The sequence below is a fragment of the Streptomyces sp. NPDC058470 genome, assembly GCF_042721055.1.
In the GTDB taxonomy this organism is placed as follows: Bacteria; Actinomycetota; Actinomycetes; order Streptomycetales; family Streptomycetaceae; genus Streptomyces.
Window position 1 is genome coordinate 1 of the sequence record NZ_JBHXMF010000041.1, and the last position, 55268, is coordinate 55268.

Below are 55268 nucleotides of genomic sequence, written 5' to 3' on the forward strand. Positions count from 1 at the left end.
CGATCCCCGCAACTCCCTGAACTCCAGGGTGTTGCGGGGATCAATAGAACCCGCCGCGCGCCGGGGGCATCGTCATGCCTGGATCAATGCCCGAGTCAATGCCTGGGTCACGCGGTGGCCGACCGGTACTTGCGCACGGCCAGCGTCCTGAAGACCAGGACGATCAGCAGGGCGACGATCGCGAGGACCAGCAGGGTGAGGGCGGTCTGCACCAGGTCGGCGAGCGTCCGCCCGGTCAAGACCGCACCGCACGCCAAGGGAAGCGAGTGGAAGCGGTCGATGAGGCCCTCGTGCATGTCGTCGCCGGCGGTGGCGAAGGGGACGGTCGGCGCCTGATCAACCAGTCGCCCGCCGGTACTTGCGGACCGCGAGCGTACGGAAGACGGCGATGATCAGGACCGAGTAGATCACCGACGCCCACACCGGATGCTGCATGGGCCAGGCGTCGGACGGGGAAAGGCCGGGGTCACCGAAGAGTTTGCGCGCGGCCTGCACAGTCGCGCTGAACGGATTCCATTCGGCGATGTGGCGCAGCCAGGGCGTCATCTTGCTGGAGTCCACGAACGCGTTCGAGATGAAGGTCACCGGGAAGAGCCAGATCAGTCCACCGGAGGTGGCTGCCTCCGGGGTGCGTACCGACAGGCCGATCAGCGCGCCGATCCACGTAAAGGCATACCCCAGAAGAAGGAGTAGGCCGAAGCCGCCCAAGATCTTCCCGAAGTTGGTCGGCTCCATGGAGCCGGGGCGCCAACCCACGAGCAGCGCGACGACAGCGAGGACGAGCAGCGTCAAGGCCGTCTGTACGAGATCCGCGACGGTACGCCCGGTGAGGACCGCGCCCCGCGCCATGGGCAGCGAGCGGAAGCGGTCGATGAGCCCCTTGTGCATGTCGTCGGCGATGCCGGCGCCGGAGCTGGCGGTGGCGAACGTGACGGTCTGCGCGAAGATGCCCGCCATCAAGAAGTTCTTGTACACGTCCAGATCGGTGCTGTCGCCGATCTGCATGGAACCGCCGAACACGTAGGTGAACAGCACCACGAACATGATGGGCTGGATGAGCCCAAACAGGATCATCTCGGGAATCCGGGTCATCCGAATCAAGTTCCGGCGGGCAATGACCAGGGAATCGTTCACAGCGCTCACTTCACCTGCTCCTTCAAGGTGATGGACTGGCCGACGGGGTTGGTGGGCGCCGTGACCTGCACGGCGTCGGTGACGGCACTCACTTCGTGTCCTCCTTCTTGCGCTTGCGGCCCGTGGTGGCCTTGTCGCCCTTGCTGTCGGCCGCCCCGTCGCCCTCTTCCTTCTCCTCGGCCAGGTGGCCCGTGAGGGAGATGAAGACGTCGTCCAGGGTGGGGCGGCGCAGGCCGATGTCGTCGATCTCGATGCCGCGGGTGTCCAGCTCGCGGATGACCTCGGCGAGGAGCTTCGCGCCGCCGGTGACGGGCACCGTGAGCTTGCGGGTGTGCTCCTCGACCGTGGTCTCGCCCTTGCCGAAGCCGCGCAGCACCTCTGACGCCGTCTCGATGTGCTCGCGCTCGTGCACGACCACCTCGACGCGCTCGCCGCCGGTCTGCGCCTTGAGCTGGTCGGCGGTGCCGCGGGCGATGACGCGGCCGTGGTCGACCACGCAGATGTCGTGCGCGAGGTGGTCGGCCTCTTCCAGATACTGGGTGGTCAGCAGCAGCGTCGTACCGCCGGAGACCAGCTGCTTGATGACCTCCCACAGCTGCTGGCGGTTGCGCGGGTCGAGACCGGTCGTCGGCTCGTCCATGAACATCACCGGAGGCGAGACGACCAGCGCGGCCGCCAGGTCGAGCCGACGGCGCATACCGCCCGAGTACGTCTTCGCGGTGCGGTCGGCGGCGTCAGTGAGGTTGAACTGCTCCAGCAGCTCTTCCGCCCGGATCTTCGCGGCCTTCGCCTTCATCTGGTAGAGCTGGCCGACCATCTGGAGGTTCTCGCGGCCGGTCAGATACTCGTCGACCGCGGCGAACTGGCCGGACAGGCCGACCCGGCGGCGCACCGCGTCGGGGTTCTTGAGCACGTCGATGCCCGCGACGATCGCCTTGCCGCTGTCGGGGCGCAACAGGGTGGTCAGACAGCGGACGGCGGTCGTCTTGCCCGCGCCGTTCGGCCCGAGCAGGCCCAGCACGGTGCCCTCCGGGACATCGAGATCGACGCCGTCCAGAGCCCTTACGTCGCCGAAGGTCTTCACCAGGCCTTCGGCATAGATGGCGCCTGGCATGTGAGGTCTCCCAAGTGGTCGGGGAATTCCTAGGAAGGAGCTTGGTTTCTGGTTTTCACTGCTCTGTTGTTTTCACCGCTTTGTCCCGCCCGGCGCCCAAAAAGCGGTCGACCGTCCGGACAGACCTGTGGTGGTATGTGTGGCGAGAGACACACAGTAACGCGATGTATCGCGTTACTCAACGGATTTTTCCACCTCGCTCTGACAATGGCCCTGACCTGGAGAGATACCCGCAGATGCGCTCAGCGGACCGCGGCGGGCCTCAGCTCGATGACCGTGTATCCGGCCCCGCGCAGCGCCTGGTGCACCTCGGCGCAGTGCTCGGGCCCCTTCGTCTCCAGGTGCAGCTCGACCTCCACCTCCGTGAGCCCGAGCCGTGGATCGGTCCGTACGTGGCTCACATCGAGGACGTTAGCGTCGGCCACTGACAACACCCCGAGAAGTGTGGCCAGGGCGCCGGGACGGTCCGTCAGACGCAGGGTGACCGCCAGGTAGCGGCCGCTCGCCGCCATGCCGTGCCGCAGGATGCGCTGCATCAGCAGCGGGTCCACATTGCCGCCCGAGAGCAGCGCCACGACCGGGCCCTCGAAGGCGCCCGGATCGGCCAGCAGCGCGGCGACAGGGCTGGCGCCCGCCGGTTCGACGACCAGCTTGGCCCGCTCCAGGCAGAGGAGCAGCGCGCTGGACAGATGGTTCTCGGTCACCGTGACGACCTCGTCCACCAGGTCGCCGATGATCCGGAACGGCACATCGCCCGGCCGTCCGACCTTGATGCCGTCGGCCATCGTCGCCGGGTTCTCTATCGACAGGGGGCGTCCGGCCGCCAGCGAAGGCGGATACGCGGCCGCGCCCGCCGCCTGCACGCCGACGATCCGCACGTCGGGGCGCAGCGCCTTCACCGCGATCGCGATGCCCGCGGCGAGGCCTCCGCCGCCGATCCCGACGACGATCGTGCGCACCTCGGGGCACTGTTCCAGGATCTCCAGGCCGACCGTGCCCTGCCCCGCGATGATGTCCGGGTGGTCGAAGGGGTGGATGAACACGGCCCCTGTCCGCTCCGCGTACTCCTGCGCGGCGGCCAGCGTCTCGTCCACCACCTGCCCGTGCAGTCGCACCTCGGCGCCGTAGTCGCGCGTGGCCGCGATCTTCGGCAGCGGCGCCCCGGTGGGCATGAAGACCGTGGACCGCACACCGAGGAGCGAGGAGGCCAGCGCGACACCCTGGGCGTGGTTTCCGGCACTCGCGGCGACGACACCCGCGGCGCGCTCCTCGGGAAGCAGGCCCGCGATCCGCACGTACGCGCCACGCAGTTTGAACGAGCCCGTGCGCTGGAGGTTCTCGCACTTGAGGTGCACGGGTGCGCCCACCAGCTGGGACAGATACCTGCTGCCCTCCATCGCGGTCATCCGCGCCACACCGGTGAGCATCTTCTGCGCACCGCGTACGTCGTCGAGAGTCACGCTGGGCAAGGGGTCAGCCGTGCTGTAGCTCATGACGACCAGTCTCGCAGTTCACACGGGCCTCCTCCCGGTGTGACCACGCTCCGAGACTGGTTTACGCAGCGTCGGTACGGCCCGCCCCCCGGCCGCGTACCCTGTCCCCCAACCCAGCTCCCACGCATGAATTGAGCCCCCGGCCATGCCCACAACACCAGAGATGTCGATGGACATGACGACCGTCGGTGACACCGGTCTCCTCGACACACTGCAGCACGAGGTCGCGGTATTCGCGCGCCGTGCCGAACAGACCCGGCTCGGCGGAGTGGGGCAGGTGCGGAACTCCATGGACCGCGCCGCCTACCTGCTGCTCAACCGCCTCGACAAGGAAGGCCCGATGGGCGTCAAGGCGCTCGCCGCGAGCATGGGGATCGACTCCTCGACAGTCACCCGGCAGGTGGCCCCGCTGGTCGACACCGGACTCGTCAAGCGCACCTCGCACCCCGAGGACGGGCGCGCGGTGGTGCTTCAGCTCTCGCCGCGCGGCCAGTCCCGCCTGGACGAAGTGCGCTCCTCCAGGCGTCAGTTGATGGCCGAGCTGACACACGACTGGGCACCGGAGGAGCGCGATGCGTTCTGCACGCTCCTGACGCGCTTCAACGGCGCGCTCTCGGCCCGCCAGGCCGCCCAGGGCGTGCCGGTGGACGAGTCGCAGCCGACTTCCTGAGCGGGCGGGACAGCGGCCGGGGCGGGCGTTCAGATCCCTCAATCCGTAAATCCCTCAGGCGCCTGTACACGCGCGCGCGTGCGCGAGGCTGGCCTCCCGTCCACGCGCGCGTGGATCGTTGTCGTGCCCCACGCGCGTGGATCGTTGTCGTGCCCCACGCGCGCGTGCGTGTGCGCCGGGCTCTTGACCGGAAGGCCGCACCCGGTCTCATATGAGACCGGGTCCCTGTCGTACGCGATGCGGCATACGCGATGCGGCATCTCGTACGCGGCCGGGGCCCCGTTTCCCTCAGGGTCGTCCTCGGGCGGGAGGCGTGGTGCGAGATCGGCAGGCGTCCCAAGGCGCCCGCCGGGCCCGGGAGTTCGAAGCGTTCGTCGCGGGCGCGGCAGGGCGGCTGCTGCATGCCGCGACGCTGCTCACGGCGGAGCCCGCGAACGCCAACCCGCGCGCGCGGCGCCTGCTGACGTCCGCCCTGGCCCAGACGTACGCCTCCTGGGACCGTCTGCGCGGCGAGGACCCGTACGACCACGCCCGCCAGCACCTGGCCGTCCGCTTCGCGCACGGCGCCTGGCATCAGCACGGGAGCCTCGGCCGGGCCCGCCCGTCATCGGACAGCGTGCTGGCCCTCCTGACGCCCCAGGAGCGGCTGATCGTGGTCCTCAGGCTGTACGAGGGGGTCGCCGAGGAGCAGACGGCGGCACTGCTGGGACTGCCCACGGAACGGGTACGGGCGATCTGCGCCCGGGCGATGGCGACCCTGCTGCACCCGCCGCGCGGCCCGGCCCCGGCCCTGGTGAAAGCGATGCCGTCATGAGCCTGCGCGATCGCGAGGCGGCCGTACGCCGGCTGCTGGAGCAGACGCCGCCCCCGGTGCCGCCCGAACTGCACGCGGACGTCGTACGCCGCGGGGGCCGCATCCTGCGCCGCAGGACGGCGGCCCGCCGCCTGATGTGGCTGCTGCTGTTCGCCGCGGCGGTCGCCTTCGTCGTCTGGGCGATCACGGCACAGCCCTGGGTGGAGCCGCCGTCGGAGACGACTCCACCGCTGACCGGCTGGTGACCCAGGTCCGACGGGCCGGCGACCCAGGTCCTAGCCGAGCGCCTGCTGAAGGTCCTGAAGCAGGTCGTCGACGTTCTCGATGCCTACGGAGAGGCGTACGAGGTCGGCGGGGACCTCAAGGGCGGAGCCGGCGACGGACGCGTGCGTCATGCGCCCCGGGTGCTCGATCAGGGACTCCACACCGCCCAGGGACTCGCCGAGCGTGAACACCTTGGCACGGTTGCAGACCTCGACGGCCGCCTCCTCTCCGCCCGCGACCTGGAAGGAGACCATGCCGCCGAAACCCCTCATCTGCTTGGCGGCGATCTCGTGACCGGGGTGCTCCGGGAGACCCGGGTACAGAACACGTGTCACGCGCGCGTTCCGGGTGAGCATCTCGGCGACCCTGCCGGCGTTCTCGCTGTGCCGGTCCATGCGGACCGGGAGCGTCTTGGTGCCGCGCAGTACCAGCCAGGAGTCGAAGGGCCCGGCGACCGCACCCATCGCGTTCTGGTGGTACGCCAGCTCCTCGCCCAGCGTCTGGTCGCCGACGACCAGCGCGCCACCGACGACGTCCGAGTGGCCGCCCATGTACTTGGTCAGCGAGTGCACGACGACGTCCGCGCCGAGCGCCAGCGGCTGCTGGAGGTAGGGGGTCGCGAAGGTGTTGTCGACGACCAGCCTGGCGCCCGCGTCGCGTGCGATCTGGGCGACGACGGCGATGTCCGTGATGCCGAGGAGGGGGTTGGAGGGGGTCTCCACCCAGATGACCTTGGTCTTGGGGGTGACGGCCGCCCGCACGGACGCGGGGTCGCTGGTGTCGGCGACCGACCATTCCACCCCCCACTTGGAAACGACCTTCGCGAACAGGCGGAACGTGCCGCCGTACGCGTCGTTGGGGATCACCACGTGGTCGCCGGGGCTGAGCAGCGTACGCAACAGGCAGTCCTCGGCCGCCAGTCCGGACGCGAACGCGAGGCCGCGACGACCGCCCTCCAGGGCGGCGAGGTTCTCTTCCAGGGCGGTCCTGGTGGGGTTGGCGCTGCGGCTGTACTCGTAGCCGCCGCGGAGCCCGCCGACGCCGTCCTGCTTGTAGGTCGAGACCTGGTAGATCGGCGGGACGACCGCACCCGTGAGGGGATCGGCGGTGTTGCCCGCGTGGATCGCGAGGGTCTCGAAGTGCTGACTGATGTGCCTGTCGCTCATGCGTCCCGAGGGTAGTGCGCTCGCGGGGCTTATGGCGTCCCGCCCCGGTGGAGCGGAGGGGCGAGCGGCTTTCCGGACCGCCGGTACGCCGACTGAGTTGGCCAATTGTCCGACCCGTCTGGTTCGCTTGAGGCATGGAGATTCTCTGGGTCCTGATGGCGCTGGCCATGTTCAGTCTGGTCCTGCTGCCGGCGTTGAGGCGCAGGCGTGCCGGTATACAGCTGGTCTCGCCGGGCGACCCGGACGCCGCGGACCCGGCGAACTACGGGTTCCTGCTCCAGGAGGAGCTGGACATCCGCATGCCGGGTCCCGACCGGGACCTGCTGGACGTGCTGGACCTGGTGCAGCGCACGCAGGACTATCGCTCCGCCTCACAGCTGCTCGCGGGCACGGAGACAGAGGGTGAGCGGCGCTGGCAGCGGGTGCAGGCCTTCGCGGGCGCCGCGTCGCTGGAGCTACGGCAGCGCCCCGGTGGAGTCAGCGAGACTCCCGGCGGGCAGTGGCTGCGGGTGTGGCGGGCCGAGAAGCCCAAGGACGCGGGCGGCGCGGCGGTGCACGCGGAGTTCCTGGTGCAGCAGGCGTGGCGTACGTCGACGCCGGGGACGGACGAGTTCCGGATCATCATGGAGGAGGCGAGGTCGGCGTGCGACGAGGCCGCGCTGCTGTCCCCCGGTGACCCGATCCCGTACATCATCGAGCTGTCGGTGGCCCGCGGACTCGCCTACTCCCAGCCGGAGTTCGAGAAGCTCTGGCTGAAGATCCTGGACCGCGCGCCCGCCCACATGGGAGCGCATCTCGCGGCCCTGCACTACTGGTGCGAGAAGTGGCACGGCTCGCGCGAGATGTCGTACTCGTTCGCGGAGGCGGCGGCAGCGCGCGCCCCACAAGGGTCCTTGCTGGCCGCCATGCCCCTCTTCGCGGTCTTCGAGCACCTCCCCGAGGTCAATCTGATCCGCAGCTTCTACCAGAGCGAGGTCGTGACAAAGGCCGTCCACGGCGCCCTCTACGCGGTGCACGCGGCCCGCCCCGACGACCCGATGCTCGCCCACGTCCGCCACCTCCTGGTCTTCTTCCTCGTCCGCGGCGAGCGCTGGGCGGAGGCCATGAACCAACTGGTGCACATCGACGGCCACGTCGGCGCCCTGCCCTGGACCCTCACGTCCGACCCGGCGGCGGACTACGCGGTGTACCGGGCCCTGGCGGTGGCGGGGTACGAGGCGAACGGGGGGAGCCCGGCGACGCTGCCGCACTGAGACCGCAGGCCGACACAGTGTGCGGCGGCCGAAATTCAGTAGCCTTCTGATCGGGCCGGCCCCACGCTGCAAGCCATGGAAGAACCCCAACGCGGGATACGCGCGGCCTATGCCGAGTCCACGATCACCGTCTACCAGGCGTACTCGCCGGAGATCGGCCTGCCCGCGGTCCGCGAGGGCCGTTTTCCCGGCGCGTGGAAGCGGGACAGGATGACGTGGATCAAGCCGTCGTTCCTGTGGATGATGTACCGCTGCGGCTGGGGTACGAAAGCCGGTCAGGAGACAGTCCTGGCAGTCGAGATCAGCCGCGGCGGCTTCGAGTGGGCGTTGCGCCACGCCTGCCTGTCCAGCTACGTACGTGGAGTGCACCCAGACCGCGCCACCTGGCAGCGTCAACTGAAGCGCGCACCCACTCGCATCCAGTGGGACCCCGAACGCGACCTGCACCTTCAAGCCCTGCCGTACCGCTCCCTGCAACTCGGCCTCTCCGGCGAAGCCGCACGACACTACGCAGACGACTGGACGGTCCGGATCACCGACGTGACCCCACTCGCCCGCAAGATCCACACGCTCGTCAGCAGCGGCGACCTCGACTCCGCGGCTCGACTACTGCCACAGGAGCGTCCTTACCCTGCCGCAGACGAACTGCCGACCCGCCTACATCCGTGACCACAACCAACGGTCACCCAAGGGTCACATGGCAGCACAGGCTCGCCGGCACTGGGGCGTCCTGCCCGATCGGTGTCGCGAAAGGCGGACAGATGAACACTGGTGTCACCCCCACGCTGCTCGAGATCGCATCGAGCTCGTCCAGCCGCACATGACGCTGGAGCGGGCCGAGCGTCCCGCTGCCCGCCTCCACCCAGATGCGGATGTCCCCGCTCGACAGCAGATAGCCGGAGCACGGGTTGTCCACACTCGGGTAGGGCGTCGCGCTGCCCAGGACCGTGAGGTGAAGAAGCTCATCGCTCATCCGAAGATCCTAGAACGCACGCACGATCCACAAGCCCTGACGATTACTCACTCATCGCCGGTCGCGGGCACAAGGCCCTTCCCTCCTGGAGCACCCAGGAATCGACGTGCTCATCAGCCTGCCCAAGACTCCGCCCGGCAGCCTCATCCGTGGTCGTAAGATCTCCCCTGGTGGACGACACAGTTGGTGGGGGCGAACATGGAGAGACCGGACGACCGCATCGCATCCGTCCTGCGCTTCGCCGCGGAACTCGTTGCCTGGGTGGCCACTCCCTGGGCCTTGTCCGAGTACTCATGGCTGCTTGCCGCCTTGGCGGTGGTGGTACTGATCGGCCTCCCGACCGTCTTCTCCACTCCGGGAGACAAGGCGCAGGTGATCATCCCTGTCTCGGGTACGGTCACGATCCTGCTCGTGCTGCTCCAGCTCGCCGCTGCCGCGATCGCCGCATGGTCGGTATGGCCCACCTACGCGGCAGTCCTCGTGTCTCTCCTCGTGGCAGCCACCCTCGTCACCGAACGTCAACGCTGGCAGTGGCTGCTCTCCACCGACCGGCACACCGACTGAGCTGTGTAAAGAGGCACCCGGAGTGTGTTCGCCGCTCCGTCCGGCAGCGTGCTGCCGGCGAAGGAACGGCTGTTGTAGACCGCGACCGGTGTGGTCCTACCGTGCACATCCGTGCCTGCCACGCCGAGAAGGCGGCGCCCCTCTTCGTGGGCGACCAAGAGCGGGTCGCCGATCCCGAGAAATGCCCAGCCGTCGGGGGGATGTTCGTCGGAGGCCGCCATGTCGTGATCTTCTCAACTGCCCGGCTCCGCCCGGTAGCCCTCCGAAGCCAGATCATGGAGATGTGATGAAGCAGATCAAGAGGGCCGCTTCGGTGGAGCAACCCTTTCGTGAGCCGGATATCTCCGCCTACCAACGGGCGCTGCGGGACCGGTTGCTCGCCGCCCCTGTTGTCCCCGTGCCCGAGCCCTGGCGGCCAGTCTTCGAGCACACATACGGCGTCCCTGTCGGCGGACTCCTCGGGATCGGCTTCGGAACGCATCCCGACAGCGGCCACGACGTGGTGATGGCCGTCTCGCATGACGGCCACGGTCTCTTCGACGCCGTCACCGGGGAGAAGATCGCCAGAGACCGCGACCCCGACCCCGAGGACAGCACCCCCGACGCAGTTGCCGACCTGACCTGCCCCGGCCTTGGGCCCATCACCGGAAGCCGCGTGCGCATCGCAGGGCTTTTCGGCGGAGGGCTTCACACCACCACCGCGGATGGCTGGACTCTGGAGGTCGTCACCCCGGCGTGGCCGAACGACCGTGTCCTGCTCTCCGGCGACGGCGGCCTGCCCCACTCCGGTCCCCACGGAGAACAGTGGTGGCACATCTTCCACTCCGACTACTCCGAACTCCGAGCAGTCGGCTTCTCCCCCTCCGGGCAGACCATCGCCGTAGCGACAAGCAGCGACATCTCACTGTGGACACGCAGGACGGACCACAGCCGCACCGACGCCGACGCCTGACCGAACCAGCCTGCGGGTCGCATCCGACGGTGACCGGCATGGCCCGATCCGGAACGACCTGTGTCCGCTCCCGCTGAGTACTGAGCACTGAGCACTGAGCACTGAGCACTGAGAAAGCATCGCGATGGACGAAGACGAGAGCCTGCAACGCTACGGGCATTACCCCGCCGGGGCGAACCTCGACGACGTACGTGACACGGAGCTGATGAACCGAACCTGTGCTGCGTACAGCTGTTCAACGCCGGGGTTCTCGAAGACGTGCGGCTCTGCACGCGGTCGAGGATTTCAGGAGTGGCAGGCCGAACTGTTTGGGACTAGAGGCGGACGGAGATCTCCACGGCAACATCGTCCCCTGCCGAGATGCCCTGCCGCTTGCGTACAGCGTCCTTGAGCGGCAGCAAGTAGCGGCCGGCCTTGAGGAAGAGTGACGTCTCGAAGACGACTTCACCGATCCGTGCCTCAACGGGGATCACTCCCCAGCCGTACGAAGCCAGCGCGGCCACCTCGCGGATGTCGGCGGACTCCTCATCCGGCACAGGGACGAAGTAGTACGGCGACGGCCCGCGCCATTCCATCACCCGGCCTGCGAAGGCAAGCTCCATTGTTGTCAGTCCTCCTTCGCAAGTACGGCCAAGTCCCGCTCGGCGTACTGCCGCCACTCCTCGTTGAGGGCAATCAGCAGGCGCCCGCAGCGGGAGGCATCCCCTCCGCCCGACCAGCCGTTGACCCAGGAGCGGCTCAGCCGACCTGTCCCTACCGCCTACGGTGGCCAGGCTAGGGCTGGAGTGGAGAACTGCCCACCGGGTCAGGTGGTGACGGCGATCACCTCCACCACTAGCGTGACTTGACCTGGGCGGAGCGCAAGGCCTGCAAAGGTCTGTGAACGCGGCTTGACATGGATCAAGCCGTCGTTCCTATGGATGATGTACCGCTGTGGCTGGGGCGCGAAAGCGGGGCAGAAGACCGTCCTCGCTGTCGAGATCAACCGTGACGGCTTCGAGTGGGCACTGCGGCACGCGTGTCTGTCGAGCTACGTCCGCGGGGTGCACCCGGACCGAGCCACCTGGCAGCGTCAGCTGAGGCGTGCACTAGGTACCCCCTTCGGGACGAACTGGGGGGCGTCCTGCCCGACGGGCATCGCAGAGGCGGCGGAGGCGACGGACACGTAAGCCTGTGGCCCCCGCTGCACCTCAACGCCCTACCGCACCGGTCCTTGTAACTGAGGCCCGCCGGTGAGGCGATGTGACGGTACGCCGCTGGGTGGATCCTCGAGATCGAGAACATGAGGCCACCGGCGAAGGAAGCCCACGCCTGTGTGTGCGGGCGAACTCGACCGGCCGGGTGCGCTGTTGCCCGAGGAGCCGCTGTACCCAGTGGGAGGGGACGTGCCAGCCTTCTACGGCGGTAGGTCAGTCGCGGTAGGTCAGTCGCGGGACGAGGCCTTCGTTGCATTCGTCGAGAACAACAACAGGCTCACTCAATTCTCAGCGTGCGCCCGTGCGATACCTCAAAGCCCAAACATTCTTCGTATCGAACAACGGCTGGAAGCCGGACTTCCGCATGAGACGCAGCCCATCTTTAGTGACTGGCCGCGCGAAGATCCATTCCGGCGATATGTTCTCGGTCATCACCTCCAGCAACGTGACAACAGCGGCCCTGGCACGCCACGTACTGCCCGCTGCTGCCGCTATATAAATCCCAGATGCCGAGGTCCACCTCTGTTGCACATGTCTCGGCCTGATCTGCAGCCCTGCACAGATTTCTCCCGCGAGCACGGCGGAGACCGCAGACCTATTGAGCGGATACAAAATGATGTACCCCTCCAATCTGTAACTTCCCCCATGCGCCAGATAGACCAGCCGTACCAGCTGTGAATTCCTGAGGAGCCTTTCCTCCACCGCGTTGCGTCGGGGATGCCCCTCCGGTATCAGTTCACGTGCGAGCCTGAAGACGGAATCCAGTTCGTCGCTCTCGGACCATCTGGTCTGGACGCGCCCCACCGGATTGTAGCCGACGGGCAATGTCAGCTCCTCAGCTCCCGACATCCTCACCACGAATGCCGTGACGAGCGCGAAGATGAGCGATACCGCACATATCAGCAATGCGGCAAGCCCGGAGAATAATACGATGACGCCTGCCAGAACGTTCCTGTCGAGGGAGAACCCGATTCCCAACAGTGCAAGCCCGGTGAGCAGTGTCCAGTTCCCCAAAGCCAGCCATTGCCGGGAAGTGAGCAATTAACTTCCACCCTTCAGGTCTTTCCGGTCAGCGCCTCGACTAGGGTCCGCCGGTCAGCTGCGTTCCTCTCGAACCACCGGCCCAGTCGATGGTCGGCTCCTGGAAACACCAGATCGGTAAGAACAGATTCAGCCGACAGCGCCTCCCTTACCACCTTCGTCACAGAGGGAGGCACCACAGAATCCTTGTCCGGAACTGCGAGGACGGCATGTCCCGTGTACTTGCCGAAGGCGTCCAGAGCACTGCTGTCGGTCCAACTCCCGTCCCGACGGATGATTTCACTGAACTCGTTCGTGAACGGAACATTCCATGCGCTCTTCGCATAAATCGCGGGCGAACAGAGTCCGATGGAATTGATATCGCTGGCCAGGCTCACGGTGAGATCAGCCACTGTTTGCCCGCTCATACTGAATCCGACGATACTCAGTTTCGGGCGATCCGGCAGCACAGCTTCAATGACGCCGAGTGCCTGATCATGCCGACGCTTCAGAGTGAGATCGCATATGCTGCCACTACTCTGCCCGTGCCCAGAGAAGTCAAACAGCAGCACACGAGACCCTCGCGCTTGCAGATCTTGGGCGAGCGCACTGTAGCGCTCTTTCGTTGCATTTCCAGCACCCTGCAGGATCACATGTGCAGTTGCGCTGCGATCATTTTTATATTCGATAGCACTGAGAATCTCACCATCGAAATGAACCTTGATGTCTCGCAGCAAATTCAGAACCTTTCACGGACGCAAGATATTTGGGTTGCGGTGATCCAGTAGACTTTCAAGCGCCTCCGTATCCTTGAAGGAAATTATTCGCAACAGCCACCGATCCTTGCCCAGAAAAGAAGGCTCGTACGGACTCCTGGAATGCGCGATTCTATGGTTGTCTATGATGGCCACATCGCCGTCCGACAGGTGTAGATCGACGGAGTTCTGGGACAGTACCCGCCTCAGTGAATTCAACGCATCCCCACCCGCGTCGCCATCGACGGCCGCAGTGTCTGCAGCGTTGTATCGAATCCGCGGCCGGTTCTCAGAACCTTCCACGACAGGTCGGGGATCTTTTGGAAAAGCAAGAGACCATCCCGACTGCTTCGGGTTTACCCCGACCCTGAAACCGGGAGAGCGGAGTATCGCCATGACATCCGGATCCACATCCATGGGCGCCAATCCGGACAGAACGACCGGCGCATCGGTCGGATTCCTTACGCATGCCAGCTGAATGAAGTTCGGGGGCATTCCCATAAAAGCATCTTCGGTGTGAAAATCGAAGGTCTCCAGATATCCGGAACTGGCGTTCGCGACGGTTGCGTCCTCCTGGATCGGCACAATATCGTTGATGACCCTGCCGCTCTGCTGAGTCGAATAACCCATGGGATTTCCTGTCAGGGTGGCAATGGCGAGCGCCAGCAGCTCAAACCCCATGAGCAGCCTGTCATCACCATGCTTCGCAGGCGTCGGGATGTTAGAAATTGCCCCCGTCGGCAAACCCCGAATCACCAATGCGTCGATGAGCGGTGACGAGCGTACGAGCAATGCAAGTTCAGTCAGCCGACTCGGAATTCTCGCCGCCAGCGAAATACCTGCCAACGGACTGGAGTTCTGGTCGACGGCACCGTCGTCCGCCTCTTCGACCAAGTCGGCAACCGCCAATGCTTCAGCATCGCTGCAGTGGTACTCCACGAGAGTGGGGGTGCCGGGTTGACCGTAGACAAGCCTCCGTAATTCCCGCTCTGTTGCCCCTTCGACGGCGATCACCCTCATCGGCACAGATCTCCCCCCGACGCCAGGCTGACCTCGCCTATCGAATGGAATCCGACAAGCATTTCGAGCAACTCCTGCCACACGCATCACTTCCGCTGCAGGACCGCCGTCAAATTTGACTGATGCAGGTCGCCAGCGAGTCATTATGCCCTGCGGCCCAGGCCTCGGGAAGCATTGAGCCTTTCCAATCCGAGGGGTGGGCTGGGCTGGCGGCTCGGTCTGCGAGCCCGGCTTGACGTGGATCAAGCCGTCGTTCCTGTGGATGATGTACCGCTGTGGCTGGGGCGCGAAAGCGGGGCAGGAGACCGTCCTCGCTGTCGAGATCAGCCGTGACGGCTTCGAGTGGGCACTGCGGCACGCGTGTCTGTCGAGCTACGTCCGCGGGGTGCACCCGGACCGAGCCACCTGGCAGCGTCAGCTGAGGCGTGCGCCCGCTCGCGTGCAGTGGGACTCCGAGCGGGACCTGCACCTCCAGCCCCTGCCGTACCGGTCCTTGCAACTGGGTCTCTCCGGCGAGGCCGTACGACGCTACGCCGAGGAGTGGACGGTCGCCATCCGCGACGTCAATCCCCTCGCCCACGAGATCCACGCCCTCGTCAGCGGCGGCGACCTGGACTCCGCCACCCAGCTGCTGCCCCAGGAACGCCCTTGTCCCGCTGGAGAGGAACCTCTTGCCCACCTCCTGGGATGACTCTCGCCGTAGCCCCTGATCTCCTGGCGGCCTTCTGGAGCGAGCGGCGTCCGTCGGGTCCTCCCGTCTCGCACACATTCCGTGATGTCTACGAGGACCGTTGGGTTCGCCTCCACAGTTTTCCCGGCTCGAAGCGTTACCCGAAGTACGAGTCCGGGTCCGAGTCCGGGTCCGAGTCCCGCAGGTGCGGGGGCGGCCCGGACCGGCTGCGGAGGTCGGTCAGTCAGACTCCCCCGCGCCCAGCCGGGCCGCCTTGCGGGGTCAGCCCGCCGTGCGGGTGGGGAGCCGCCAGCCGGGGCGCGGGAAGTGGCAGGTGTAGCCGTCCGGGTAGCGCTCCAGGTAGTCCTGGTGCTCGGGCTCGGCCTCCCAGAAAGGGCCGACCGGCTCTACCTCGGTGACGACCTTGTTCGGCCAGAGTCCGGAGGCGTCCACATCCGCGATCGTGTCCTCGGCGATCCGCTTCTGCTCGTCGTCCACGTAGTAGATCGCCGAGCGGTAGCTGAGGCCGATGTCGTTGCCCTGGCGGTTCTTGGTGCTCGGGTCGTGAATCTGGAAGAAGAACTCCAGGATCGCGCGGTAGTCGGTCTTCTCGGGGTCGAAAAGGATCTCGATGGACTCCGCGTGCGTGCCGTGGTTACGGTACGTCGCGTTCGGCACGTCACCCCCGGAGTATCCGACCCGGGTCGCCGTAACGCCCGGGAGCCGGCGGATCAGGTCCTGCATCCCCCAGAAGCATCCGCCCGCCAGCACGGCCCTCTGCGTCTGCGCAGCCATTGCGGCCCTCCAATATCTGTCAGCTCGGTCACTCGGGCTGCTCGGCTCACGCACCACCGGCATCTCACCCACTCCCCTCAACGCGTGAGGGTTCCGAGCGATTCCGCGCCCGCCCGGGCAGGCCCTGCGGTCGGCCGCCGAGAGGGTGCACCGGCCTGGTCCTGCGGGCGGAATGCCGGTAGGGCGGACGCCCTGGTACGTCGACGCGGTACCAGGGCGTCCGAGAGGGCGAGCCACCGAGTCGGGGCGCGATCAGGTGCCGTAGACCTGGAACTCCCAGAGCGAGTAGCCGTACTGGGTGGCGCGCGCGGTGCCGTACATCCGTACATACCGCCCGGAGCCGGTGGCGGTCAGCGTCTGGTTGCCGCCGCTGCCCGCCGTGGTCGAGTAGATGGTGGTCCAGGTCGTCCCGTTGGCCGAGGTCTGGATCTGGTATGCCGTGCCGTACGCGCCCTCCCAGTTGAGCCCCACCGAGCTGATGGTGTGGCTGGCGCCGAGGTCCACCTGCAGCCACTGCGGGTCACTGAACGCGCTGGACCAACGGGTGCCGGTGTTGCCGTCGACCGCCATCGGAGCGGTGAAGCTGGTGTTCTCCGAGGACGAGGCGGTGGCCGTCCTGCCCTGCGACAGGAGCGTGCCGGTACCCCCGCCGGACGTCGAGCCGTAGAGCCTGAACTCGTAGAGCGAGGCGCCGTAGGTCGAGTTTCTGGCCGTGGCGTAGATCCTCACGTATCTCCCGGAGCCCGACAGCGCGGTGTCCTGGAGGAGTTGTGGACTGTTGTTGTTGGAGTAGATCGTGGTCCACGTAGTGCCGTTCGTGGACGTTTGTATCTGGTAGGCCGATGCGGCCGCCGCCTCCCAGATCACCGAGGCGTGGGTGAGGGTGTAGGTGGCGCCGAGGTCGACCTGGAGCCACTGCGGGTCGCTGAACGTGCTCGACCAGCGAGTGCTGATGTTGCCGTCGGTGGCATTGGCCGCCGAGAACGAGGCGCTCTCCGCCGACGACGCCGTTGTGGGCTTGCCCTGGGCGATGTTGGTGCCCGTGGTGCCGGCCGGCGCCTTGTTGTAGACGGCCACGTAGTCGATGTTCAGCGAACCGCCGGACACGGTGGCCGCGGTGGGGCCGCCGCCGTACGCGGCGGGGAAGGCCCCACCGATGGCCAGGTCGAAGATGATGAAGAAACTGTGGTCGACCGCGTTGGACCAGGCGGTGGCGTCGACCTGGTTGGAGCTGAGCGTGTAGGAGAGGGCGCCGTCGAGATACCAGCGGATCTGCTCGGGAGAGGTCGAGCGGTCGATCTCCACGGCGTACGTGTGGTACCCGGTCTGGCAGCCGGAGCAGGCGCGTTCGCCGCTGCCGACGCCGGTGTTCTCGTTGCACGGGCCGCCCGGAGCGGTGCCGCAGTGCAGGGTGCCGAACGTCGAGCTGCGGCCGTTGATGTCCTCCATGATGTCGATCTCGCCGGAGCCCGGCCAGACCGTGCCGACCCGCAGCGGGGAGCCCAGCATCCAGAACGCGGGCCAGTACCCGAGGCCGTTGGACGTGTTGACGTTCGGCTGCTGGATGGAGGCCTGCATCCGCACCGCGCCGCCGGGCAGCGCGCCGAAGCCGTCGGCCTGCGTCTCGACCCGGCCCGAGGTCCAGCCGGCTACCGGGTCGGTGCCCGTGTGCAGGGCCTTGAGCACCAGATGGCCGCTGCCGTCCTGGTAGACGTTGGCCGTGCTGTTGGTCATCGTCTCGACCTCACCGGTGCCGAAGGTCCAGCCCTCGCCCACGTCGTAGCGCCAAGTCCCGGTGTTCAGACCGGTGTTGGCGGCGCCGGAGAAGTCGTCGCTCCAGGTGGTGGTGAATCCGGCGGGTGCGGTCGGTACGGCCGCGGGGGCGGCCGCCGCGGCGGGCTGTGCCGCGATGGCCGTCGCCGGGGGCCGTGCGGAGGCTCCCTGGCTGGAGGCTCCCTGGGCGGCGGGCGCACCGGCCAACGCGACCGTCGCGACGGCCGATACCGCTGCGAGTATGCCAACGCCCGTTCGCCGCCTGCCTCTTCGGCTCGGAAACAGGTGCAAGCGCGTGCCTTTGATGGACATCCGTGCTCCTTCCCCAGTGGGGGGTGAGGGGCGGCCACTTGGCGCTGCTCCGTCAGGCGGCGTCCCTATGGGTGGAGGTGAGAGCGCTCTCAGGAGCGTGTTCCTCACGTCGGGTCCATGTCAATACCACCGACACAACCCCCGAAGAACGCGACCGCCGCCTCGACTTACTGTCGGTCAACGACAGATCAGGTGGACGCCAGGTCAGTCCACCGCGGGCGACGAAGGAACGCGAGGAATCGCGGAGTTGGGGTCGAATCCCGCGAACGCCAGCCCGATGACAAATCCCGCCACCTCTTCCAACTGGTGGACGCGATCCAGCGCCCCGAGGGTCGCCGGTGTCCCGCCGACGCCGCGCACCAGTTCGCCGACGATGCGCAGTGCCGCCGTATCGTCGCCGCACATCGCGACGGTCACGCGAGACCCGGCACCACCGGGAGGGCTCGTCCGCCGACCCGCCCGCCGACCCGCCCGCCGACCCGCCCGCTGCCCCGTCCACTGGCTCGTCCATTGATCGGCGGGAAAGAGGTGGAACGCCTTCACGACGTGGGCCCCCGGAGCGAGCTCGGCGACCCGCCTCGCCATCGGCTCACCGGGTTGGGTGAGCAGAGCACCGACGCCATGGGCGACAGCGTTCGTGGGATCGATCAACGGCGTCCCCTCAAGCAGACCGTCGGACGCGCCGGCCAGTCGCAGCATGTCCTCGACGCCGTCCCATGACACCGCGAGCAGCACCGCATCGCGCCCGGTGACCGCCTCACGCGGCGCGACGGCGAGCACTCCGTGGCCCAGCCGCTCGGCAAGCTTCTCCGCCCTGACCTGCGACCGCCCGCCGATCACCACCTCGTGCCCTGCACGTGCCCAGCCCTCGCCCAGGGCCGCCGCCAGTGTCCCTGTTCCCAGAATCCCGATACGCATCGTTGCTGCCTCTCTCGAGCCGTAGCAGGCCATGGCAGGCCGTAGCCAGTAGGGCAGTTACGGTAGGGAAGGCGTTACGCACCGATCAGTGCGTGACCAACGCGCGACGATGGGCGGCGAGATGACTGATCCCGAAACCCACTGCTACGAGTTGGTCGCCGATTGCCGTCTGCGTGCGGCCACCGATCTCTTCGCCCACACCTGGGATCCCGTTGTGCTGGCGGCTCTTCGCACGGGACCGCGCCGACGCCGCGAGCTGCGCGCCGCGATCGGCGGCATCAGCGACAAGGTGCTGACCGACACCCTGCACCGCCTGCTCGCCGCCGGTCTGATCGACCGTCACGCACATGCCGAGGCGCCCCCTCGTGTCGAGTACGGCCTGACCAGTCTGGGCCGGAGTCTCGTCGAGGGCCCGATGACGGCACTCGGACACTGGGCCGTCGAGCACGGTGACGAACTCCTCGAAGCCCAGGAGAGCGCGGCACGGACGCCCGGATGACGTACTGCTCAGCGCCGTACGGCTGGCTCCCTGCAACTCGGGCCGCCCGGTGGGCCGTACGACGGTACGCGGACGAGTGGACCGTCGCGCCCATGGGAGCAGCCATGACCGCCTACGCCGCTGGGGGCAGCCCAGTGACGTGTGGAGCCCCGTCACTGTGCTTGCCGGCCGGTCGGCTGTGGCTCCGATGCCGGGGTCGGTTCTTCGTCGAAGGTCATTTCCGGTGGGGCTTTGCGGAAGCCCTTGGTGAGGTAGGCGAGGTAGCAGATCCCGATGGCCAGCCAGATGAGGCCGAGGGTACGGGCCTTGCTGTCGAGGTGGACCAGCAGCCACAGGTCGACGAGGGCACCGACTGCGGGAAGCAGGACGTAGGACCACAGGGCGGGGCGGTGGCCTTTACGGCGCTCGCGGACGTAGGTGGCGATGACGGAGAGATTGACGAAGGTGAAGGCGGTGAAGGCACCGAAGTTGATGAAGGACGTGGACGTGGCGACATTCATGCGCAGCGCGATCAGGCCTACCGCACCCGCGAGGAGGATGTTCAGGGCAGGGGTGTGGTACTTGGGGTGGATCCGCCCGAAGATCTTCCGAGGCAGTACCGAGTCGCGGCCCATCGCATAGAGCAGCCGCGAGGTGCTTGCCTGCGCGGCGATTCCGGACGCGAACTGTGCGACGACCAGGCCGGCCAGGAACAAGGAGGAGAACAGGTCGCCGCCGATCTCCTTCGCGATCTCGAACGCGGCGGAGCTGGGATCGGTGAACGCGTACCCGGGGTGCGCCAGTTGCGTGGCGTAGGCGACCGCGACGAAGATGCCGCCGCCGATCACGGCGATGAGCAGGATGGCGCGGGGAATGGTGCGCTGCGGCTGGACGGTCTCCTCGGTCAGCGTGGTGACCGCGTCGAATCCGAGGAAGGAATAGGCGGCGAGGGCGGCGCCGGAGGAGACGCCCGCGAGGGTGGTCGCCTGATTGGCGAACGGTGTGGCGCTGACGAGTCCCGACGCTCCCTGGTCCTGGAAGACGTGCCGCAGGCACAGCAGAGCGAAGATCAGGACGACCAGGACCTGGAAGACCATCAGCAGGTCGTTCACGCGCTCCGCGGTCTTGATGCCTCTGATGTTGAGCGCGGTGGTGATCGTGATGAACGCGATGATCCACACCCAGAACGGCACTGAGGGGTACTCGGCCTGAAGATAGGCCCCGCCGATCAGCCAGATGACCATGGGCAGGAAGAAGTAGTCCAGCAGGGTCGCCCAGCCGACGAGGAACCCGACCCTGGAGTCGATGGAGCGCCGCACATAGGTGTAGGCCGACCCGGCGACGGGGTGGGCCGCGGCCATCTTTCCGTAGCTGTGCGCGGTGAAGAGCATGGCGCCCAGCGCCAGCAGGTAGGCCGTCGGTACGGCGCCGTGGGTGGTGTCGGCGACGACGCCGTAGGTGCCCAGCACGATGATCGGGGCCATGTAGGCCAGCCCGAAGACCACGACGGATCTCAGGGTCAGGCTGCGGGTGAGGGTGGGAGCGGGAGTGGGTGGGGACATGGTGTTCCTTGTGCCTGGGGATGGGGAGGAGGCGCCGGGGGGAGCGGATCAGTGGTCCGCGGGCCGCCAGCGGCGGGGGTCCAGGCGGCCGTCGTAGAGCGGCAGGTCGATGGGGGCGTCGGTGTCGGTGAAGTGGTCCCACATGCGGTTGAGGCCGGCGGTGCCGAAGGCGCGTACCCGCGTGACGTCATCCAGGTCGAGGACGTCGGTCAGCACGGTCGGCCCGGAGTCGGACGCCTGGACGCGGATGCGCCCCTCGGGATCGACAACCAGGCTGCGCCCGGTGCCGATCGGGCCCGCGGTGTTGACGCTGACGACGTAGACCTGGTTGACGATGGCGTTGGCCTGGGCGATGACGAGTTCCTGGGCGCGGTCCGACGAGGTGGTCATGACCGGATTGACGATCACCTCGGCTCCCATCCAGGCCAGGTGACGGGCCACTTCCGGGAACCAGGCGTCGTAGCAGATCGCGAACCCGATGCGGCCGGCTTCCGGGAGGTCCAGGACGACGAAGCGGTCACCGGCGGCGTACGGCTCGTAGGGCCGCCACGGGAAGATCTTGCGGTAGTGGGCGGCGAGTCGCCCTTGCGGGGAGAGGGCGAGGGCGGTGTTGAAGAGCTCGCCGGTCGCACCGCGCTCGCACACGGTGCCCGGGAACAACCAGATGCCCAGGTCGCCCGCGAGCTCGGCCAGCAGCTTCACGCGCGGGCCGTCGAGAGGCTCCGCCGCGGCCTGCAACCGGCTCTCCGATTCGGCGGCCGGGCCGTCGACGCCGCACAGGTGCAGCTCCGGGTAGGCGATCAGCCGGGTCTGCGGGAAGCGCGCCAGCACTCCCTCGACGTCTTCGGCGAATCCGGACAGGGGGTCCGTGGCCAGGCGGGGAGGGGCCTGGACCAGAGCGACGGGGAGGGGTCGGGACATACGCAGGAAATTAACTCAAGATGAGCTCTTATACAATGGTCTCATTATGAGCGATTTGACTGGCCGCTACCTTGAGCGCATGGCTGGCACCCCGGACGAATCTGCACCGGCCCGCGCCGAGGAGACCGTTCTCTCCCTCAACTCGCCCAAGCTGAACGGCATTCGACGGCTGACGGCGCTGGAAACGGTGCGCGCCCGCATCGCCATGGCGGTCGATCTCGGACTGCTCTCCCCCGGGGAGCGGCTGCCGCCGACCGGTGCCATCGCCCGGGCGCTCGACGTCGGAGAGATCACCGTGCGCCGCGCGCTCAGCTCTCTGTGCGCGGACGGCGTCCTGGAGCGCAGGCGTGGCCGCAACGGCGGCACCCTGGTGGCCGAGCAGCCGACACGGGAGGCGGTCGACGCGGCCGAGGTGTACCGAGGGCAGACCTCCGAGGTGCACCGCCTGATCGACGAACGAGTCGTCATGGAGTGCGGGATCGCTCATCTCGCGACCCGCGGCGCGACCGCCGCCGCCCTCGATGAGCTCCAGGGGCTCGTCGCCGCCATGGACGAGGCGGAGAGCTGGGCGGAGTTCCACTCCTGCGACGAACGGTTCCATCTCGCCCTGGCCGGCGCCGCCGGCCTCGACTCGACCGTGGAGACCTACGGCACCGTCCTGCGCAAGCTCTACGAGTACTACCTCCCTTACCCCCTCGCCCCCCTGCGCGAGTCCAACGAAGAGCACCGGGCTCTGGTGGAGGCGGTGCGCGCGGGCGACGCCGCACTGGCGGCGGACATCGCGTGCCGGCACGTTCGGACACTGCACCGCACGATGTTCATCGGACTGGCGGGCGGAGCCGCGGAGCGGTGAGAACGGACCCCGCGACACCGACCCCCGACAGATCCCCAGCAGCCCCAGGGACTGGCGGGCGGACCCGCAGGAACGGTGAGAACGGACCCCGCGACGTGCTGGCCGACAGTGCCCCAACGGGTCCGGGTCACAGCTTCGGGGCCGGTAGGAGGAGAGCGGGGATCCGCCGTGATCGCGCGCGGTCGGGACCGACCGCTCTCGAAGAGGGGTCTGCGGAGTCACCACACCCGCGGCGCCGACAGCCCGGCAGTAGCAGGCCTGCAACCGTGGCGATGGCTGCAGCCGGTCTGCAGCCATTCGCCATGGTTGCAGGCTCGTCGAGTCCGCCCGGGCCCGCTGGAGGGTGATCACCGGAGCTCACCTGGTGCCGCTGGTCCGGACAGGTGCCAGGTTCGAGAACCGTGTCCTGGCCGAGCGACAGGACCAGGCCGCATGAACCGCCACGACGTACCGCACGAGGAGCCTGGCAGCATCGTGGTCGAAAAAGTCTGACCGGCAAGGCAGTCGAACTCCGTTCCGCACCCGTCTTTACGGGGGAACGAGGGAGGGCACATTGAACGCCGACGAGGAACGTGAGTTCCGCGAGTTCGTGGCGGCGCGGTCGAAATCGCTGCTGCACACGGCCTATCTGCTGACCGGGGACTGGGAGCAGGGCCGTGACCTGCTCCAGACCGCGCTTGCCTCCACCGCTCGGCGTTGGTCGAAGCTGCGCGACCGGCAGCAGCCGGAGACCTATGTACGCCGGGCGATCTACCACGCTCAGGTGGACCGCTTCCGACTGCTCAGCTGGGGACGGGAGACGGTCACCGACACCCTGCCGGAGCAGCCGTCCGGGCAGGTCGGCGGCGGTGACTGGGCCGACACCGTGGTCCAGCGGCAGGACATCATGGCCGCGCTGCGGCGACTGCCCAAGCGCCAGCGCGCGGTGATCGTGCTGCGCTACTTCGAGGACCAGCCGGACGCCGAGATCGCCGCGATTCTGGGCGTCGCCCAGGGGACGGTCCGCAGCCAGACCCACAAGGCCCTCGCCACTCTCCGCAGCGCCTTGGCCGAGGCAGGCCCGTCGGCCACCTCCTCCTCCACTGTCTCCGGAAGGGGCGTCATCGCATGACCGACTCGACCGAACACCCGCTGCACGAAACGCTGCTGCACGATGCCTTGCACACCCATGTCCAGGAGAGCGGGGGCAATGCCGCCGGTCCCTATCTGGCCGGCCTGGCCGACGGCGCCTTGCGGGTCGCCCGGCGGCGACAGCGGCTGGCCCGCGCCGGCGTCGGCATCGCCGCCGCCCTGGTGGTCGCCACCGCTTGGGTGACCGTCGCGGACGGCGCGACCCAGCAGGCGCACCGCATTCAGCCCGCCACAGAGGGCACGGGGAACACCGAGAAGGGGGTTTTGCTCTCCATCCTGCCGGTCACCTCGTCCACGGAGCACGCCTGCGCCCCAGGCAGCGGCGGCTACACCGTGGAGGCGAGCGAGACCCAGCCGGCATTCTGCGTCCAAGCCGACCGGGCCGGCGGCATGACCGACGTCCGTGCCGCCTCCGCGAAGGCCTTCGAAAGCAGCGTCGAGGGCGCCTGGCGGGTCGAGGTGACCCTCAACTCCGCCGACCGAACCCGTTTCGCCGCCCTCACGGGCTCCCTCGCCTCGAAACCGTCCCCGCTCAACGGACTCGCCATCGTCATCGACGGCAAGCTCTGGGGCAATCCCTACGTGGCCGCCTCGGTCACCGGCGGCCGACTCGAAATCGTCGGGGCCTTCGCCGGGGAACTCACCAGCGCCACCGCCCACGACCTCGCCCTCCGGCTGAATACCGGTAGTTGACCGGCATGCCGTGACCTGCACTGATAGCCGGTACAGGTCACACATCCCCGGAATCCCCCACGTCACAGAACAAACCCGGCTTCCTACGATTGCTCCGGCCACGTCCGGCGAAGAGGACCGTGAACGAGGCTTGGCGTGGGTCATCAAGCGGCGTTCACAGGTGACAAGGGCACCTGCCTGAACGCTGCGCCGTTCATGAAATCTGTTGGACGAGTCCCCCAAGGCATGGATCATGGCGCCGTGACGAAGTGGCCGAAGAGGACAGCTCCGGTTGAGCGGGCAGATCTCGAACCCGAGCTCCTCTCGGCGTACCGGCAGGCAATGAGGAACCGCCCCGACGCGGTCGCCGATCTCTCCTGCCCCGGCCTCGGGCCTCTCAGCGGAAGCCGCGTACACATCGCAGGGCTTTTCGGCGGAGGGCTTCACACCACTACCGCGGACGGTCGGACTCTGGATGTCGTCACGCCGGCCTGGCCGAATGACCGAGTCCTGCTCTCCAACAGGAAGGCACGGCCATGGATGAAGACGACAGCTTGCGCCAGTACGGCCTGCACCCCGTCGGGGCGAACCTCGACGAAGTACGAGCTCTGCTCACCGTACAAACCCGGCTGGAGGGGCGCGCTCAGGGAGATGGCGACACGGCGTTGATGAAGTTGTGCTGCGTACAGCTGTTCAACGCCGGAACGCTCGAAGACATCCTCCTCATCTGGCAGGCGAAGTCCGCCAGCATGGACGCGGACTGCTCGATCGACGTCCAGTTGCTGTGCGGCAGCGGCCTGGCCACGACCAAGGCGTACCTGTCGAGTCAGCACCTGCCCGAAGCCGAAGCGGCGCTGCAACAACTGCTCCGATGCGAAGCGGCCGACGACTTCGAGGACTTCAGCGTCGAAAGCCGCTCGGCCCTCTACGCCGCCTACTACGCGCCCTGACGCCGGTCTCCGACGTTGCTCTGGCCGTCGGCCAGAGGCTTCGGGCGAACCGCCTTTCGGGGCCGGCCGGGCGCCTGTACCTACGGCTCGTCATCTCGACGGGCGGGCACGCGACGGGCCGGCGGCGCCTGCTCTCGGCAGTCCGGCACCGATGCGAGTAGCGCTGGGGCCCCGCACAAGCGGGGCCCCCGGTTCCGACCGCCCCGGAAAGGGAGCTTAAGGTAAGCCTTACCTAATTCATCGATCGGAGTCGCTGTGCGCACCTGGGGATCAAAGGCCGTACTGGCCGTTGCCGTCGTCGGCGGGCTGTTGGCCGGATGCTCATCCAGCGATGAGGCCTCCTCCCAGAGTGGGAGCGCCTCCTCCGACTCGGACCGCAATCTCGTGGCCGGCGCCTCCGAGGGACCCTCCGTGGCCCCCAGCGCCGTCGAGGCCGGTATGGGCGCCGGGAGCGCCAAGGACGGCGAGTTCCCCCGGACGGTCGGGCACTTCGAGGGCAGGACGGAGATCAAGACCGAGCCCGAGAAGATCGCCGTGCTCAGCACCGGACAGCTGGACGACCTGCTGTCCCTTGGGATCGTCCCGACGGTCACGACGCGCGCCGACAACGCCGGGCTCGTCCCGGACTACCTGGCGGACGCCTTCCCCGCGGACAAGAAGCAGCTCGCGGAGATGACCGACGCGGGCACCCGCCAGGCACCGAACCTGGAGACGCTGGCCGCCGCCAAGCCCGACCTGATCCTGCTCAACGACTCGCTCGGTGACCTGTACCCGAAGCTGTCGAAGATCGCGCCGACCGTCGTCACGGCCGGCAACGGCATCAACTGGAAGCGGGACCTGCTGCTCGTAGGCGACGCGGTCGGCAAGGGCGAGCGGGCGCAGAAGCTGCTCGACGACCTCGCGGACGACGCCGCCACCAGTGGTAAGAGCCTCGGCGACCCGGCCGTGTCGATGCTGCGGTTCACGCCGGACCGTACGCGGATGTTCGGGGTGTCCTCCTTCACCGGGTCGATCGCCGTCGACATGGGGCTCGGCCGGCCCAAGTCGCAGCAGTTCAAGGCGATTTCGCAGGACATCGGCGCGGAGAGCATCGACACCGCGGACGGCGACTGGATCTTCTACTCCGTACAGGGCGACGCGTCCAAGACCGACGCGGGCAGCGTTCTCGCCGGGCCGCTGTGGAAGTCGATGAAGGCCGTCGAGGCGGGCCGGGCGGTGAAGGTCGACGACGACCCCTGGTACCTCAACGCCGGTCCGACCGCCGCGCGGCTCGTGATCAAGCAGCTCACGGACACCATCGGCAAGTGAACCGGCAAGCGACCAGTCGTACGACGGCCGGCGGGCGCACGGCCGCCGGGCACACGGTCGGCAGGCGTACGGCCGTCAGGCGCACCGCCTGGCTCACCGCCGCCCTCCTCCTCACGGTCACCGCCGTCGCGCTCAGCCTCGCCGTCGGCACCCGCCCCGTCCCCCTGTCCACGGTCCTCGACGCCCTGGTGCACGGCGGGGGTTCACCGGACGCGCTGGTCGTACGGTCGCTGCGGGTGCCGCGGACCGCGATCGGGCTGACGGCGGGGGCGGCGCTGGGGCTCGCGGGGGCGGCGCTGCAGGCGGTCACCCGCAATCCGCTCGCCGATCCGGGGATCCTCGGACTGAGCCAGGGCGCGGCGGCAGGCGTCGTGTTCGCGATCGCTCTCGGCTGGGCGAACGGCTTCTCCGGTTACGTCTGGTACGCCTTCGCCGGGGCCGTCGCCGCCGCCTGTGTCGTGTACGCCATCGCCTCGCGCGGGCGCGGCGGCGCCTCGCCTGTGAAGCTGGCGCTCGCCGGAACCGCGCTGTCCGCGATGACGGCGGGGGCCACCACCGTTGTCCTGACGTCGAGTTCGGCGTCCCTCGACCAGTTCCGGTTCTGGCAGGTGGGCGCGCTCAGCGGACGGGACGCGGGGACCGTCGGGCGGATGCTGCCGTTCCTGATCGCCGGCGCGCTCCTTGTGCTGGCCTGCGCCCGCGGCCTGGACGCGCTCGCGCTCGGCGACGACACGGCGCGGGCGCTGGGCCACCGGGTCGCGCTGGTACGAGGGTGTGCGGCGCTCGGCGCGACCGTGCTCACCGCGGCCGCGGTCGCCGCCGCCGGGCCGATCGCCTTCATCGGCCTCGCCGTACCCCACCTCGCCAGGCGCCTCGTCTCCGGTGGACACCGCTGGACGCTCCCCCTGTCCGCCCTCCTCGGCGCCGCCCTGCTGCTCGCTGCGGATGTGGCGGGACGCGTGGTCCGCGCCCCCGCGGAGGTCCCGGCCGGCGTGATGACCGCGCTCGTGGGCGTACCCGTACTGATCGTGCTCGTACGCCGGAAGTCGGTGGGCGCATGACCACCAGCACGTACCCCCGCTCGGCGGGGCTCTCCGCAGTCCGCCACCGCGGCCTCTCCCTCCTCCTGCACCGGCGCTCGGCGGCCGTCGTCTGCGCACTGATCCTGGTCCTCGCGGGCGTGATGCTGCTGTCGGCGTGCGTCGGGCAGACGTACATTCCGCCGGGTGAGGTCTGGCGGGTGCTGCGCGGTCAGGGCGGCCCGTACGAGCTGATCGTCGGTGAGCTGCGCGTCCCGCGGATCGTGCTCGGCGCGCTGGTCGGCACCGCGCTCGGGCTGTCCGGAGCGCTCGTGCAGACCGTCACGAGAAACCCGCTCGCCAGCCCGGACGTGATCGGCGTCGGGCACGGCGCCGCAGCCGCGACCGTCCTGGCGCTCGCCACCGGCACCGTCGCCTCACCGGGCGCGCTCCCCGCCGTCGCCGTCACCGGCGGTCTGGTGGCCGCCGCGCTGGTGTACGTGCTGGCCTGGCGGCACGGGATGCAGCCAAGTCGGTTCGTGCTGACGGGAGTCGGGATCGGGGTGGCGCTCTCGGCCGTCGTACAGCTGTATCTGACCGAGAGCGAACTCTCCGAGGCCGAAGCACTCAAGCTGTGGCTGACCGGCAGCCTGAACGGGCGCGGCTGGGAGCAGGCGGGACCGCTCGGCTGGGTCCTGCTCCTCTCGCTGCCCGCGCTGGTGTGGGCGAACCGGGCGCTGCGGCCGCTCGGCCTGGACCCCGAGACGGCCGCCGCGCTCGGCGTGCGCGTGCACCGCGCCCAACTCGGGCTGACCTTCCTGGGCGTGGTGCTGGCCGCGGTCGCGACGGGTGCGGCGGGCCCGATCGGTTTCGTCGCCCTCACCGGGCCGCAGTTGGCCCGCCGCATCACCCGCACCCCTCAACTGCCGCTCGTCGCCTCCGGGTTGACGGGAGCGGTCATCGTGGTCGCCGCGGATCTCGTGGCCCGTACGCTGCTGCCGCCGCTGGAGATCCCGGTGGGGGCGCTCACCTCCCTGGTCGGAGGGCCGTATCTGCTGTGGCTGCTGGGGCGTTCGGGCGGGCGCTGAACCGGGGCCCGGAGAACCGGACCCGGGTTCAGCGGCCTACCGTAGACCTGGCTAGATCGTGGCCGTGTCGATCACGAAGCGGTAGCGGACGTCGCTCGCGAGGACCCGCTCGTACGCCTCGTTGATCTCGGAGGCGGTGATCAGCTCGATCTCGGCGCCCAGGCCGTGCTCGGCGCAGAAGTCGAGCATCTCCTGGGTCTCCTGGATGCCGCCGATGCCGGAGCCCGCGAGGGTCTTGCGGCCGTTGAGCAGGGCGAAGAGGTTGAGGGAGATCGGCTCCTCGGGGGCGCCGACGTTCACGAGGGCGCCGTCCGTCTTCAGCAGGGAGAGGTACGCGCCGAAGTCCAGCGGAGCGGAGACCGTCGACAGGATGATGTCGAAGGTGCCGGCCAGCTCCTCGAAGGTCTTCGGGTCGCTGGTCGCGTAGTAGTGGTCGGCGCCCAGCTTCAGGCCGTCGTCCTTCTTGCGGAGCGACTGCGAGAGGACGGTCACCTCGGCGCCGAGCGCGTGCGCGATCTTGACGCCCATGTGGCCGAGGCCGCCCAGGCCGAGGACGGCGACCTTCTTGCCGGGACCGGCGTTCCAGTGCTTGAGCGGGGAGTACGTGGTGATGCCGGCGCAGAGCAGCGGTGCGGCCTCGTCGAGGGAGATGCCGTCGGGGACGCGGACGGTGTAGTTCTCGTCGACGACGATGTGCGTGGAGTAGCCGCCGTAGGTGGGCGTGCCGTCCACACCGATGGCGTTGTACGTCTGGATGTTGCCCTTGACGCAGTACTGCTCCAGGCCCGCCTTGCAGTTCTCGCACTCGCGGCAGGAGTCGACCATGCAGCCGACGCCCGCGCGGTCGCCCACCTGGAACCTGGTGACGCCGGAGCCGACCTCGGTGACGATGCCGGCGATCTCGTGGCCCGGGACCATCGGGAAGATGCCCTCGCCCCAGCCCTCGCGGGCCTGGTGGATGTCCGAGTGACAGATACCGGCGAACTTGATGTCGATCAGGACGTCGAACTCGCCGACCTCGCGGCGTTCGATGGTGGTGCGCTCCAACGGCGCCTTGGGGGCGGGGACGGCGTACGCAGCAACAGTGGTCATGCCGGGGTTCTCCTAAGGAGTGGTCGTGTACCCGGCTGCCTTCTGACCTTGCTGACCTTCTGACCGGGTACGCCGTCCAGCGTGCCCGCTCGCGCGACATTCACCCAGGTCACCGCCTTACGTACGTTCGCTGGTCCTACTACTGGCGGGGTCAGCCTCCTGCGCGTACGACCGGGAACGGACCGTGAATACTGGAGGCATGGACCCACACCCTTCTCAGCGGCCCGCGGGCGAAGCGGGACAGCCGCTGGACCAGCGTGCCGAGCTCAGCGAGTTCCTGCGCACGCGCCGAGCCCGGCTGAAGCCGGAGGACGTGGGGATGCCGGACTTCGGCCGGCACCGGCGCGTGCCGGGGCTGCGCCGAGAGGAGCTGGCGCAGCTGGCCGGGGTGTCGGTGGCGTACTACACGCGCCTTGAGCAGGGCAACGGACGGAACGTGTCGTCGGAGGTGCTCGACGCGATCGCCCGCGCCCTACGGCTCACGGACGCCGAGCACGCACATCTCACCCACCTCGCGAAGCCCAAGCAGCACAAGAAGAAGCAGGGGGCTCGGCCACAGCAGGTGCGGGGCGCCTTGCGGCAGCTGCTCGACACCTTGGACGGGGTGCCGGCGTACATCACCGGGCGGCGTTCCGACGTCCTCGTGTGGAACCGGATGGCCGCGGCCGTGTTCGGCGACTGGGCGGAGTTGCCGGCGCAGGAGCGGAACTGGGCGCGGATGGTGTTCCTCCGGCCCGAGTACCAGGATCTGTTCGTGGAGTGGGAGCAGAAGGCGATCGACATCGTCTGTCTGCTGCGCATGGACGCGGGCTGTCATCCCGACGATCCTCGGCTGTCCGCGCTGGTCGGTGAGCTCTCCGTGAAGAGCGAGGACTTCCGGCGGCTGTGGGCCACACACGATGTCAAGGAGAAGGCCCACGGGGTGAAGCGGCTCCGCCACCCCCTGGTGGGGGACCTCTCCCTCCAGTACGAGTCCTTCCAGCTCGCAGGTGACAGTGAGCAGGTGCTGGTCACGTATCACGCGGAGCCCGGGTCGGCCTCGGCGGAGGCGCTGCGGCTGCTGGCCAGCTGGGGGGCGGACGCCACCCGTTCGGGCACGGCCGCCCCTCAGCCCTGAGGCCTGCGGGCTGCTTTTACGGCTGGTACGGGGGCGCGGCTCCCCAAGTCCACCGCGGCACCGGCTGCTCGCCCGGAGCCACCGCGTCCGGGCCGGAGAAGTAGACGGCCAGCCGCGTCCCCCACTCCGCATACGCGACGAACGCCGAGCGGAACTCCGCGTCGGTCGGGAGGCCCGCGTCGTCGGCGGCGTCCTGGAGGAGGTAGACCCAGCGGCGGCGCTGGGCCTCGGTGATGCCCTTGCCCAGGTGCTTGGCGACCATGTGCCCGTGGCCGCCCTGCGTCTCGGAGTAGGCGGCGGGGCCTCCGAAGACCTCCCCGAGCCAGAGCGCGACATGCGCCGCGTGTTCGGGGGCCAGGTCGGCGAACACCGGCGCCAGGACCTCGTCCTTGAGGACCTTCTCGTAGAAGACCTCGGTGAGGCGGGTGAACGCTACGGCGCCGCCCGCCCAGGCGTACAGCGTGGGAACCGCCGCGCCCGTCCCCCGTACCGTCGTCGGCTTGTAGTGACGCATCTCCTCGATGCTGGAGACGTAGGGGCGGATCTCGGCGAGGAAGTCGGCGAAGAGTTCCGACTTGCGGAAGCCCTCCTCGTGGGCCTCGCTCGACGTCCACGTGATGCGCAGGACGAAGTGCTCGAAGTCGTCCTCGCAGCGCGCCAGTTCGTAGTCGACGCACTCGGGCGCCGCCGCGAGATGCACGGCCGCCCGGGTGTAGGCGGCCAGGAACTCCGGCGACTGCTGCTCGGGGATGCGGTACCGGACGTACTCGACGGTCTGAACAGTCATGCCTCTACACAAACACGGAGGGCCCCGGAAGCTGTACTTCCAGCGAAGCAGCTCCCACCTCGTTGAGGAGCCCCGACAGTCCACGGCGTAGACCATTACCGGAGGCGTCACTGCGAGCAACCGTCTCCCCGACCGGTACCAGCCTCCGGAATGCTCTGAGCAGCGGCTGATTTCACCCTTTGGACGGAAGTTCCCCTCTTATTCCTGGTCAGGTGCGGGTCACTGACTCGAATCTGGTCCGGGATGCAGCGATTACATGATCCAACTCAGCCACCGAGACACTCAAACCCGGCGGCGGGAGCACTCACCGCACGGCGGCCCGTCGCGACTGCCGCGGTACCCAGCCGACGTCGTGGCGCAACCATGTGGAGGTCGATGTGATCGGCGAGACCGACACCGGCGAGAAGCCGATGAACCAGGCTGAGGTGAACTGCCGGGTGTACTGAGGGACTGGCCCAGCTCCCTCTGAGGGGCCGGCCTTGGAGGCCGCAGCAGAACCAAGGAGGACGACGTGTCAGAGCAGGACGCCGCCGCGCAGCCGGGCATTGCGCCCATGGCTCGTCACACCGCGGGAACCATGTTCGCCGCCCTCTACGGCGAGTTGGTCCCGCACTCCTGGCACGATCCCGAGTCCGAGCACGACGCCTACCAGTTGTTCCACCAGCGATCGCTTGCCATGGGCTGGCTCGACGACCGGGCGAGCGCTGCGGAAGGGGACGCTTCCGAGAGGCGCACGGTCGTCGCGCCGGGGCTGTGGGCCATGAACGACGCCGGATGGAGCCACCCCCTCGCTGCTCCGGCGCCGAACCTGATCTCGTGGTTCCAGGTCGAGGCCAGCGCGGTGGCGGGTGACCGACCGCTCCCCGTACAGCCGTTCCTGCGCTGCGCAGAGGACACGACAGCGCGGATCGGTTCCGTGCGCCTTTCCGCGGTACAGGTCCTCTTGCCGGTTCAGGGGCTCGACGCCTCGGCTCGCCCGCCCTATGCGATGGTGCCATCCATGCAGACGACCGACTGGTTCGGCGAGTACGACCCACGATCGCGGGCATCGGTAAAGATCCGCATCGACAGCGGCCGCGACCCGTCGATCCCCACGGTCGCTCTGCAGCTCACCCGCCGCCTCGGCCACCTGGACCAGGACGTGTTCGTGGGTGAGGCCAACCAACTCGCCCCCCCGGACAGTGTCCCGGCGCCGCCGTTCGACGACAGTTTCTGGAACGGCCCGCCCCTGCACGGCATGACACTGTCCGGTGAACTCGCAGAGTGGTCCTGTGACGCGGTCGGCTGGCTGGCCGAGACCGTAGCCGACTCCGCCGCCCACCTCGGCGTCCATTCGCCACTGCTGCTCACCGTCACACGGGCCTGATCGCCAGGCGGTTTCTCAGCGAAGGCCGAGTGGGTGATCGGTGATCCCTTCAACATCTTTCGCGCGCTCTGGTGGGGACTGCGACTTTTTACGCAGTGGCGATCATCCTTCAACTACCTCATCGTTCCCGCCACGAACGCCTCCACATCACCCAGGGGACCTTCCTCTGGACGGCCCCCTCGCCGCTGCCTTCTTGTTCAGGCGGTCAGGCTGCTGGCTTTGAGGGCCCCGACGAAGGGCGCCCACGCGGACGCGGGGAGGATGAGAGCGGGACCCTCGGGGGCCTTGGAGTCGCGGACGGGAACGAGGCCCGGGAGGCCGTCGGCGACTTCTACGCATTCCCCGCCGTCACCGTTGCTGTAGCTGGACTTGCGCCAGAGGGCGGCGCCGGCGAAGTCACCGGCCACCTCTACGCAGTTCCCACCGTCACCGTTGCTGTAGCTGCTCTTGCGCCACAGCGCGTCACTCAAGTCGATCCGGTTGCTTGCCATTTCGGTATTCCTCTGCCGCTGCCCTGATCATGGCCAGGGACGCCTCCGGTGACAGCGCGACGGCCCTGAGCCGATCGTATGCCTTGCGGTACTGCTTCACGAGCGCCGGTTCGTCGGTGGTGTCGCCGCTGTACGACGACTCCATGTAGACCAGCGGCGGAGCGTCGGGGAAGGTCATGACCATGATGGAGCCGGCCATGAGGGGATACGGCCCGCATGTCCGCGGAACGATCTGCGGAACGATCCGGTAACGCTCGGCCAACTCCATGATCCGGTCGAGCTGTTCGGCCATCTCCAGCGGCGGGAGGAGCGGTTCACGCAGCAGAGACTCGTGCAGGATCGCCCAGTACTCCGGGGTGTGGTGGTCGTCCTCGAAGAGCCGGGCCCGCGCCATACGGGCGCTGACCTTCTCCTCGACCTCCTCGTCGGAGGCCATGGGGTGGGCCGCCCGGACCAGGGCACGCGCGTACGGGGCGGTCTGAAGCAGTCCGGGGAAGACGCTGGGGCACCACTCCTCGATGGTCTCCGCGAACTTCTCCGCCTCCAAGACCTGCTCGAAGTACCACGCGTGCCCCGCCCGGTGCGCCTTCCGCACGTCCTCGCAGCACCGCTCGAAGAAGCCGTCCGTCTTCAGCACCTTGTCCACATGCCGAGCCAGGTCCAGCGGCATGCGCCGTCTCCCGTGCTCGATGTCACTGAGGTAGGACTTGCCGAAGAAGCTGCCCTCGACCGTCTGTTCAAGGGAGAGTCCGGCGGCCTCCCGCTGCCACCGCAACTCCTTGCCGTAGAAGGTGGGTACGCCCGAGGAGCCGTCGATGTTCTTGCGCTGGGCCATCGTTCACCGCCATTTGGGGTCTGCGGTCGACAGGTTCACTTTCCACTGTTCTTGCCACTGCTCTTTCCATGGCTTCCGCAACTCCCCGGCCTGCTTCCGCAGTTCACGCAGCGAACCCGAAACCCCTTTTACGGTACGCCGCGACACGTCAAGGTGTGAGCGATTCGTCACAGAACGCACAGGAAGATGAACCGCTCATGCCCGACCACTCGCCCGCCCCCTCGCCCGACAACCGCCCCACCGCCGACGACATGACCCGCTGCGTGGCGGAACTCCGAGCCGCCCTCACCCTCCACGGCATCACGCTCCCCTCACTCCGCGTGGACCTTCCGTCCTACGCGGGTACGTACCAGCCACCCGCGGGCATGGTCTCGCTGGGAAACTGCAACACCGCCACAGCTCGCGCACTCACCGCCGTGCTCCGAAAGGCGGCCGAGCGGTGACGATGACCTTCGAACTACGCCTGCTCGCCACCGTGAAGTCCGTACCCGAACTGCGTCACCACCTCCGTCACCACAGCTACGAAGTCCGGCTCTGCACAACCGAGTTGGTGACGAACGTCATCGACCACCTCGGCGAGGGCACCCCGGTGACCATCCGAGTCATCAGCACGGACCACGGCCACACCCGCGTCGAGGTCACCGACCCCGACCCGCGCGCCCTGCCCGTCCTCCTGCACGCCACCGCCACGGACGAATCCGGCCGAGGCCTCGCCCTCCTCGACGTGCTCGCACGGGGGTGGGGCGTGGAACAAGGGGCGGACCGCAAGACCGTCTGGTGCGAGCTGGAGGGGAGCACGAGCACGCCCCGAACCTGCGACCACGACACCGCGCCAAGTCAGGGGCCTGTCACACCGTCGCGCAGTTCGCGGTAGGCGAGCGTGACGTCCTCGAGACTCAGGGTCGTGATGTCCTCGAGTGAGAGAGTCCCGGTACCGCCATGGACCTCGTACAGGCGCAGGTCCCGCAGCGCCGCGGCCTTCCGGCACAGCTCACGTACGAATCGGCCGTTGCCCAGTCGGTCGATCAGCTCGTCACGCACGGCGTCCTCGCAGGCGAGTTCCAGCGCCAGGGCCGCGTCCTCGGCCAGGACATCGCCCTGCGCCTCCAGAATGTGCCGACCAATGAGTTCGAGCTCGGACGCGGAGTACGACGGGAAGTCCACCCGTGTCGTGAAGCGGGACGCCAGTCCGGGGTTGGCAGCCAGCAGTTCACTGATCTCGTGCGGGTAGCCGGCCAGGACCACCACGAGCCTGTCGCGGTCGTCCTCGGCCCGCTTGAGCAGGACTTGCAGCGCCTCGTCCCCGAAGGCGTCGCCGCCGTGGTAACCGCTGTTGGACAGCGCGTAGGCCTCGTCGATGAACAGCACGCCGTCAAGTGCGGAGTCGATCAAGTTGCTCGTCTTGATGGCGGTCTCACCAAGGTGCTGACCGACCAGGTCGACGCGCTGAGCCTCGATGACCTGGCCCTTCTCCAGCAGGCCAAGTCCCGCGAAGATCTTCCCGACAATGCGGGCAACTGTCGTCTTCCCTGTGCCGGGAGGACCGGCGAACACGAAGTGCTGAGGGGCCGCGGTGGACGGCAGACCCCGTTCCCTGCGGACCGCGGACATACGTAATTGGGCTATCAGAGTGCGCAGTTGGCGCTTGACGGGGCCGAGGCCGACCATGTCGTCCAGGAGCGACAGAGCCTCGGCCAAGGCCGCTTCCTTCGTCGCCGAGTCAGCCGAACCGTCCACGGCAGGGGCGGACTCGGGCCGCACCCCAGGCGCCGGCGGAGCCGACCGCGTGGGCACGGGGACAGTTCCAGGGGCGGAGGCCCGCGCACGTTCGGCGACGTCGGCCAGGCCGGGAAAGCAACGGAACGCGTACTGGAACTGCCGCAGCGCCTCATCGTCCTGCCGTAGCCCTTCCATGGCGAGACCGCGCGCATAGGCGACCTCCCCGTCGAACTTGCTGCCCGCGCCCAGGCGCTGAGGAAGCGGAGCCAGGACATTCAACGCCTCATGGTGGACGCCCTGTTCCACAAGGGCCCTGGCCACATAGAGCTGGGACTCGTCCCGCATAAAGGCATCCCCGATGTCCCTCGCGAAGGTCAGGACGAGTGGCCAGTCACGTTTGAGGAAGGCATACCTGGTGCAGATGAATCGCGTCTCGTCACAGTCCAGGTAAGCAGGCTCAAGGGACTGCCATGCCTCGCCCAGCCGGTCGTCGGCCAGGAGCCGAGCCATCACGGCCAGCCAGAGGTCGCGCTGCGTCTCCAGCCGGAACGTGACGTAAACGCCAAGGGCAAAGCGGGACTTGAGCGGTGTGGTCAGCTTCTTCCGTAACGCTCCGAAGGTTCCCCCATTTCGGGCCATCCAGTCGACGGCCTCGGCCGGACGGTACCCCGTCGCATGCAGCCCCAGCCAGGCGTCGGCGGCGGACGGGTCATGCTCCAAGGCCGCCTTGAAGCGATGCGCCGCGGCTTCCGTCCGGCCCTGGTGTAAAAACCCCACCGCCTCTGCCCAGGCGCGCTCACATTTCCTGACAGAAAGCCACGAAGCGGAAGTCCCCGACACTGCTTCTCCCCTCAGCGACGGGCAGGAAAGCCAACTGCCCATGCAGAGATCCAGTTTCCCACGCACCACGTTCGCCACAGCCCGCCGACCAGAAGCATGCGGCCGGGCAAAAGACAACGGCCTGCCCAGAACCGAGGTCCTGGGCAGGCCGTTCGCGCACGGAAGGTTACTGGCCGTAGTACGCGTTGTAGATCGAGACGGCCGACTTGTTGCCCTTCTTGTCGGTGATCGTCGCGTGGAGCGAGATGCCCTTGCCCTTCGCCGGGTTCTTGAAGGTGACCTTGCCACTCTTGACGGTGACCTTGGTCCACTTCTTGCCGCCGTCGTAACTGACGGACACGGAGAGGGACTTGAGGTTGCTGCCGGCGGCCGCGCCCTGGACGATGACCGGGATGGTCACCTTCTTGCCGGCCGTGACACGACCGTCCAGGCCGACGGATGCGCCGAAGCGGGCCGTCGAGAGCGGCAGCTTCGCGTCGGCGACCTTCTTCGAGCGGAACGTCCAGCTCGCGTTGATCTTCGTGGCGGCCGCGGCCACCTTCGAGGAACGCGTGATGGAGGTGGACAGCTGGTACAGCGAGTCCGCCGCCGGCACCTTGAACTGGCCACTGCCGTCCAGCGGATCGGCGTTCGCGGCGATCTTGGTGCCGTTGCGGTACAGGGTCGTCTTGACCGAGGTGTAGAGCGATGCACCGGCGTGCCCGGCACCGTCGGCGAACACCGGCAGATAGCCGTACAGGTAGTCGCCGCTGCGGTAGGCGCCGTACTCACTGTTGAGCTTCGGACCGAAGACCGCGGTGTTGAAGGTCTTCGAGTACGTCTTGCCCGCCGCGAAGGTCAGCGGGGCGCCCAGCGTGTAGTAGGCCTCGACGCTCGGGAAGCCGTCCGCGCCTATGGGCCCGTACTGCGTGAAGTCGACACCCCACTTGACCTTGTCCCCGGTGGTCACGTAGAGCGTCCGCGTGCCCGGCAGCTTCTGCCCGACCTCGACGCCGAAGGCCATGTCCTCGGCCAACTGGCCGTAGGCGGCGACCGCACCCGTCTTGCCGGAGACCGAGGCCCCCAGGTTCGCCTTCACCTTGGCGAGTTCGCTCGCCTTGTAGTGCTTGGTCTTGGTGCCCTGGAGCTTGGTGACCTGGCCGCCGGTCACCACGTCGTACTCGGTGGCGGCGCCCTTGAGCCAGGTGCCGGACCACCTCTGGGCGAGACCGGAGGAGATCGCCGGGCCGACGTGCGCGATCCGCAGGTCCTTGAAGGAGCCCACGCCGAAGCCGACAGCGACGGCGGCAGGGTCGTACGAGTAGGAAACGCCTGCGGAGAGCTGCGTCGCCGCCGCGTCCGGCACCGTGATGTCGGCGCTCTTGGCGGTGCGCTGGTCGATCGTCACCGTGGTGTTCTTGGTGACGTCCAGCTTGGGCTGGACCAGCCAGTCCACGCCGCCCTCGATCGTGCCGAGGTCCTTCACCAGGATGGTGTCCAGGATGTACGTGCCCTTGGGCACCCGGATGGTGTCGGTGGCGCCGGTGCCCTGCCCGTAGAAGTCCCGCCCGTTGGCCACACCCGAGTAGGCCCACAGGTCGGTGAGGTGGATGGGCTGCTCACCGGCACGAGAGATGTAGTTCACGGTGACGTCGTAGGACTCCACCTCGCGCTGCACCGCCGCCGCCGTGCGTACGGTCTGGCCGCCGCCGGTCGCCGTCACGTACGAGGAGTAGGCGCCGTCCGTGGTGCCGCCCAGCTTCGTGTTGACCGTCAGGTCGACGGAGGCCGTGCCGCCCGCCGGGACGGTGACCGTCTTCGCGCCGAGCGTGAAGAAGCCCGCCGGAGCCGCCTGGCCACTGGGGTTGGTCGCCGTCGCCGCGAGGTTCAGGGTGACGTCGGCCGTGCCGAAGTTGCGGTAGGTGACCTGCTTGGTCACCGGGGTGTCATCGGTGTGCGGCCACTGCTGGACGCCGAAGGTCACCGACGAGGTCTCGGCGATCACGGTCTGCTGGATGGCCTTGTCGACCTGGATCCGGCCCGAACCCTGCTGGAACGGCGTGTACGCGCCGCCCTTCGCGGAGCCGGTCAGCGCGCCCTTGAGCTCGGCGAACGTCCAGTCCGGGTGCTGCTGCTTGAGGATCGCCGCCGCGCCCGCGACATGCGGGGTCGCCATCGACGTACCGGAGATGGTCAGGTAGCCGGCCGGATTCTCGCCGACCTCCTTGGCGATGACACTGCCCGCGGCCGAGGCCGCGGTGATGTCCACGCCGGGCGCCGTGACGTCCGGCTTGATCGCGCCGTCCAGGCCGGGGCCGCGGCTGGAGAAGGACGCCAGCGTGTCGCTGCCGTCCACGGCGCCGACGGTCAGCGCGTCGGCCGCGCTGCCTGGGGAGCCGACGGTCTGCTCACCTGGGCCATCATTGCCCGCGGCGATCGCGAAGAGGATGCCCTTCTCCTCGGACAGCTTGTTGACCTCGGCCTCAAGCGGGTCGATCTCGGGGGTGTCGAAGCCGCCCAGGCTGAGGTTGATGATGTCAGCGCCCTGCTCGGCCGCCCACTCCATGCCGGCGAGGACGCCGGAGTCGTCGCCGTGGCCCTCGTCGCTGAGGACCTTGCCGTTGAGGATCTTCGCGCCGGGCGCGACACCCTTGTACGTGCCGTTCGACTTGGCGCCCGTGCCGGCCGCGATGGACGCGACATGGGTGCCGTGGCCGTACTTGTCGGTCGCGTCGGGCGAGGTGGAGAAGTTCTTGGACTCGGTCACCTGGCCCGCGAGGTCCGGGTGGGTCGCGTCGACTCCGGTGTCCAGGACGGCGATCTTGACGCCCGTGCCGTCGTAACCGGCGGCCCACGCCGTGGGAGCGCCGATCTGCGGTACGGACTTGTCGAGGCTGACCTCGCGCACGCCGTCCAGCCAGACGTTCGCGACGCCGGAAGCGGTGGCGCCGTCGTCGGTGACCGCGTCCCACAGCTCGGTGGCGTCCTGCTTGGGCGTCACCACGGCGTCCGCGTTCAGGGACTTGAGGGTCCTGCGGACGGTGCCCGCGTCACGGACGTCGCCCTTGGCCGCCGTCGCCGTGCCCCTGTAGCCGACGATCACCTTCAGTCCCTGCTTCTGGGACTTGAGGGATGCCGCCGTGTTCAGCTCGGTGACGTCGAAGAGCCGCTGATCGATCTTGCCGGTGGCTATCAGACGCTGCGCGTCGGCCGGCACCACGAAGGTGTGGCCGTCGGCCTCGCGGGTCCGGACGGGCATGTTCTCGCGGCCCTTGGCACGCTCGACGCCGACGACACGGCCCGAGGTGTCGACGGCCACCCGGTCACCGGTGATCAGCGTGATGTAGTGCTTGGCCGTGAGCGCGGCCTGCTTGGCCTGCCCCGTGGCAGTGGTGTCACTCGCGTACTCCGCCGACGCCGGGGTGGTCATTCCCGCCGCCAGGGCCACCGCGGCCGCCGTGGCGACCGTCGCAAGGCACGCTCTTTTCACTTGTCTGCGCAAAACTCCCCCTGAGATGAGATCCGGACGAATCCCCATTCATCCGGCCGGAGGAAGTTCCGCACGCGCATACGTGCACCCCCCGGTATACGTAAGTATGCCCGGGGGGTGATCGGCTCCTCAATAGCGGGACACAGGTGAGAAGTTGACCGACATCTTCCGCCGCAGTCCCGAGCCCCTCTTCTGTGCTCCGCTACGCTCCCGCGTTCTCCTTGACGGTGAGCTTGCCCTTGCGGATCGTCGCAACTCGCGGGGCCTTTTTCGCAATCGAGGAGTCGTGCGTGACCATGATGAAAGTGAGCCCGTGCTCCTTCCACATGGTTTCCAGTACGTCCATGATCTCGTCGCGCATCGACTCGTCGAGGTTGCCGGTCGGTTCGTCGGCGAGCAGTACCTTCGGCTGCTTGACCAACGCGCGGGCGATCGCGACGCGCTGCTGCTGACCGCCGGACAGTTCGGCGGGCAGATGCCCGAGCCGCTCATCCAGGCCCACCGACGCCAGTGCGTCGGCGGCCCGCTGCCGCCGCTCCTTCGCCTTCACCCCGAGGGGTACGAGAGCGGTCTCCACGTTCTCCTGCGCGGTGAGCGTGGGAATCAGATTGAAGCTCTGGAAGACGAAACCGATGTTCTCGGCACGCACCTTGGTGAGCTTCGCCTCGGACAGCTTCGCCATGTCAATGCCGTCGAGCTCGACGCTGCCCTCGGTGGGCCGGTCGAGCCCGCCGAGCATCTGGAGAAGGGTGGACTTTCCGCCTCCGGTGGGGCCCTGGATGACCAGCCGGTCGCCGTCCGCGATGGTCAGGTCGACACCGGCGAGGGCGTTGATCGTGTCCTTGCCCCGCGAATAGCGCTTGATGACGCCTCTGAGTTCGTACATGGAACAACTCCTGGTTGTGCGTAAGGGGGTTGGCCGCGAGAGCGTGAGCCGTGCGGGGGCCGGACTACTCGACGCGGCGCAGCGCGTCCGCGGGACGCAGTCGGGAGGCACGCCAGCCACCGAAGGCGCCGGCGATCAGGCCGCCGGCGACGGCGAGGACGACCGCGACGACGATGGTGTTGACGCTGACGGGCGCGGTGAGCGCGACGTCGAGGGCCTTGGAAGCGGTCTGCCGGGCGGCGCCGAAGCCGCCACCACCGCCACCGCCACCACCGCCGGCGAAGGAGCCACCGCCGCCGGGACCGGCCGCCGCACCGCCCGAACTCCCCACCTCCGCCTGGAGGGTGGGGCTGATCTCGGTCACGACGAACGCGCCCGCGAGGCCGAGTGCGATACCGAGAGCGCCACCGACCAGACCGTTGACGATGGCCTCACCGACCACCTGGCGGGTCACCCTGCCCGACTTCCAGCCGAGCGCCTTCAGGGTGCCGAACTCGCGCACACGCCGGGAGACGGCCGAGGAGGTGAGCAGACCGGCGACCAGGAACGCGGCGATGAGTACCGCGATGGACAGCCACTTGCCCACGTTCGAGGCGAGGTCGGAGGCGGTAGACAGGGAACCGGACACGGTGCTCGCGAGGTCGGCGGAGGTGGTGACCGTCGTACCCGAGATGTTCTTCTGGATGGTGCTCTTGACGCTGTCGATCTGCTGCGAGTCGGACGCCTTGACGTAGATCGTGGTGACCTTGTCCTTGGAGTCGCTGAGCGTCTGCGCCTGCTTGAGCGGGATGTACAGGTTGGCCGCCGCGTCACCGCTGTCGGGCGTCGCAATGCCGATGACCTTGTACTTGACGCTCTTGATGGTGACCGTGCCGTTGAGGGCGAGCTTCTTCTCCTTGGCGTACGCCGCGTCGACGACGACGACCTTGGCATCCGTCTCGGACGTCGTGAACGTACGGCCGCTGGTGATCTTCGAGGAGGTCAGCGGGCCGAGCTCCGGCTTGGTGACGTCGGTGCCGTAGACGGTGTACTGGTTGACGTCGAACTCGGCGCCACCGCCCTCGACACGGCCCTGCGGCGCACCGGTGCCGCCCCCACGGCCGCCCGGGGCGGCCGACGCGCCCTCGTCCTGCTGGAACTGGCCCTGCTGGAACTGGCCGTTGACCTTGATGACCTGGAGGCTCAGCCCTCCGACGGAGTCCGCGACGCCCGCCTGGGAGTCGACCTTGGTGACGGTGCTGGAGGCCAGGGTCTGGAAGCCCTGGACCATCACGCGGTCGCTGCTCTGCTCGGAGCCGCCGTCGTTCGCGTCGAAGTTGAAGCGCGGGCGCTGGCTGGTGTCCGTCTGAGCCGCGGCGGCCTTGGTGACCGTCATGTCCGTGCCCAGTCCGTACAGCGACTGGAGGACCTTGCCCTGGGCCTTCTCCATGCCCGAGGACACGGAGCTGACCACGATGACCAGGGCGATGCCCAGGGCGAGCCCGGAGGCGACGACGAGGGCCGCCTTTCTGCGGCGGCGCAGTTCGCGCCTCAGGTAGGTGAAGAACATGGCCGAAAGCTAGGTACGGCTCGTGATGAAGGCATAAGGCCGAGATAAGAGAATGATGAGAAGGCTGTGGCGGAGCACGATTTCACCTGTGCGCCACCGAGCAAGCCTGTGCGAGAGCCCAGCACGAAGGCCCGCACCCTGCCGGGTACGGGCCTTCGGACGAAGCGGGGGCAATGGGTACTAGACGGCCGAACCGGCCTTCCATGCCGCCCAGTCCAGGTTCCAGCCGTTGAGGCCGTTGTCCGGGGCGACGGTCTTGTCGCCGGTGTTCTGGACGACCACCACGTCACCGATGATCGAGTGGTTGTAGAACCAGGCGGCAGTCGTGTTCGGGTCGTTCGCGCCCTTGGTGTCCGACAGGCCCACACAGCCGTGGCTGGTGTTGACGCTGCCGAAGACGGACTTGGCGCCCCAGTAGTTGCCGTGGATGAAGGTGCCGGAGCTCGACAGACGCATCGCGTGCGGTACGTCCTTGATGTCGTACTCGCCCTTGCCGTCGTCGTCCGTGAAGCCGACCGTCGCGCCGTCCATCCGGGTCTCCTTGAACTTCTCGGAGATCACCATCTGACCCTCGTACGTCGTGTTCTCGGGCGAACCGGCGGAGATCGGGATGGTCTTGATCGTCTTGCCGTCCTGCGTGACCTTCATGGTCTTCGTCTTGGCGTCGACGATCGAGACCTGGTTACGGCCGATCTTGAAGGTGACCGTCTTCTGCTGCACGCCGAACACACCGCTCGCGCCCTCGACCCCGTCGAGGTTCAGCTTGAGGGTGACGGTGGAGCCGCCGGTCCAGTAGTCGTCGGGGCGGAAGTCCAGGCGGTTGGCGCCGAACCAGTGCCCGACGACCTCCTGGCCGCTGCTGGAGGAGACGGTGATCCCCTTCTGCACCTCGGGCTTGTTCGTGATCGCCTTGTCGAAGTTGATCGAGACCGGCATGCCGACACCGACGGTGGAGCCGTCCTCCGGCGTGAAGTTGCCGATGAAGCTGTTGGCCGGGGAGACCGTGGTGAACGATCCATTCTCGTGGGCGACGCGGCCCTCGGAGTCCGTGGCCGCGGCCGTGACCTTGTACGTGGTGGAGCGCTCCAGCTGACCGGTGGGCGCCCAGCTCGCCTTGTCCGCGGATATCTCCCCGGCGACGGCGGTGCCGTCCGCGGTCTCCATGGTGACCTCCGTGAGCGTGCCCTTGCTCACGGTGACCTTGGCCGCGTTGTTGATGGAGGCATTGTCGGAGCCGTCCTTGGGCGTGATCGTGATCGAGGCCTCGGAGGTCTTCTTGGCGGCTGCCGCGTCGGCGCTGGCCTGCGCACTGTTGCTCTGGCCGCCGTCACCGCCCGCGCTGTCGTCACTCCCGCTGCACGCAGAGAGCGCCAGTACCCCGCCGAGCAGTGCGGAGGCGACCGTCAGGCCCCTGCGCCGCATACCAACCGTCATCACACGCTTCTCCATCGTTGCCGAATACCCAAAAAACCGTGAGAGCCCCGTAAGAACTTTCAACGCTACGGCCGGTTCATCCCGTTCCACATCCGGTGGATGTGTGGGGCACACCACGTCCGAGGCGGGTGGCACGGAGGTGACCCGTGCGACTCCCGCGGTCTCCTGAGACGAGAAAACCCCGGACGGCGGTTGCCGCCCGGGGTCACGATTTCCCCAAGAAGCTTCAGCCGACGCCGACTTCCTCGTCGTCCTCGGCGTCATCATCCTCGTCGAGGTCCCAATCCGGCGAATCGGGATCGTAGTCAATCGGCTCGCTGCTCCAGGAAGCCTGGGCGAGTTCGATCCCGGGCACCTCGCTGACCAGGTCGAACGGGTCGATGAGATAGGCGAGGGCCTCGGCAGTGTCTTCCGTCACTGCGTTCTCGGCGTGCGCCCGCTCGTCGGCCGGCATGGCCGTGTCCTCGGCGATCCGCCGCAGCGCGGCCTTGGCGACGGCGTCGGCGTCATCGACTTCAAGCACCAGTTCGACACGAAGCCGGACAAACTGTGCTGTCTCAGGAGTACTCATGGGACGGAGCGTACGACCCACAGGTTCCGCGACTTTCCCACGACCCGCGCCTTTCATTAGCATCGGTCCACACGGCCAATTCGCCAGCGCCACAAGGGGATCGATATTTCGTGTCCGCCGCACGTCGATCGTTGCTGACCGCCACTGCCGCGGGGACCCTCCTGGGGGCCCTGTGGTTCGTCCCGTCCGCCAACGCGACCCAGGACGAGCCCGTCTCGACGTCAACCGGTGCACCGGCCAGTCCGTCGGCCGGTCCGACCACCACGACCACCGTGGACGGGACCTCCACGGGGTCGGAGCCGGAGTCCCAGTTGGGCGGCGAACCGACCCGGCTGGCCGACACCGGAAGCTTCGACACGACGCCGTACGTCATCGGCGGCACCCTCTGCCTCGGCCTTGGCGCCGGGTTCGTGACCTACTCGGTGCGCCGGGAGCGCACGGCGGCCTACTGAGCGCGGTGCTGCGGCGCCCGGACCCGACGGGGAACCCATGCGAGACCTGACCGAGCTGACCGATGTCGAGGAGCCCGCGTGGCCTCTCCTCTCCGCGAAGCTCGCCAACACGAGCTCGGTGTCACTGGAAGTGCTCCCGGTGGACCCCGCGCAGGGCCGCGGAACCCTGCTCCAGTTACAGGTCACGGCCCGGTCCTGGCTGGGCGCGCTGGCGCTGAACTGCGGCGGAGTGGTGCTGGACAGCGGATGGCTGCGCATCTACGGCAGTCCGGGCGACGAGACACCCGCGGGCCCGCCCGGCCTCGCCGAGATCAACGACTTCCCCGCCCGTTTCGATCCGGCGTGGCGGCCGGAGGGCGGACTTGTCGTCGGCCATGACGTCCTGGGCGGCGTCTTCGTCCTGAACGGATCCGACCCCGAAGCCGAGGGCCGCCCCGGCCGGCCCGGCGAGATGATCTACTTCGCGCCGGACTCGCTGCGCTGGGAGTCCCTCGAGGTGGGCCACGCGGCCTGGCTCGACTGGCTCCTGACCGGCGGTATGGACCAGTTCTACGACACCCTGCGCTGGCCCGGCTGGCGGGGCGAGTCCGGCGCCCTGACCGGCGTCCAGGGCCTCTCCGTCTTCCCGTTCCTCTGGTCCGCCGACGCGCGCCGCGACCTCTCGGCCACCAGCCGCCGCCCGGTCCCCCTCGCCGAAATCCTCGACCTCCACCGCAGCTCCGCCTTCAAGCTCGACTCGGTCGACCCGGGCTTCTTCGGCGAGGTACACGACTGAGGCCCGCTTCCGGCAAAAACTGAGGGGGTGTTGTGCGAGCCGGATCGGCCCGCACAACACCCCCTCAGCCGTACGCCTTCTTACTTACGCCGCGCGACGGCCTCCGCCGCCCTCGCCACCGCGTTCCGTGCGGCGCTGCGGGGCACGGCCACGGCCGCCCGCACGGCTCGCACCCGCGGCGCCACCGTTCTCGGTGCGACGGCCGCCGGAGCGCTGCTGGGGCTGACGGCCCTGCGACTCGGCACCGGAACCCGAACCCCCGCTCTGTGTGCGGGTACCCGTGCCCTGTGTGCGAGTACCCGTGCCCTGGGGACGACGGGCTCCGCCGCCCACCCGGGGACGGGACTTGGGCCGCTTCGGCTGCTCGGCGACCTGGGGCACCTCGACGACCACGGGGACCCCGGAGGGCTCGCGGGCGCCGGTGATACGGGCCAGCTCCTCGTCGCCGGACTTGACGCGGGCGATGCGCGGGTTGATGCCTGCGTCGGCCATCAGACGGGTCATCTCGCGCTTCTGCTCGGGAAGCACCAGCGTGACGACGCTGCCGGACTCACCGGCACGGGCGGTACGGCCGCCGCGGTGCAGGTAGTCCTTGTGGTCGGCCGGCGGGTCGACGTTGACCACGAGGTCGAGGTCGTCGATGTGGATACCGCGGGCGGCCACGTTGGTGGCGACCAGCACGGTGACCTGACCGGTCTTGAACTGGTCCAGGGTGCGGTTGCGCTGCGGCTGGCTGCGCCCGCCGTGCAGCGCGGACGCCCGGACACCGCTGGCCAGCAGCCGCTTGGTGAACCGGTCGGCGCCGCGCTTGGTGTCCACGAAGAGGATCACCCGGCCCTCACGCGCCGCGATCCGCATCGCCACGGCCTTCTTGTCGGTCTCGTCGGCGACGTGCAGCACGTGGTGCTCCATGGTGGTCACCGTGCCCGCCGACGGGTCCACGGAGTGCACGACGGGGTCGGTGAGGAACATCTTGACCAGCCGGTCGATGTTCTTGTCGAGCGTCGCCGAGAAGAGCAGCCGCTGACCGCCCGGCTCGACCTGCTTGAGCAGCGCCGTGACCTGCGGCATGAAGCCCATGTCGGCCATCTGGTCGGCCTCGTCGAGGACGGTGATGGAGACCTGGCCGAGCGTGCAGTCGCCCCGCTCGATGAGGTCCTTGAGCCGCCCGGGGGTGGCCACCAGCACCTCGGCGCCGCGCCGCAGCGTCCCGGACTGGCGGCCGATCGACATACCGCCGACGGCCGTCACGATACGGAGGTTCACCGCGGTCGCGTACGGCGTCAGCGCGTCGTTGACCTGCTGCGCGAGCTCACGGGTGGGGACGAGCACCAGCGCGAGCGGCGCCTTGCTCTCGGCCCGGCGGCCCGCGGTGCGCGCCAGCAGGGCGAGGCCGAAGGCGAGCGTCTTGCCGGAGCCGGTGCGGCCACGGCCGAGCACGTCGCGCCCGGCGAGGGCGTTGGGCAGGGTGGCGCCCTGGATCGGGAAGGGCTCGGTGACACCCTGGGCCGTCAGGGTCTTGGTCAGCGCGGCCGGCATGTCCAGCGCGTCGAAGGACTCGACGGCGGGCAGTGCGGGCGTGATGCTCTCGGGCAGCGAGAACTCCTGCGGCGGCGGCGCGGCCTTGCGGGCCCCGGCCTTGTTGCCGGCGCCCCGGCCCGCGTTCCTCGCGGAGGCGGAGGCAGCGCCGGTCTGGGGCTGGGTACCGCGTGCGTTCGCCGGCCTCTTACGGACGGGACGTTCGGATCGAGTCATGCTGGATCTGGATTTCCTTCCTGGGCCACACGGACAGCACACGCGCACAGCGCGAGCCGGGGCCCGCACCCGAAGGTGCGGGGCCCCGGCTCTGGAAAAGCGCTTCGCCTGATTTAGGCGGGAACGATGTTCTCCGCCTGCAGGCCCTTCTGGCCCTGCGCGACGTCGAACGAGACCTTCTGGCCCTCCAGCAGCTCACGGAAGCCGGAGCTGGCGATGTTGGAGTAGTGAGCGAAGACGTCGGGGCCGCCGCCGTCCTGCTCGATGAAGCCGAAGCCCTTTTCCGCGTTGAACCACTTCACGGTGCCTGTTGCCATGTTTCTCTCCTGAATAGGTAGGGGCCCCCATCCGGAGATGCACCGGGAAAAGCCGGAGATGCCGGTAAAACAAAACGCGCCTGCGGAAGATTCCGATCAGGCGCACAAAGTAAATGGGTACCAAAAACGTATCAATGTGACAGTAGCACACCTGTGATCGCCTCCGGTCCCCGAAGGGCCCGGACGTGACGAGGACCACCGTACAGCCGACGGCGGCCCTCGCCACGCAGGACTCCGATCCGTCAGGCCAGCGGACCCGTCACCGGCTCCACGGCCGCGACCACCTGTCCGGCGCGCACGAACGCGTCCGCCGCCGCCAGGTCCGGTGCGAGGAAGCGGTCGGGACCGGGGCCCTGGACGCCGGCCGCGCGGACGGCGTCGATGACCGCCTGCGAGGCGGGGGCCGGAACAAGGCCCTCGCGGAGCTCGATGGCGCGCGTGGCGGCGTACAGCTCGATGGCGACGATGCGGGTGAGGTTGTCGACGGCGGTGCGCAGCTTGCGCGCGGCGGACCAGCCCATCGACACGTGGTCCTCCTGCATCGCGGAGGACGGGATGGAGTCCGCGGACGCCGGTACGGCGAGCCGCTTCATCTCGCTCACCAGGGCGGCCTGCGTGTACTGGGCGATCATCAGGCCCGAGTCGACGCCGGCGTCGTCCGCGAGGAACGGCGGCAGTCCGTGCGAGCGGTTCTTGTCGAGCAGCCGGTCGGTGCGCCGCTCGGCGATGGAGCCGAGGTCGGCGGCGGCGATGGCGAGGAAGTCGAGGACGTAGGCGACCGGGGCGCCATGGAAGTTGCCGTTCGACTCCACCCGGCCGTCGGGGAGTACGACAGGGTTGTCGACGGCGGAGGCCAGCTCGCGCTCGGCGACCGTGCGGGCGTGGGCGAGGGTGTCGCGTCCGGCGCCGGCGACCTGTGGGGCGCAGCGCACGGAGTAGGCGTCCTGGACGCGCGGGGCGCCGTCCTGGTGGTGCCCGGTGAGCTCCGAACCCTTCAGTACGGCCAGCATGTTGGCGGCCGCGGCGCTCTGCCCGGGGTGCGGGCGGATGGCGTGCAGTTCGGGGGCGAGGACCTTGTCGGTACCGAGCAGGGCTTCCAGCGACAGGGCGGCCGTCACGTCGGCCGACTTGTAGAGGGTCTCCAGGTCGGCGAGGGCCATGACCAGCATGCCGAGCATGCCGTCGGTGCCGTTCAGGAGGGCGAGGCCTTCCTTCTCGCGCAGTTCGACGGCGGTGATGCCGGCCTCGGCGAGCAGTTCGCCCGCGGGCCGTACGACACCGTCAGGACCCTCCGCGTCGCCCTCGCCCATGAGGGTCAGGGCGCAGTGGGACAGCGGGGCCAGGTCGCCGGAGCAGCCGAGCGAGCCGTACTCGTGGACGACCGGGGTGATACCGGCGTTCAGGATGTCGGCCATGGTCTGCGCGACCTCGGGCCGCACGCCCGTGTGCCCCGAGCAGAGGGTCTTGAGCCGCAGGAACATCAGCGCCCTGACGACCTCGCGCTCGACGCGCGGACCCATCCCGGCGGCGTGCGAGCGGACGATGTTGCGCTGCAGCTGGGCGCGGAGTTCCGGGCTGATGTGCCGGCTCGCGAGGGCGCCGAACCCGGTGGAGACGCCGTAGACGGGCTCCGGCCTGGCGGCCAGCGCGTCGACGATCTTGCGGGCCGCGGCGAGGGCCGCCACCGCCTCGCCGGAGAGCTCGATCCGGGCGCCGGCGCGCGCCACGGCGAGAACGTCGGACGCGGTCACCCCGGACGTCCCCACCACCACAGTGTGCATATCCATATTCAGGAGCGTACGCAGTGAATTCTATGATGTCACTAGTGGGTGTCGGGTTGGCCCCTTACTTGGACGTACGTCACTGGGGGCGTCCAGAGCTGCCCGCTCAAGGGCGACCCCGGAAGCGGCGCCGCTCCCCCGCCCCTTCCTTCGACGGGGCGTCGGCGAGGCGTACGACCGGGTCGTCGGGGCCTTCGCGCCCGGCGACCACGGGTTTCGCCGCCCGTACGGCCTTCGCGCGGTACTGGGCGGCGTCGGCCAGCCGGAACAGTCGCCGGGCCGAGCGCACCGGCCCGATCGGGTCCTGGGTCGAGGCGACCCCGCAGGCCACGCCCTCGCCGAGCTCCAACTCGGCGGCGCGGCGGCAGAGTTCGTCGGCGACGCGGACGACCTCGTCGGCGGCCGGGCCTACCGCGAGCAGGCAGAACTCGTCACCGCCGAGCCGGGCCGTGAGGGTGCCCGGGAGCATCGCGCCGCACAGGGAGAGCACGGACCCGAACCGTTCGAGGAGCCGGTCGCCGACCGCGTGCCCGCGGGTGTCGTTGACCCGCTTGAGCCCGTTGAGATCACAGACGACGAGGCTGACCACGACCGACTCGTCCTCCTTGTGACGGTCGATGGCCTCGTCGAGCCGTACGTCGACGGCGCGGCGGTTGGCGAGACCGGTGAGGGCGTCCGTGAACGCCAGCCGCCTGGCCTCCTCCAGCCGCTCGGTCTGCGCGATCCCGGCCGCGACGACCGAGGCCAGTACGGTCGCGAAGTCGGCGTCGGCCCGGTCGAAGACCGGGGCTCCCGCCGGGCGGGCCACATAGAGCTCGCCCCAGGCGCGGCCGTGCAGCACGATCGGGGCGACGACGCAGCAGCCGCGGCCTCGGCGGCGCAGGGCGGCGACGCGCTGATGGCAGTAACCGGCGTGGCCCCCGGCCGGGCCCTCCGCGGTCTCGACCCAGGCGTCGGGCTCGCCACCGCCGGCCCATCGCTCGTGCAGGAACTCGGTGATCTCCGGGAACTGGTGCACCGGGTAGGCCTCCTCGTCCGGGAACTCCTCCTCGCCCTCCACCCGCTCCCCCACGTTCACCAGGACCCGCAGCCGACCGAGCTCCCGCTCCCACACCGAGAGCGCCGCGAAGCTCCCCGAGAGTGCGTGACAGACCCCGACGGCCGCCGCCCGCCAGGACTCGCTCGGGGTGTGCGCCGCCGCCATCCCCTGCGCCAGCTCCACCACGGCCCTCAGCCGTCTGTCCTCACCCATCACTCCAGGCTAGGTAAAATCACATCATTTGGGGACATTGATGCGGCGAACAGGGGTTCTGAGAGGGGGTGGCCCCGCGGAGGTTTTTTCGCCCCCTCCGCCCCTACCCGTCCCTTGTTCCTGGGGGCTGCCGCCCCCAGACCCCCGCTGTCGGTCTGAACGGCCTCAGCCTCGAACGCCGGACGGGCCGACACGGGGCGTAGCCCCGGAAGTACGGGACGGGCAGGGGCGGAGGGGGCGAAAAACTACACCCCCGGCCACTCCGGCGTGCGCTTCTCGTTGAACGCCGCCACACCCTCCGCCCGGTCCCCCGAGAACGCGACGGACCACCAGGCGGCGTCCTCGACCTCGAGCCCGGCCCGGAGATCGAGACCGTGGCCGACACGCAGCGCACGCTTGGCCGCACGCAACCCGACCGGAGAGTTCCCCGCGATGCGGGACGCCAGCGCGAGGGCCTCCTCGCGATCCCGGCCGGCGTCGACCAGCACATCGACAAGCCCCAACTCCCGCGCCTCAACAGCCTCCACCCGCCGCGCCGAGAAGATCAGCTCGGCCGCGCGAGCGGAACCGACCCGGCGCGGCAGCAGCTGCGTACCGCCCCCGCCGGGAATCACCCCGACCGACACCTCGGGCAGCCCGACGACCGCCGTACGGTCGGCCACGATCAGATCGCAGGACAGCGCCAGCTCGAACCCGCCGCCCAGCGCGAACCCGTGCACGGCGGCAACGGCCGGCATCGGCAGCTCAAGGACCCCGGTGTACGCAGCCCGCGCGACCGGCCGCTGACGCACCAGCTCGGCGTCGGTGAAGGAGTTCCGTTCCTTCAGGTCGGCGCCCACACAGAAGGCGCGCTCATGGGGCGAGGTCAGCACGGCCACCCGTACGTCCGGGTCGGCGGCGAGCGCCTCGCAGGCACCGGCGAGGGAGCGGGCCATGGCCGTGGACACCGCGTTCATGGCCTTCGGCCGGTCGAGGACGAGTTCCGCGACGTACCCGTGCCGCCGCACGACGACGAACTCCCCGAACCGCCGCTCGTCCCCTTGCTCCAGCTCCGCCATGACGCCCTCCGGTTAACGCGGGTTAACAACCGACCCTCCGATCATCGCAGCAGCCGCTGCCCACGGGAACCCGCCTCCTCGCCCGCCGCCCACCCGTTCGAGTGACACCGCCCGAACTCCCGGCCCCCGCCCTCACCCGGCGCATAACGTGCGCACCGCCGCAGCGCATCGGGGAGCGCGGGCACCTTGGGGAGGTAGGAGCATGACGAATCGGGAGACGACCCGTGGGCGGCATCGCAGGCCGCGCCCGCGGCGGGTGTTCGTTGCCGTGGGGGGACTGGCCCTGGCGGCGGGGGCGTTGAGCCTCGTACGACTGGCGCCGGAGTCGGTGATCTGGGGCATGGGGGCCCCGGACGCTGAGCCGACGACGGGCACGGTCACCGACACGGCCGGCAATGCCGTCGCGACCGTGGAGGCCGTGCCCTCGGCACATCCGGTGGCCGCCACGACGCCGGCCGTGATGGGCGGGGAGACCGTGCTGCCGACGCCGGGAGTGAGCCTCGCGCCCACCCCGGCACCGACGCCGACACGGCTGGTGACGGGCCCGTCGACACCTGTCGGCGCCCCCGTGGGCGGTACGCCGGACGCGACCGGCATTCCCACCGGTCAGGCTCCCGCTCCCGCGGCGCCGCAGCCACCGGCCGCGACCACCGCCGCTGCCGCCCCGAGCGCGACCACACCCACACCCACGGCGAGCGCGAAACCCAAGCCTCCCCGCCTGTGCGTACCGATCATCGGGCTCTGTGTGAGCGGTCTGAAGCAGCCGCTCGGCGGGCGTTAGGACTCGGTGTCGCGACGGGCGAGCAGCCAGGGCTCGACCACGCCGAGACCGCGCACCGGGCGCTGCCACATCGGCTGGAGGGCGAAGCGGTAGGAGGGCGGTTCCTCGCCCTCCTTCTCCGCGGCGGCCGCGGCCTCGGCGGCCTCCGCCTCGGAGGCGGGCGCGTCGGCGGTACGGATGAGTTCCTCCGCGAAGGCCCCGTCCACCAGGACGGCGTCCCGTGGCGCTATCGAGGTGAGGCGGCTCGCGAGGTTGACCGTCGTACCGAACACGTCGCCCATGCGTGTCGTCACCGTGCCGAAGGCGATGCCGACACGCAGTTCCGGCATGGTGTCGTCGTTCGCCATGGTCTCGATGAGGCGCAGCGCGATCTCGGCGGCGACCCCGGCGTCGTCGGCCGCGTACAGGACCTCGTCGCCCAGCGTCTTGATGAGCCGGCCGCCGTGCGCGGCCACCAGGTCGGCGGCCGTGGTCTCGAAGGCCTCGACCAGTTCGCCGAGTTCCTCCTCCTCCATGCGGCGGGTCAGCCGGGTGAAGCCGACGAGGTCCGCGAAACCGACGGCGAGGCGGCGGTCGACCATCTCCTCGTCGTCCGCCGCCTGTACGACCCGGCCTGTCGCGGCCGCGAGTTGGCGGCGCCAGACGTAGACGATGAACTCCTCCAGCTCGGGCAGGAGCAGCTCGATCAGGGGGTACGTCACCTCGGTGCGCGTCATCCCCGGTTCCGGGGGCTCGGTCAGGCCCTCCAGGAAGGAGTCGATCTGCCATTCGGCGAGGCGGGCGGTGGTCTGGCCGGTGGAACGGGCCACCTGGACCGCCATCGCCTCGCTCAGCAGGCCCGCCTCGACGAGGCCCGCGAGGCGGCGCAGGGCGAGGACGTCGGCTTCCGTGAGCGCCTTGGCCTGGCCGATGTCGGCGAAGCCCATGGCTCGCCAGAAGCGGGAGGCCAGTTCCATCGAGACGCCCGCGCTGCGGGCCGCCTGGAAGGGGGTGTAGCGGCGCTCGGCGCCGAGGATCAGCTGCTCCAGGCGTAGCGCCAGGGGGTCCTCGCCCGAGTCGTGGTCGTCCTGTGCGTCCGTCCGTGCGGGGCCCTCGTGGAACCTATGGGTGACCGACCCGGTGGTAGGGCCCGGCTCGGCGTCGGGGGCGGGGTCTGCACCCGTACCGGAACCGGTGTCGTCAACGGTCACGCCTGCTGCCCTTCCGATCTGCCACGGTCAGGTATCGACCGCGCTCAACTCTACGGCAGGTGTGGGCTGGCTCACTCCTGACGGGTGCGCCGCGTGGGACTGGGGGTGGGGTTTTTCGCCCCCTCCGCCCCTTCCCGTCCCGTATCGGGGGGGGGGGCCGCCCCCGCCCCCCCCGAGCGGCCGGGGGGGCGGCCCCCCCCAACACCCCGCCCGCGGGACAGCGGGGGGCCGCGCCCCTTCCCGTCCCGTATCTGGGGGCTGCCGCCCCCAGACCCCCGCTTTCGGCCTGGACGGCCTCGCCCTCAAACGCCGGACGGGCTGAAACGGGGCGTAGCCGAACCCGCCCTCACCCCGCCCGCAGATGAACGATGTCCCCCGCCCCCACCGGCTCCTGCACCCCCTCCCCCGTGGCCAGTACCAGGCGCCCGTCCCCGTCCACGGCCACCGCCTCCCCGCTGATCGACCGCCCGCCGGGCAGCTCGGCCCGCACCACGCGCCCGAGCGTCGCGCACCCGGCGGCGTACGCCTCCTGGAGCCCGGACGCGACAGGGTCGCCGCCGACGGCGCGCCACCGCTCGTACCACTCCGCGAGCGACCGCAGGACGGCCCGCAGCACCGTGTCACGGTCGGTCGTCGCCGCTCCCGCGAGGACGAGGGAACCGGCTCCGGGCACGGGCAGCTCGTCCGCGCGCAGGGTGACGTTGATGCCGATGCCGACGACGACGGCGTCGGTCCCGGCGCGCTCGGCGAGGATGCCGCCGGTCTTGCGTTCCGCGCCGTCCACGGTGACCAGGAGGTCGTTGGGCCACTTGAGTGCCGTATCGACGCCGGCGGCCCGCGACAGTGCCGTCGCCACCGCGACCCCGGTGAGCAGCGGCAGCCAGCCCCAGCGTGCGACGGGGACCCCGGCGGG

54 protein-coding genes and 2 pseudogenes (1 of these 56 running past the window's edge) are annotated in these 55268 nt (G+C 68.9%); 24 read left to right on the forward strand and 32 right to left on the reverse strand.

Features of this window, described 5'->3' with window-relative positions:
• Nucleotides 1–161 precede the first annotated feature (161 nt).
• From ACFWP7_RS27470 to ilvA, 4 genes and pseudogenes are all read right to left on the reverse strand, one after another.
• Nucleotides 162–332, reverse strand: a pseudogene (locus ACFWP7_RS27470) (ABC transporter permease); the annotation flags it as partial.
• 4 nt (nt 333–336) lie between these two features.
• The gene (locus tag ACFWP7_RS27475; protein WP_384386393.1) at nt 337–1092 is read right to left on the reverse strand and encodes an ABC transporter permease; all 756 of its coding nucleotides are present in this window, start codon (nt 1090–1092) and stop codon (nt 337–339) included.
• 130 nt (nt 1093–1222) lie between these two features.
• Nucleotides 1223–2248, reverse strand: a complete 1026-nt coding sequence (locus ACFWP7_RS27480) for an ATP-binding cassette domain-containing protein (RefSeq protein WP_384386201.1) — start codon at nt 2246–2248, stop codon at nt 1223–1225.
• 242 nt (nt 2249–2490) lie between these two features.
• On the reverse strand, nt 2491–3741 hold the full coding sequence (gene ilvA / locus ACFWP7_RS27485) for a threonine ammonia-lyase (protein WP_384386204.1): 1251 nt from the start codon (nt 3739–3741) through the stop codon (nt 2491–2493).
• A gap of 163 nt (nt 3742–3904) precedes the next feature.
• Between ilvA and ACFWP7_RS27490 the strand changes: the two genes are divergently transcribed.
• The 3 genes from ACFWP7_RS27490 (at nt 3905) to ACFWP7_RS27500 (ending at nt 5470) form a co-directional block, all read left to right on the forward strand.
• A complete protein-coding gene (locus ACFWP7_RS27490; RefSeq protein ID WP_384386396.1) occupies nt 3905–4411 on the forward strand; it encodes a MarR family winged helix-turn-helix transcriptional regulator in 507 nt (168 codons plus the stop codon).
• A 316-nt stretch (nt 4412–4727) separates the two neighbouring features.
• Nucleotides 4728–5225: a sigma factor-like helix-turn-helix DNA-binding protein gene (locus ACFWP7_RS27495; RefSeq protein WP_384386207.1), complete on the forward strand. Its 498-nt coding sequence runs from the start codon at nt 4728–4730 to the stop codon at nt 5223–5225.
• Nucleotides 5222–5470 (forward strand): hypothetical protein, encoded by a 249-nt coding sequence (locus ACFWP7_RS27500; RefSeq protein ID WP_384386210.1) that lies wholly within the window; start codon nt 5222–5224, stop codon nt 5468–5470. Before ACFWP7_RS27495 ends, ACFWP7_RS27500 begins: the two co-directional genes overlap by 4 nt.
• A gap of 30 nt (nt 5471–5500) precedes the next feature.
• Here ACFWP7_RS27500 and ACFWP7_RS27505 read toward each other — a convergent pair whose 3' ends face one another.
• On the reverse strand, nt 5501–6655 hold the full coding sequence (locus tag ACFWP7_RS27505) for a cystathionine gamma-synthase (protein WP_384386213.1): 1155 nt from the start codon (nt 6653–6655) through the stop codon (nt 5501–5503).
• Between the two features lie 134 nt (nt 6656–6789).
• Between ACFWP7_RS27505 and ACFWP7_RS27510 the strand changes: the two genes are divergently transcribed.
• Both ACFWP7_RS27510 and ACFWP7_RS27515 read left to right on the forward strand, forming a co-directional pair.
• Nucleotides 6790–7908 carry a hypothetical protein gene (locus tag ACFWP7_RS27510; RefSeq protein ID WP_384386216.1) on the forward strand — a complete coding sequence of 373 codons (1119 nt, stop codon included), beginning with the start codon at nt 6790–6792 and terminating at the stop codon, nt 7906–7908.
• A gap of 75 nt (nt 7909–7983) precedes the next feature.
• Nucleotides 7984–8577, forward strand: coding sequence for a DUF4291 domain-containing protein (locus tag ACFWP7_RS27515; protein ID WP_384386219.1), 594 nt, complete (start codon nt 7984–7986; stop codon nt 8575–8577).
• 124 nt (nt 8578–8701) lie between these two features.
• Here the strand turns inward: ACFWP7_RS27515 and ACFWP7_RS27520 are convergent.
• A pseudogene (locus ACFWP7_RS27520) lies at nt 8702–8881 on the reverse strand (MBL fold metallo-hydrolase); the annotation flags it as partial.
• Between the two features lie 198 nt (nt 8882–9079).
• Between ACFWP7_RS27520 and ACFWP7_RS27525 the strand changes: the two are divergent.
• Together ACFWP7_RS27525 and ACFWP7_RS27530 are read left to right on the forward strand one after the other, a co-directional pair.
• Nucleotides 9080–9445 carry a hypothetical protein gene (locus ACFWP7_RS27525; protein WP_384386221.1) on the forward strand — a complete coding sequence of 122 codons (366 nt, stop codon included), beginning with the start codon at nt 9080–9082 and terminating at the stop codon, nt 9443–9445.
• Nucleotides 9446–9731: 286 nt separating this feature from the next.
• Nucleotides 9732–10397: a hypothetical protein gene (locus tag ACFWP7_RS27530; protein ID WP_384386223.1), complete on the forward strand. Its 666-nt coding sequence runs from the start codon at nt 9732–9734 to the stop codon at nt 10395–10397.
• Between the two features lie 314 nt (nt 10398–10711).
• On the opposite strand, the gene ACFWP7_RS27535 is transcribed toward ACFWP7_RS27530, so the two are convergent.
• The gene (locus ACFWP7_RS27535) at nt 10712–10999 is read right to left on the reverse strand and encodes a DUF1905 domain-containing protein (RefSeq protein WP_384386226.1); all 288 of its coding nucleotides are present in this window, start codon (nt 10997–10999) and stop codon (nt 10712–10714) included.
• A gap of 288 nt (nt 11000–11287) precedes the next feature.
• Here ACFWP7_RS27535 and ACFWP7_RS27540 point away from each other — a divergent pair, with 288 nt between their 5' ends.
• A complete protein-coding gene (locus ACFWP7_RS27540) occupies nt 11288–11566 on the forward strand; it encodes a DUF4291 family protein (protein ID WP_384386229.1) in 279 nt (92 codons plus the stop codon).
• Nucleotides 11567–11881: 315 nt separating this feature from the next.
• On the opposite strand, the gene ACFWP7_RS27545 is transcribed toward ACFWP7_RS27540, so the two are convergent.
• Genes ACFWP7_RS27545 through ACFWP7_RS27555 form a run of 3 tightly spaced genes read right to left on the reverse strand, consistent with a single transcriptional unit; the run spans nt 11882 to nt 14388 of the window.
• The gene (locus tag ACFWP7_RS27545; RefSeq protein WP_384386232.1) at nt 11882–12634 is read right to left on the reverse strand and encodes a hypothetical protein; all 753 of its coding nucleotides are present in this window, start codon (nt 12632–12634) and stop codon (nt 11882–11884) included.
• Nucleotides 12635–12648: 14 nt separating this feature from the next.
• Nucleotides 12649–13350, reverse strand: coding sequence for an alpha/beta hydrolase (locus ACFWP7_RS27550; RefSeq protein WP_384386234.1), 702 nt, complete (start codon nt 13348–13350; stop codon nt 12649–12651).
• 12 nt (nt 13351–13362) lie between these two features.
• On the reverse strand, nt 13363–14388 hold the full coding sequence (locus ACFWP7_RS27555; protein ID WP_384386237.1) for a TauD/TfdA family dioxygenase: 1026 nt from the start codon (nt 14386–14388) through the stop codon (nt 13363–13365).
• A gap of 232 nt (nt 14389–14620) precedes the next feature.
• On the opposite strand from ACFWP7_RS27555, the gene ACFWP7_RS27560 reads away from it, so the two are divergent.
• Nucleotides 14621–15079 carry a DUF4291 domain-containing protein gene (locus ACFWP7_RS27560; protein ID WP_384386240.1) on the forward strand — a complete coding sequence of 153 codons (459 nt, stop codon included), beginning with the start codon at nt 14621–14623 and terminating at the stop codon, nt 15077–15079.
• Between the two features lie 261 nt (nt 15080–15340).
• On the opposite strand, the gene msrA is transcribed toward ACFWP7_RS27560, so the two are convergent.
• From msrA to ACFWP7_RS27575, 3 genes are all read right to left on the reverse strand, one after another.
• Nucleotides 15341–15853 (reverse strand): peptide-methionine (S)-S-oxide reductase MsrA, encoded by a 513-nt coding sequence (msrA, locus tag ACFWP7_RS27565; protein WP_384386242.1) that lies wholly within the window; start codon nt 15851–15853, stop codon nt 15341–15343.
• Between the two features lie 252 nt (nt 15854–16105).
• Nucleotides 16106–17833, reverse strand: coding sequence for a discoidin domain-containing protein (locus tag ACFWP7_RS27570; RefSeq protein WP_384386244.1), 1728 nt, complete (start codon nt 17831–17833; stop codon nt 16106–16108).
• Nucleotides 17834–18142: 309 nt separating this feature from the next.
• Complete coding sequence (locus ACFWP7_RS27575) at nt 18143–18856, reverse strand: NADPH-dependent F420 reductase (protein WP_384386246.1); 714 nt, start codon at nt 18854–18856, stop codon at nt 18143–18145.
• Between the two features lie 121 nt (nt 18857–18977).
• Here ACFWP7_RS27575 and ACFWP7_RS27580 point away from each other — a divergent pair, with 121 nt between their 5' ends.
• Nucleotides 18978–19355, forward strand: a complete 378-nt coding sequence (locus tag ACFWP7_RS27580) for a winged helix-turn-helix transcriptional regulator (protein WP_384386248.1) — start codon at nt 18978–18980, stop codon at nt 19353–19355.
• Between the two features lie 152 nt (nt 19356–19507).
• On the opposite strand, the gene ACFWP7_RS27585 is transcribed toward ACFWP7_RS27580, so the two are convergent.
• Together ACFWP7_RS27585 and ACFWP7_RS27590 are read right to left on the reverse strand one after the other, a co-directional pair.
• Nucleotides 19508–20896 (reverse strand): APC family permease, encoded by a 1389-nt coding sequence (locus ACFWP7_RS27585; RefSeq protein WP_384386251.1) that lies wholly within the window; start codon nt 20894–20896, stop codon nt 19508–19510.
• A gap of 48 nt (nt 20897–20944) precedes the next feature.
• Nucleotides 20945–21817: a carbon-nitrogen hydrolase family protein gene (locus tag ACFWP7_RS27590; RefSeq protein ID WP_384386254.1), complete on the reverse strand. Its 873-nt coding sequence runs from the start codon at nt 21815–21817 to the stop codon at nt 20945–20947.
• A gap of 79 nt (nt 21818–21896) precedes the next feature.
• Here ACFWP7_RS27590 and ACFWP7_RS27595 point away from each other — a divergent pair, with 79 nt between their 5' ends.
• The 7 genes from ACFWP7_RS27595 to ACFWP7_RS27625 all read left to right on the forward strand — a co-directional run bounded on the left by ACFWP7_RS27595 (nt 21897) and on the right by ACFWP7_RS27625 (nt 28838).
• On the forward strand, nt 21897–22670 hold the full coding sequence (locus ACFWP7_RS27595; protein ID WP_384386257.1) for a FadR/GntR family transcriptional regulator: 774 nt from the start codon (nt 21897–21899) through the stop codon (nt 22668–22670).
• 553 nt (nt 22671–23223) lie between these two features.
• Nucleotides 23224–23781 carry a SigE family RNA polymerase sigma factor gene (locus tag ACFWP7_RS27600; protein ID WP_384386260.1) on the forward strand — a complete coding sequence of 186 codons (558 nt, stop codon included), beginning with the start codon at nt 23224–23226 and terminating at the stop codon, nt 23779–23781.
• Nucleotides 23778–24494, forward strand: coding sequence for a hypothetical protein (locus tag ACFWP7_RS27605; RefSeq protein WP_384386262.1), 717 nt, complete (start codon nt 23778–23780; stop codon nt 24492–24494). Before ACFWP7_RS27600 ends, ACFWP7_RS27605 begins: the two co-directional genes overlap by 4 nt.
• 515 nt (nt 24495–25009) lie before the next feature.
• Complete coding sequence (locus ACFWP7_RS27610; protein ID WP_384386265.1) at nt 25010–25423, forward strand: hypothetical protein; 414 nt, start codon at nt 25010–25012, stop codon at nt 25421–25423.
• Between the two features lie 255 nt (nt 25424–25678).
• Nucleotides 25679–26731 carry an ABC transporter substrate-binding protein gene (locus ACFWP7_RS27615; RefSeq protein WP_384386267.1) on the forward strand — a complete coding sequence of 351 codons (1053 nt, stop codon included), beginning with the start codon at nt 25679–25681 and terminating at the stop codon, nt 26729–26731.
• Complete coding sequence (locus ACFWP7_RS27620; RefSeq protein ID WP_384386270.1) at nt 26728–27792, forward strand: FecCD family ABC transporter permease; 1065 nt, start codon at nt 26728–26730, stop codon at nt 27790–27792. Before ACFWP7_RS27615 ends, ACFWP7_RS27620 begins: the two co-directional genes overlap by 4 nt.
• Nucleotides 27789–28838: a FecCD family ABC transporter permease gene (locus ACFWP7_RS27625; protein WP_384386273.1), complete on the forward strand. Its 1050-nt coding sequence runs from the start codon at nt 27789–27791 to the stop codon at nt 28836–28838. Before ACFWP7_RS27620 ends, ACFWP7_RS27625 begins: the two co-directional genes overlap by 4 nt.
• Nucleotides 28839–28889: 51 nt before the next feature.
• Here the strand turns inward: ACFWP7_RS27625 and ACFWP7_RS27630 are convergent, their stop codons facing one another.
• Nucleotides 28890–29930, reverse strand: a complete 1041-nt coding sequence (locus ACFWP7_RS27630) for an NAD(P)-dependent alcohol dehydrogenase (RefSeq protein ID WP_384386275.1) — start codon at nt 29928–29930, stop codon at nt 28890–28892.
• A 199-nt stretch (nt 29931–30129) separates the two neighbouring features.
• On the opposite strand from ACFWP7_RS27630, the gene ACFWP7_RS27635 reads away from it, so the two are divergent.
• Nucleotides 30130–31047: a helix-turn-helix domain-containing protein gene (locus ACFWP7_RS27635; RefSeq protein WP_384386278.1), complete on the forward strand. Its 918-nt coding sequence runs from the start codon at nt 30130–30132 to the stop codon at nt 31045–31047.
• A 16-nt stretch (nt 31048–31063) separates the two neighbouring features.
• On the opposite strand, the gene ACFWP7_RS27640 is transcribed toward ACFWP7_RS27635, so the two are convergent.
• Entirely contained in the window at nt 31064–31834 is a 771-nt protein-coding gene (locus ACFWP7_RS27640) for a group II truncated hemoglobin (protein ID WP_384386281.1), read from the reverse strand.
• A gap of 511 nt (nt 31835–32345) precedes the next feature.
• On the opposite strand from ACFWP7_RS27640, the gene ACFWP7_RS27645 reads away from it, so the two are divergent.
• Complete coding sequence (locus tag ACFWP7_RS27645; RefSeq protein WP_384386283.1) at nt 32346–33200, forward strand: hypothetical protein; 855 nt, start codon at nt 32346–32348, stop codon at nt 33198–33200.
• Nucleotides 33201–33397: 197 nt separating this feature from the next.
• Here ACFWP7_RS27645 and ACFWP7_RS27650 read toward each other — a convergent pair whose 3' ends face one another.
• Both ACFWP7_RS27650 and ACFWP7_RS27655 read right to left on the reverse strand, forming a co-directional pair.
• Nucleotides 33398–33691: a DUF397 domain-containing protein gene (locus tag ACFWP7_RS27650; protein WP_384386286.1), complete on the reverse strand. Its 294-nt coding sequence runs from the start codon at nt 33689–33691 to the stop codon at nt 33398–33400.
• On the reverse strand, nt 33663–34526 hold the full coding sequence (locus ACFWP7_RS27655; protein ID WP_384386289.1) for a helix-turn-helix domain-containing protein: 864 nt from the start codon (nt 34524–34526) through the stop codon (nt 33663–33665). The genes ACFWP7_RS27650 and ACFWP7_RS27655 overlap by 29 nt, the downstream gene beginning before the upstream one ends.
• 197 nt (nt 34527–34723) lie before the next feature.
• Between ACFWP7_RS27655 and ACFWP7_RS27660 the strand changes: the two genes are divergently transcribed.
• Together ACFWP7_RS27660 and ACFWP7_RS27665 are read left to right on the forward strand one after the other, a co-directional pair.
• Entirely contained in the window at nt 34724–34969 is a 246-nt protein-coding gene (locus ACFWP7_RS27660) for a hypothetical protein (protein ID WP_384386291.1), read from the forward strand.
• A gap of 2 nt (nt 34970–34971) precedes the next feature.
• A complete protein-coding gene (locus ACFWP7_RS27665) occupies nt 34972–35400 on the forward strand; it encodes an ATP-binding protein (protein WP_384386398.1) in 429 nt (142 codons plus the stop codon).
• On the opposite strand, the gene ACFWP7_RS27670 is transcribed toward ACFWP7_RS27665, so the two are convergent.
• The 6 genes from ACFWP7_RS27670 to ACFWP7_RS27695 all read right to left on the reverse strand — a co-directional run bounded on the left by ACFWP7_RS27670 (nt 35364) and on the right by ACFWP7_RS27695 (nt 44994).
• A complete protein-coding gene (locus tag ACFWP7_RS27670; protein WP_384386294.1) occupies nt 35364–37022 on the reverse strand; it encodes an AAA family ATPase in 1659 nt (552 codons plus the stop codon). The two genes, ACFWP7_RS27665 and ACFWP7_RS27670, sit on opposite strands and share 37 nt — an antisense overlap.
• Nucleotides 37023–37251: 229 nt before the next feature.
• Complete coding sequence (locus ACFWP7_RS27675; protein WP_384386296.1) at nt 37252–40554, reverse strand: S8 family serine peptidase; 3303 nt, start codon at nt 40552–40554, stop codon at nt 37252–37254.
• A 202-nt stretch (nt 40555–40756) separates the two neighbouring features.
• Nucleotides 40757–41440, reverse strand: coding sequence for an ABC transporter ATP-binding protein (locus ACFWP7_RS27680; protein ID WP_384386299.1), 684 nt, complete (start codon nt 41438–41440; stop codon nt 40757–40759).
• A 64-nt stretch (nt 41441–41504) separates the two neighbouring features.
• Nucleotides 41505–42989, reverse strand: a complete 1485-nt coding sequence (locus ACFWP7_RS27685) for an ABC transporter permease (RefSeq protein WP_384386301.1) — start codon at nt 42987–42989, stop codon at nt 41505–41507.
• Between the two features lie 180 nt (nt 42990–43169).
• Entirely contained in the window at nt 43170–44438 is a 1269-nt protein-coding gene (locus ACFWP7_RS27690) for an Ig-like domain-containing protein (protein WP_384386304.1), read from the reverse strand.
• Between the two features lie 211 nt (nt 44439–44649).
• Nucleotides 44650–44994: a hypothetical protein gene (locus ACFWP7_RS27695; protein ID WP_384386307.1), complete on the reverse strand. Its 345-nt coding sequence runs from the start codon at nt 44992–44994 to the stop codon at nt 44650–44652.
• A 110-nt stretch (nt 44995–45104) separates the two neighbouring features.
• Here ACFWP7_RS27695 and ACFWP7_RS27700 point away from each other — a divergent pair, with 110 nt between their 5' ends.
• On the forward strand, nt 45105–45446 hold the full coding sequence (locus tag ACFWP7_RS27700; RefSeq protein ID WP_384386310.1) for a hypothetical protein: 342 nt from the start codon (nt 45105–45107) through the stop codon (nt 45444–45446).
• A gap of 37 nt (nt 45447–45483) precedes the next feature.
• Nucleotides 45484–46221 carry a DUF2625 family protein gene (locus ACFWP7_RS27705; RefSeq protein WP_384386312.1) on the forward strand — a complete coding sequence of 246 codons (738 nt, stop codon included), beginning with the start codon at nt 45484–45486 and terminating at the stop codon, nt 46219–46221.
• 84 nt (nt 46222–46305) lie between these two features.
• On the opposite strand, the gene ACFWP7_RS27710 is transcribed toward ACFWP7_RS27705, so the two are convergent.
• From ACFWP7_RS27710 to ACFWP7_RS27730, 5 genes are all read right to left on the reverse strand, one after another.
• The gene (locus tag ACFWP7_RS27710; RefSeq protein ID WP_384386316.1) at nt 46306–47976 is read right to left on the reverse strand and encodes a DEAD/DEAH box helicase; all 1671 of its coding nucleotides are present in this window, start codon (nt 47974–47976) and stop codon (nt 46306–46308) included.
• Nucleotides 47977–48089: 113 nt separating this feature from the next.
• Nucleotides 48090–48293 (reverse strand): cold-shock protein, encoded by a 204-nt coding sequence (locus ACFWP7_RS27715; RefSeq protein WP_266455269.1) that lies wholly within the window; start codon nt 48291–48293, stop codon nt 48090–48092.
• Nucleotides 48294–48535: 242 nt separating this feature from the next.
• On the reverse strand, nt 48536–50074 hold the full coding sequence (gene hutH, locus ACFWP7_RS27720) for a histidine ammonia-lyase (RefSeq protein ID WP_384386401.1): 1539 nt from the start codon (nt 50072–50074) through the stop codon (nt 48536–48538).
• A gap of 106 nt (nt 50075–50180) precedes the next feature.
• Complete coding sequence (locus ACFWP7_RS27725; protein ID WP_384386319.1) at nt 50181–51326, reverse strand: diguanylate cyclase domain-containing protein; 1146 nt, start codon at nt 51324–51326, stop codon at nt 50181–50183.
• 245 nt (nt 51327–51571) lie between these two features.
• Nucleotides 51572–52384: an enoyl-CoA hydratase/isomerase family protein gene (locus ACFWP7_RS27730; protein ID WP_384386322.1), complete on the reverse strand. Its 813-nt coding sequence runs from the start codon at nt 52382–52384 to the stop codon at nt 51572–51574.
• A 202-nt stretch (nt 52385–52586) separates the two neighbouring features.
• On the opposite strand from ACFWP7_RS27730, the gene ACFWP7_RS27735 reads away from it, so the two are divergent.
• Nucleotides 52587–53165, forward strand: a complete 579-nt coding sequence (locus ACFWP7_RS27735; protein ID WP_384386325.1) for a hypothetical protein — start codon at nt 52587–52589, stop codon at nt 53163–53165.
• On the opposite strand, the gene ACFWP7_RS27740 is transcribed toward ACFWP7_RS27735, so the two are convergent.
• Nucleotides 53162–54355 carry an adenylate/guanylate cyclase domain-containing protein gene (locus tag ACFWP7_RS27740; protein ID WP_384386327.1) on the reverse strand — a complete coding sequence of 398 codons (1194 nt, stop codon included), beginning with the start codon at nt 54353–54355 and terminating at the stop codon, nt 53162–53164. The genes ACFWP7_RS27735 and ACFWP7_RS27740 overlap by 4 nt on opposite strands.
• A 346-nt stretch (nt 54356–54701) precedes the next feature.
• On the reverse strand, nt 54702–55268 hold the 3' portion of the coding sequence (locus ACFWP7_RS27745) for a biotin--[acetyl-CoA-carboxylase] ligase (RefSeq protein ID WP_384386330.1). It continues 300 nt past the right edge of the window; the window shows 567 of its 867 coding nt (coding positions 301–867); its start codon lies off the right edge, out of view; the stop codon is at nt 54702–54704.

What these genes read in the sequence shown, in the direction of transcription:
- ACFWP7_RS27715 (WP_266455269.1), bottom strand. Translation starts at nt 48,293, where the DNA reads ATGGCAACAGGCACCGTGAAGTGGTTCAACGCGGAAAAGGGCTTCGGC.
- ACFWP7_RS27655 (WP_384386289.1), bottom strand. Translation starts at nt 34,526, where the DNA reads ATGGCCCAGCGCAAGAACATCGACGGCTCCTCGGGCGTACCCACCTTC.
- ACFWP7_RS27555 (WP_384386237.1), bottom strand. Translation starts at nt 14,388, where the DNA reads ATGAGGGTGATCGCCGTCGAAGGGGCAACAGAGCGGGAATTACGGAGG.
- ACFWP7_RS27505 (WP_384386213.1), bottom strand. Translation starts at nt 6,655, where the DNA reads ATGAGCGACAGGCACATCAGTCAGCACTTCGAGACCCTCGCGATCCAC.
- ACFWP7_RS27735 (WP_384386325.1), top strand. Translation starts at nt 52,587, where the DNA reads ATGACGAATCGGGAGACGACCCGTGGGCGGCATCGCAGGCCGCGCCCG.
- ACFWP7_RS27640 (WP_384386281.1), bottom strand. Translation starts at nt 31,834, where the DNA reads ATGACTGTTCAGACCGTCGAGTACGTCCGGTACCGCATCCCCGAGCAG.
- ACFWP7_RS27725 (WP_384386319.1), bottom strand. Translation starts at nt 51,326, where the DNA reads ATGGGTGAGGACAGACGGCTGAGGGCCGTGGTGGAGCTGGCGCAGGGG.
- ACFWP7_RS27650 (WP_384386286.1), bottom strand. Translation starts at nt 33,691, where the DNA reads ATGGCAAGCAACCGGATCGACTTGAGTGACGCGCTGTGGCGCAAGAGC.
- ACFWP7_RS27695 (WP_384386307.1), bottom strand. Translation starts at nt 44,994, where the DNA reads ATGAGTACTCCTGAGACAGCACAGTTTGTCCGGCTTCGTGTCGAACTG.
- ACFWP7_RS27535 (WP_384386226.1), bottom strand. Translation starts at nt 10,999, where the DNA reads ATGGAGCTTGCCTTCGCAGGCCGGGTGATGGAATGGCGCGGGCCGTCG.
- ACFWP7_RS27685 (WP_384386301.1), bottom strand. Translation starts at nt 42,989, where the DNA reads ATGTTCTTCACCTACCTGAGGCGCGAACTGCGCCGCCGCAGAAAGGCG.
- hutH (WP_384386401.1), bottom strand. Translation starts at nt 50,074, where the DNA reads ATGCACACTGTGGTGGTGGGGACGTCCGGGGTGACCGCGTCCGACGTT.
- ACFWP7_RS27665 (WP_384386398.1), top strand. Translation starts at nt 34,972, where the DNA reads ATGACCTTCGAACTACGCCTGCTCGCCACCGTGAAGTCCGTACCCGAA.
- ACFWP7_RS27610 (WP_384386265.1), top strand. Translation starts at nt 25,010, where the DNA reads ATGGATGAAGACGACAGCTTGCGCCAGTACGGCCTGCACCCCGTCGGG.
- ilvA (WP_384386204.1), bottom strand. Translation starts at nt 3,741, where the DNA reads ATGAGCTACAGCACGGCTGACCCCTTGCCCAGCGTGACTCTCGACGAC.
- ACFWP7_RS27480 (WP_384386201.1), bottom strand. Translation starts at nt 2,248, where the DNA reads ATGCCAGGCGCCATCTATGCCGAAGGCCTGGTGAAGACCTTCGGCGAC.
- ACFWP7_RS27500 (WP_384386210.1), top strand. Translation starts at nt 5,222, where the DNA reads ATGAGCCTGCGCGATCGCGAGGCGGCCGTACGCCGGCTGCTGGAGCAG.
- ACFWP7_RS27625 (WP_384386273.1), top strand. Translation starts at nt 27,789, where the DNA reads ATGACCACCAGCACGTACCCCCGCTCGGCGGGGCTCTCCGCAGTCCGC.
- ACFWP7_RS27660 (WP_384386291.1), top strand. Translation starts at nt 34,724, where the DNA reads ATGCCCGACCACTCGCCCGCCCCCTCGCCCGACAACCGCCCCACCGCC.
- msrA (WP_384386242.1), bottom strand. Translation starts at nt 15,853, where the DNA reads ATGGCTGCGCAGACGCAGAGGGCCGTGCTGGCGGGCGGATGCTTCTGG.
- ACFWP7_RS27605 (WP_384386262.1), top strand. Translation starts at nt 23,778, where the DNA reads ATGACCGACTCGACCGAACACCCGCTGCACGAAACGCTGCTGCACGAT.
- ACFWP7_RS27635 (WP_384386278.1), top strand. Translation starts at nt 30,130, where the DNA reads ATGGACCCACACCCTTCTCAGCGGCCCGCGGGCGAAGCGGGACAGCCG.
- ACFWP7_RS27590 (WP_384386254.1), bottom strand. Translation starts at nt 21,817, where the DNA reads ATGTCCCGACCCCTCCCCGTCGCTCTGGTCCAGGCCCCTCCCCGCCTG.
- ACFWP7_RS27580 (WP_384386248.1), top strand. Translation starts at nt 18,978, where the DNA reads ATGACTGATCCCGAAACCCACTGCTACGAGTTGGTCGCCGATTGCCGT.
- ACFWP7_RS27525 (WP_384386221.1), top strand. Translation starts at nt 9,080, where the DNA reads ATGGAGAGACCGGACGACCGCATCGCATCCGTCCTGCGCTTCGCCGCG.
- ACFWP7_RS27490 (WP_384386396.1), top strand. Translation starts at nt 3,905, where the DNA reads ATGTCGATGGACATGACGACCGTCGGTGACACCGGTCTCCTCGACACA.
- ACFWP7_RS27515 (WP_384386219.1), top strand. Translation starts at nt 7,984, where the DNA reads ATGGAAGAACCCCAACGCGGGATACGCGCGGCCTATGCCGAGTCCACG.
- ACFWP7_RS27705 (WP_384386312.1), top strand. Translation starts at nt 45,484, where the DNA reads ATGCGAGACCTGACCGAGCTGACCGATGTCGAGGAGCCCGCGTGGCCT.
- ACFWP7_RS27680 (WP_384386299.1), bottom strand. Translation starts at nt 41,440, where the DNA reads ATGTACGAACTCAGAGGCGTCATCAAGCGCTATTCGCGGGGCAAGGAC.
- ACFWP7_RS27585 (WP_384386251.1), bottom strand. Translation starts at nt 20,896, where the DNA reads ATGTCCCCACCCACTCCCGCTCCCACCCTCACCCGCAGCCTGACCCTG.
- ACFWP7_RS27690 (WP_384386304.1), bottom strand. Translation starts at nt 44,438, where the DNA reads ATGGAGAAGCGTGTGATGACGGTTGGTATGCGGCGCAGGGGCCTGACG.
- ACFWP7_RS27530 (WP_384386223.1), top strand. Translation starts at nt 9,732, where the DNA reads ATGAAGCAGATCAAGAGGGCCGCTTCGGTGGAGCAACCCTTTCGTGAG.
- ACFWP7_RS27475 (WP_384386393.1), bottom strand. Translation starts at nt 1,092, where the DNA reads ATGACCCGGATTCCCGAGATGATCCTGTTTGGGCTCATCCAGCCCATC.
- ACFWP7_RS27595 (WP_384386257.1), top strand. Translation starts at nt 21,897, where the DNA reads ATGGCTGGCACCCCGGACGAATCTGCACCGGCCCGCGCCGAGGAGACC.
- ACFWP7_RS27730 (WP_384386322.1), bottom strand. Translation starts at nt 52,384, where the DNA reads ATGGCGGAGCTGGAGCAAGGGGACGAGCGGCGGTTCGGGGAGTTCGTC.
- ACFWP7_RS27575 (WP_384386246.1), bottom strand. Translation starts at nt 18,856, where the DNA reads ATGCGTATCGGGATTCTGGGAACAGGGACACTGGCGGCGGCCCTGGGC.
- ACFWP7_RS27630 (WP_384386275.1), bottom strand. Translation starts at nt 29,930, where the DNA reads ATGACCACTGTTGCTGCGTACGCCGTCCCCGCCCCCAAGGCGCCGTTG.
- ACFWP7_RS27510 (WP_384386216.1), top strand. Translation starts at nt 6,790, where the DNA reads ATGGAGATTCTCTGGGTCCTGATGGCGCTGGCCATGTTCAGTCTGGTC.
- ACFWP7_RS27710 (WP_384386316.1), bottom strand. Translation starts at nt 47,976, where the DNA reads ATGACTCGATCCGAACGTCCCGTCCGTAAGAGGCCGGCGAACGCACGC.